This is a genomic window from Paenibacillus sp. DCT19, assembly GCF_003268635.1.
GTDB lineage: Bacteria > Bacillota > Bacilli > Paenibacillales > Paenibacillaceae > Paenibacillus.
Window position 1 is genome coordinate 680,001 of record NZ_CP029639.1, and the last position, 57,671, is coordinate 737,671.

Annotated in this window: 49 protein-coding genes, 2 rRNA genes and 11 pseudogenes (2 of these 62 cut by a window edge); 51 read left to right on the forward strand and 11 right to left on the reverse strand. The window is 45.3% G+C overall.

All coding sequences use genetic code 11. The features are described 5' to 3' along the window. Window positions 1-1,717, forward strand: a 23S ribosomal RNA gene (locus DMB88_RS03130); it begins 1,208 nt to the left of the window's first position. Window positions 1,718-1,794: 77 nt separating this feature from the next. Continuing rightward, window positions 1,795-1,911, forward strand: a 5S ribosomal RNA gene (rrf, locus tag DMB88_RS03135). Window positions 1,912-1,978: 67 nt separating this feature from the next. Here rrf and DMB88_RS03140 read toward each other — a convergent pair. Beyond that, window positions 1,979-2,701, reverse strand: a complete 723-nt coding sequence (locus DMB88_RS03140; RefSeq protein ID WP_164848594.1) for a phosphodiester glycosidase family protein — start codon at window positions 2,699-2,701, stop codon at window positions 1,979-1,981. 705 nt (window positions 2,702-3,406) lie between these two features. Between DMB88_RS03140 and DMB88_RS30705 the strand changes: the two genes are divergently transcribed. Together DMB88_RS30705 and DMB88_RS03150 are read left to right on the forward strand one after the other, a co-directional pair. Further along, window positions 3,407-3,553 (forward strand): terminase gpP N-terminus-related DNA-binding protein, encoded by a 147-nt coding sequence (locus tag DMB88_RS30705; RefSeq protein ID WP_251384550.1) that lies wholly within the window; start codon window positions 3,407-3,409, stop codon window positions 3,551-3,553. Continuing rightward, a complete protein-coding gene (locus DMB88_RS03150) occupies window positions 3,505-3,720 on the forward strand; it encodes a hypothetical protein (protein WP_128100166.1) in 216 nt (71 codons plus the stop codon). Before DMB88_RS30705 ends, DMB88_RS03150 begins: the two co-directional genes overlap by 49 nt. Before the next feature lie 442 nt (window positions 3,721-4,162). Here DMB88_RS03150 and DMB88_RS03155 read toward each other — a convergent pair whose 3' ends face one another. After that, entirely contained in the window at window positions 4,163-5,191 is a 1,029-nt protein-coding gene (locus DMB88_RS03155) for a LacI family DNA-binding transcriptional regulator (RefSeq protein ID WP_128100167.1), read from the reverse strand. Window positions 5,192-5,704: 513 nt separating this feature from the next. Here DMB88_RS03155 and DMB88_RS03160 point away from each other — a divergent pair. From DMB88_RS03160 to DMB88_RS03180, 5 genes are all read left to right on the forward strand, one after another. After that, a complete protein-coding gene (locus tag DMB88_RS03160) occupies window positions 5,705-7,048 on the forward strand; it encodes an ABC transporter substrate-binding protein (RefSeq protein WP_128100168.1) in 1,344 nt (447 codons plus the stop codon). Window positions 7,049-7,473: 425 nt separating this feature from the next. Then, window positions 7,474-8,367, forward strand: coding sequence for a carbohydrate ABC transporter permease (locus tag DMB88_RS03165; protein ID WP_128100169.1), 894 nt, complete (start codon window positions 7,474-7,476; stop codon window positions 8,365-8,367). Beyond that, a complete protein-coding gene (locus DMB88_RS03170) occupies window positions 8,367-9,185 on the forward strand; it encodes a carbohydrate ABC transporter permease (RefSeq protein WP_128100170.1) in 819 nt (272 codons plus the stop codon). The genes DMB88_RS03165 and DMB88_RS03170 overlap by 1 nt, the downstream gene beginning before the upstream one ends. A gap of 116 nt (window positions 9,186-9,301) precedes the next feature. After that, a complete protein-coding gene (locus DMB88_RS03175) occupies window positions 9,302-10,690 on the forward strand; it encodes a GH1 family beta-glucosidase (protein WP_128104291.1) in 1,389 nt (462 codons plus the stop codon). Between the two features lie 151 nt (window positions 10,691-10,841). Beyond that, window positions 10,842-11,192 carry a FlxA-like family protein gene (locus DMB88_RS03180; RefSeq protein WP_128100171.1) on the forward strand — a complete coding sequence of 117 codons (351 nt, stop codon included), beginning with the start codon at window positions 10,842-10,844 and terminating at the stop codon, window positions 11,190-11,192. Between the two features lie 200 nt (window positions 11,193-11,392). Here the strand turns inward: DMB88_RS03180 and DMB88_RS03185 are convergent. After that, window positions 11,393-12,750: pseudogene (locus tag DMB88_RS03185) on the reverse strand (MATE family efflux transporter). Window positions 12,751-12,998: 248 nt separating this feature from the next. Between DMB88_RS03185 and DMB88_RS03190 the strand changes: the two are divergent. Beyond that, the gene (locus DMB88_RS03190; RefSeq protein WP_128100172.1) at window positions 12,999-13,433 is read left to right on the forward strand and encodes an RNA polymerase sigma factor; all 435 of its coding nucleotides are present in this window, start codon (window positions 12,999-13,001) and stop codon (window positions 13,431-13,433) included. 16 nt (window positions 13,434-13,449) lie between these two features. Here DMB88_RS03190 and DMB88_RS03195 read toward each other — a convergent pair whose 3' ends face one another. Together DMB88_RS03195 and DMB88_RS30115 are read right to left on the reverse strand one after the other, a co-directional pair. Further along, window positions 13,450-14,088, reverse strand: a complete 639-nt coding sequence (locus tag DMB88_RS03195) for a phage tail tape measure protein (RefSeq protein WP_128100173.1) — start codon at window positions 14,086-14,088, stop codon at window positions 13,450-13,452. A 347-nt stretch (window positions 14,089-14,435) separates the two neighbouring features. Then, entirely contained in the window at window positions 14,436-14,576 is a 141-nt protein-coding gene (locus tag DMB88_RS30115) for a hypothetical protein (protein ID WP_164848595.1), read from the reverse strand. 647 nt (window positions 14,577-15,223) lie between these two features. On the opposite strand from DMB88_RS30115, the gene DMB88_RS03200 reads away from it, so the two are divergent. The 15 genes and pseudogenes from DMB88_RS03200 to DMB88_RS03265 all read left to right on the forward strand — a co-directional run bounded on the left by DMB88_RS03200 (window position 15,224) and on the right by DMB88_RS03265 (window position 25,353). After that, window positions 15,224-15,883: a PIN-like domain-containing protein gene (locus tag DMB88_RS03200; RefSeq protein ID WP_128100174.1), complete on the forward strand. Its 660-nt coding sequence runs from the start codon at window positions 15,224-15,226 to the stop codon at window positions 15,881-15,883. After that, a pseudogene (locus DMB88_RS31910) lies at window positions 15,856-15,915 on the forward strand (hypothetical protein); the annotation flags it as partial. The gene DMB88_RS03200 and the pseudogene DMB88_RS31910, both read left to right, overlap by 28 nt. A gap of 57 nt (window positions 15,916-15,972) precedes the next feature. Beyond that, entirely contained in the window at window positions 15,973-16,533 is a 561-nt protein-coding gene (locus DMB88_RS03205; RefSeq protein WP_128100175.1) for a hypothetical protein, read from the forward strand. Between the two features lie 116 nt (window positions 16,534-16,649). After that, window positions 16,650-17,174, forward strand: a pseudogene (locus DMB88_RS30710) (tyrosine-type recombinase/integrase). A 209-nt stretch (window positions 17,175-17,383) separates the two neighbouring features. Continuing rightward, on the forward strand, window positions 17,384-18,148 hold the full coding sequence (locus DMB88_RS03215) for an FRG domain-containing protein (protein WP_164848596.1): 765 nt from the start codon (window positions 17,384-17,386) through the stop codon (window positions 18,146-18,148). A 291-nt stretch (window positions 18,149-18,439) separates the two neighbouring features. Continuing rightward, window positions 18,440-18,592, forward strand: coding sequence for an HNH endonuclease signature motif containing protein (locus tag DMB88_RS31915; protein ID WP_368028316.1), 153 nt, complete (start codon window positions 18,440-18,442; stop codon window positions 18,590-18,592). Between the two features lie 83 nt (window positions 18,593-18,675). Next, window positions 18,676-18,888 carry a hypothetical protein gene (locus tag DMB88_RS03225; RefSeq protein ID WP_128100177.1) on the forward strand — a complete coding sequence of 71 codons (213 nt, stop codon included), beginning with the start codon at window positions 18,676-18,678 and terminating at the stop codon, window positions 18,886-18,888. A gap of 27 nt (window positions 18,889-18,915) precedes the next feature. Next, window positions 18,916-19,788: a hypothetical protein gene (locus DMB88_RS03230; protein WP_128100178.1), complete on the forward strand. Its 873-nt coding sequence runs from the start codon at window positions 18,916-18,918 to the stop codon at window positions 19,786-19,788. Between the two features lie 57 nt (window positions 19,789-19,845). Then, window positions 19,846-19,950: pseudogene (locus DMB88_RS03235) on the forward strand (DUF523 domain-containing protein); the annotation flags it as partial. A gap of 269 nt (window positions 19,951-20,219) precedes the next feature. After that, on the forward strand, window positions 20,220-20,930 hold the full coding sequence (locus DMB88_RS03240; RefSeq protein ID WP_251384497.1) for an NAD(P)H-dependent oxidoreductase: 711 nt from the start codon (window positions 20,220-20,222) through the stop codon (window positions 20,928-20,930). Between the two features lie 239 nt (window positions 20,931-21,169). After that, the gene (locus DMB88_RS03245) at window positions 21,170-21,592 is read left to right on the forward strand and encodes a MarR family winged helix-turn-helix transcriptional regulator (protein ID WP_128100179.1); all 423 of its coding nucleotides are present in this window, start codon (window positions 21,170-21,172) and stop codon (window positions 21,590-21,592) included. 162 nt (window positions 21,593-21,754) lie between these two features. Next, window positions 21,755-22,336: an NAD(P)H-dependent oxidoreductase gene (locus tag DMB88_RS03250; RefSeq protein WP_128100180.1), complete on the forward strand. Its 582-nt coding sequence runs from the start codon at window positions 21,755-21,757 to the stop codon at window positions 22,334-22,336. 108 nt (window positions 22,337-22,444) lie between these two features. Further along, entirely contained in the window at window positions 22,445-22,756 is a 312-nt protein-coding gene (locus DMB88_RS03255) for an ArsR/SmtB family transcription factor (protein ID WP_056697254.1), read from the forward strand. A 156-nt stretch (window positions 22,757-22,912) separates the two neighbouring features. Beyond that, window positions 22,913-23,947 (forward strand): LLM class flavin-dependent oxidoreductase, encoded by a 1,035-nt coding sequence (locus DMB88_RS03260; RefSeq protein ID WP_128100181.1) that lies wholly within the window; start codon window positions 22,913-22,915, stop codon window positions 23,945-23,947. Between the two features lie 245 nt (window positions 23,948-24,192). Beyond that, window positions 24,193-25,353, forward strand: coding sequence for an AI-2E family transporter (locus tag DMB88_RS03265; protein WP_128100182.1), 1,161 nt, complete (start codon window positions 24,193-24,195; stop codon window positions 25,351-25,353). Between the two features lie 839 nt (window positions 25,354-26,192). On the opposite strand, the gene DMB88_RS03270 is transcribed toward DMB88_RS03265, so the two are convergent. Continuing rightward, on the reverse strand, window positions 26,193-26,564 hold the full coding sequence (locus tag DMB88_RS03270; protein ID WP_128100183.1) for an ArsR/SmtB family transcription factor: 372 nt from the start codon (window positions 26,562-26,564) through the stop codon (window positions 26,193-26,195). 347 nt (window positions 26,565-26,911) lie between these two features. On the opposite strand from DMB88_RS03270, the gene DMB88_RS03275 reads away from it, so the two are divergent. The 9 genes from DMB88_RS03275 to DMB88_RS03315 all read left to right on the forward strand — a co-directional run bounded on the left by DMB88_RS03275 (window position 26,912) and on the right by DMB88_RS03315 (window position 35,185). Then, entirely contained in the window at window positions 26,912-29,269 is a 2,358-nt protein-coding gene (locus DMB88_RS03275) for a heavy metal translocating P-type ATPase (RefSeq protein WP_128100184.1), read from the forward strand. A gap of 117 nt (window positions 29,270-29,386) precedes the next feature. Beyond that, window positions 29,387-29,740, forward strand: a complete 354-nt coding sequence (locus tag DMB88_RS03280; RefSeq protein WP_128100185.1) for an SdpI family protein — start codon at window positions 29,387-29,389, stop codon at window positions 29,738-29,740. Window positions 29,741-29,939: 199 nt separating this feature from the next. Next, entirely contained in the window at window positions 29,940-30,146 is a 207-nt protein-coding gene (locus tag DMB88_RS03285; RefSeq protein ID WP_128100186.1) for a DUF6366 family protein, read from the forward strand. 125 nt (window positions 30,147-30,271) lie between these two features. Then, window positions 30,272-30,739: a MerR family transcriptional regulator gene (locus DMB88_RS03290; RefSeq protein ID WP_128100187.1), complete on the forward strand. Its 468-nt coding sequence runs from the start codon at window positions 30,272-30,274 to the stop codon at window positions 30,737-30,739. A 234-nt stretch (window positions 30,740-30,973) separates the two neighbouring features. Beyond that, window positions 30,974-32,194: an MFS transporter gene (locus DMB88_RS03295; protein ID WP_128100188.1), complete on the forward strand. Its 1,221-nt coding sequence runs from the start codon at window positions 30,974-30,976 to the stop codon at window positions 32,192-32,194. 18 nt (window positions 32,195-32,212) lie between these two features. Further along, window positions 32,213-32,635, forward strand: coding sequence for a universal stress protein (locus DMB88_RS03300; protein WP_128100189.1), 423 nt, complete (start codon window positions 32,213-32,215; stop codon window positions 32,633-32,635). Between the two features lie 182 nt (window positions 32,636-32,817). Continuing rightward, window positions 32,818-34,257 (forward strand): aldehyde dehydrogenase family protein, encoded by a 1,440-nt coding sequence (locus tag DMB88_RS03305; RefSeq protein WP_128100190.1) that lies wholly within the window; start codon window positions 32,818-32,820, stop codon window positions 34,255-34,257. 115 nt (window positions 34,258-34,372) lie between these two features. Continuing rightward, on the forward strand, window positions 34,373-34,621 hold the full coding sequence (locus DMB88_RS03310; protein ID WP_128100191.1) for a MerR family transcriptional regulator: 249 nt from the start codon (window positions 34,373-34,375) through the stop codon (window positions 34,619-34,621). Window positions 34,622-34,633: 12 nt separating this feature from the next. Further along, complete coding sequence (locus DMB88_RS03315) at window positions 34,634-35,185, forward strand: TipAS antibiotic-recognition domain-containing protein (RefSeq protein WP_128100192.1); 552 nt, start codon at window positions 34,634-34,636, stop codon at window positions 35,183-35,185. 173 nt (window positions 35,186-35,358) lie between these two features. Here the strand turns inward: DMB88_RS03315 and DMB88_RS03320 are convergent, their stop codons facing one another. Further along, window positions 35,359-35,838 (reverse strand): GAF domain-containing protein, encoded by a 480-nt coding sequence (locus tag DMB88_RS03320; protein WP_128100193.1) that lies wholly within the window; start codon window positions 35,836-35,838, stop codon window positions 35,359-35,361. Window positions 35,839-36,022: 184 nt separating this feature from the next. Between DMB88_RS03320 and DMB88_RS03325 the strand changes: the two genes are divergently transcribed. The 3 genes and pseudogenes from DMB88_RS03325 (at window position 36,023) to DMB88_RS03335 (ending at window position 38,792) form a co-directional block, all read left to right on the forward strand. Then, entirely contained in the window at window positions 36,023-36,310 is a 288-nt protein-coding gene (locus DMB88_RS03325; RefSeq protein ID WP_128100194.1) for a hypothetical protein, read from the forward strand. A gap of 276 nt (window positions 36,311-36,586) precedes the next feature. Beyond that, the gene (locus DMB88_RS03330; protein WP_128100195.1) at window positions 36,587-37,159 is read left to right on the forward strand and encodes a GNAT family N-acetyltransferase; all 573 of its coding nucleotides are present in this window, start codon (window positions 36,587-36,589) and stop codon (window positions 37,157-37,159) included. A gap of 83 nt (window positions 37,160-37,242) precedes the next feature. Beyond that, window positions 37,243-38,792: pseudogene (locus tag DMB88_RS03335) on the forward strand (MDR family MFS transporter). A 94-nt stretch (window positions 38,793-38,886) separates the two neighbouring features. Here DMB88_RS03335 and DMB88_RS03340 read toward each other — a convergent pair. Continuing rightward, entirely contained in the window at window positions 38,887-39,348 is a 462-nt protein-coding gene (locus tag DMB88_RS03340; protein WP_128100196.1) for a MarR family winged helix-turn-helix transcriptional regulator, read from the reverse strand. A gap of 439 nt (window positions 39,349-39,787) precedes the next feature. Here DMB88_RS03340 and DMB88_RS03345 point away from each other — a divergent pair, with 439 nt between their 5' ends. The 5 genes and pseudogenes from DMB88_RS03345 (at window position 39,788) to DMB88_RS03365 (ending at window position 45,033) form a co-directional block, all read left to right on the forward strand. Further along, window positions 39,788-41,137 carry a hypothetical protein gene (locus DMB88_RS03345; RefSeq protein ID WP_128100197.1) on the forward strand — a complete coding sequence of 450 codons (1,350 nt, stop codon included), beginning with the start codon at window positions 39,788-39,790 and terminating at the stop codon, window positions 41,135-41,137. Between the two features lie 45 nt (window positions 41,138-41,182). Continuing rightward, window positions 41,183-42,355: a hypothetical protein gene (locus tag DMB88_RS03350; RefSeq protein WP_128100198.1), complete on the forward strand. Its 1,173-nt coding sequence runs from the start codon at window positions 41,183-41,185 to the stop codon at window positions 42,353-42,355. A 160-nt stretch (window positions 42,356-42,515) separates the two neighbouring features. Continuing rightward, window positions 42,516-43,249: pseudogene (locus tag DMB88_RS03355) on the forward strand (ABC transporter ATP-binding protein). 78 nt (window positions 43,250-43,327) lie between these two features. Continuing rightward, window positions 43,328-44,536, forward strand: a pseudogene (locus tag DMB88_RS03360) (ABC transporter permease); the annotation flags it as partial. Between the two features lie 113 nt (window positions 44,537-44,649). Next, window positions 44,650-45,033, forward strand: a complete 384-nt coding sequence (locus tag DMB88_RS03365) for a hypothetical protein (RefSeq protein ID WP_128100200.1) — start codon at window positions 44,650-44,652, stop codon at window positions 45,031-45,033. A 269-nt stretch (window positions 45,034-45,302) separates the two neighbouring features. Here DMB88_RS03365 and DMB88_RS03370 read toward each other — a convergent pair. Further along, a pseudogene (locus DMB88_RS03370) lies at window positions 45,303-46,570 on the reverse strand (NAD(P)/FAD-dependent oxidoreductase). Between the two features lie 305 nt (window positions 46,571-46,875). Between DMB88_RS03370 and DMB88_RS03375 the strand changes: the two are divergent. The 4 genes and pseudogenes from DMB88_RS03375 (at window position 46,876) to nadE (ending at window position 50,169) form a co-directional block, all read left to right on the forward strand. After that, window positions 46,876-48,333 carry a histidine kinase dimerization/phospho-acceptor domain-containing protein gene (locus DMB88_RS03375; protein WP_164848597.1) on the forward strand — a complete coding sequence of 486 codons (1,458 nt, stop codon included), beginning with the start codon at window positions 46,876-46,878 and terminating at the stop codon, window positions 48,331-48,333. Window positions 48,334-48,350: 17 nt separating this feature from the next. Then, a pseudogene (locus DMB88_RS30715) lies at window positions 48,351-48,568 on the forward strand (ATP-binding protein). Window positions 48,569-48,787: 219 nt separating this feature from the next. After that, window positions 48,788-49,222 carry a BrxA/BrxB family bacilliredoxin gene (locus DMB88_RS03390; protein ID WP_128100204.1) on the forward strand — a complete coding sequence of 145 codons (435 nt, stop codon included), beginning with the start codon at window positions 48,788-48,790 and terminating at the stop codon, window positions 49,220-49,222. 137 nt (window positions 49,223-49,359) lie between these two features. Then, window positions 49,360-50,169, forward strand: coding sequence for an ammonia-dependent NAD(+) synthetase (gene nadE, locus DMB88_RS03395; protein ID WP_128100205.1), 810 nt, complete (start codon window positions 49,360-49,362; stop codon window positions 50,167-50,169). A 359-nt stretch (window positions 50,170-50,528) separates the two neighbouring features. Here the strand turns inward: nadE and DMB88_RS03400 are convergent, their stop codons facing one another. Then, complete coding sequence (locus DMB88_RS03400; protein WP_128100206.1) at window positions 50,529-51,350, reverse strand: alpha/beta hydrolase family protein; 822 nt, start codon at window positions 51,348-51,350, stop codon at window positions 50,529-50,531. A 343-nt stretch (window positions 51,351-51,693) separates the two neighbouring features. Here DMB88_RS03400 and acpS point away from each other — a divergent pair, with 343 nt between their 5' ends. Both acpS and mutY read left to right on the forward strand, forming a co-directional pair. Next, entirely contained in the window at window positions 51,694-52,089 is a 396-nt protein-coding gene (gene acpS, locus DMB88_RS03405) for a holo-ACP synthase (protein WP_128104293.1), read from the forward strand. A 49-nt stretch (window positions 52,090-52,138) separates the two neighbouring features. Next, window positions 52,139-53,484 (forward strand): annotated as a pseudogene (gene mutY / locus DMB88_RS03410) (A/G-specific adenine glycosylase). A gap of 979 nt (window positions 53,485-54,463) precedes the next feature. Here the strand turns inward: mutY and DMB88_RS03415 are convergent. Continuing rightward, complete coding sequence (locus tag DMB88_RS03415; RefSeq protein ID WP_056697187.1) at window positions 54,464-55,075, reverse strand: superoxide dismutase; 612 nt, start codon at window positions 55,073-55,075, stop codon at window positions 54,464-54,466. Between the two features lie 527 nt (window positions 55,076-55,602). Between DMB88_RS03415 and DMB88_RS03420 the strand changes: the two genes are divergently transcribed. The 3 genes and pseudogenes from DMB88_RS03420 to queG all read left to right on the forward strand — a co-directional run. Continuing rightward, entirely contained in the window at window positions 55,603-56,028 is a 426-nt protein-coding gene (locus tag DMB88_RS03420) for a GNAT family N-acetyltransferase (RefSeq protein WP_128100207.1), read from the forward strand. A 307-nt stretch (window positions 56,029-56,335) separates the two neighbouring features. Further along, window positions 56,336-56,941, forward strand: a complete 606-nt coding sequence (lepB, locus tag DMB88_RS03425; protein WP_254438434.1) for a signal peptidase I — start codon at window positions 56,336-56,338, stop codon at window positions 56,939-56,941. A gap of 170 nt (window positions 56,942-57,111) precedes the next feature. Further along, window positions 57,112-57,671 (forward strand): annotated as a pseudogene (queG, locus tag DMB88_RS03430) (tRNA epoxyqueuosine(34) reductase QueG) (it continues 1,377 nt past the right edge of the window).

Sequence of the window (57,671 nt, forward strand, 5' to 3'; positions counted from 1 at the left end):
GGCTTGATCTTATGATCAGGGGTAGGGGAGCGTTGTATAAGGGTTGAAGGTGTACCGTAAGGAGCGCTGGACATTATACAAGTGAGAATGCCGGTATGAGTAACGAAAAGATCAGTGAGAATCTGATCCGCCGAAAGCCTAAGGGTTCCTGAGGAAGGCTCGTCCACTCAGGGTAAGTCGGGACCTAAGGCGAGGCCGAAAGGCGTAGTCGAAGGACAACAGGTCGAAATTCCTGTACCACCGTAAGCCGTTATGAGCAATGGGGGGACGCAGTAGGGTAGTGACGCAGGCTGATGGATGCCTGTCCAAGCAGTGAGGCTGATGTGTAGGCAAATCCGCACATCGTTAAGGCTGGGCTGTGATGGGGAGTGAAAATTACAGTAGCGAAGGTCATGATCTCACACTGCCAAGAAAAGCCTCTAGCCAGGTGATGGTGCCCGTACCGCAAACCGACACAGGTAGGCGAGAAGAGAATTCTAAGGCGCGCGGAAGAACTCTCGTTAAGGAACTCGGCAAAATGACCCCGTAACTTCGGGAGAAGGGGTGCCCCGGTAGTGTGAATAGCACGAGGGGGCCGCAGTGAAAAGGCCCAAGCGACTGTTTAGCAAAAACACAGGTCTGTGCGAAGCCGTAAGGCGAAGTATACGGGCTGACGCCTGCCCGGTGCTGGAAGGTTAAGGGGAGCGGTTAGGACTAGTCCGAAGCTGTGAACCGAAGCCCCAGTAAACGGCGGCCGTAACTATAACGGTCCTAAGGTAGCGAAATTCCTTGTCAGGTAAATTCTGACCCGCACGAATGGCGTAACGACTTGGGCGCTGTCTCAACGAGAGATCCGGTGAAATTTTAATACCTGTGAAGATGCAGGTTACCCGCGACAAGACGGAAAGACCCCATGGAGCTTTACTGCAGCTTGATATTGAATTTGGGTACGATCTGTACAGGATAGGTGGGAGCCTTTGAAGCCGGAGCGCCAGCTTCGGTGGAGGCACCGTTGGGATACCACCCTGATCGTATCTAGGTTCTAACCTGGTACCGTAATCCGGTGCGGGGACAGTGTCAGGTGGGCAGTTTGACTGGGGCGGTCGCCTCCTAAAGAGTAACGGAGGCGCCCAAAGGTTCCCTCAGAATGGTTGGAAATCATTCGAAGAGTGCAAAGGCATAAGGGAGCTTGACTGCGAGACCTACAAGTCGAGCAGGGACGAAAGTCGGGCTTAGTGATCCGGTGGTACCGCATGGAAGGGCCATCGCTCAACGGATAAAAGCTACCCTGGGGATAACAGGCTTATCTCCCCCAAGAGTCCACATCGACGGGGAGGTTTGGCACCTCGATGTCGGCTCATCGCATCCTGGGGCTGAAGTAGGTCCCAAGGGTTGGGCTGTTCGCCCATTAAAGCGGTACGCGAGCTGGGTTCAGAACGTCGTGAGACAGTTCGGTCCCTATCTGTCGTGGGCGTAGGAAATTTGAGAGGAGCTGTCCTTAGTACGAGAGGACCGGGATGGACGTACCGCTGGTGTACCAGTTGTTCCGCCAGGAGCACCGCTGGGTAGCTATGTACGGACGGGATAAGCGCTGAAAGCATCTAAGCGTGAAGCCCCCCTCAAGATGAGATTTCCCAGTATGTAAGACCCCTTGAAGACGACGAGGTAGATAGGCTGGGGGTGGAAGTGCAGTAATGCATGGAGCTGACCAGTACTAATCGGTCGAGGGCTTATCCAATTAGCACGTTCTAATCGCAGACTTTCGTTTCGAATCTAGTTTTCAGAGAACAAATACTCTGAAATGTAAGCTACGCGTTTGGTGGCGATGGCGGAGGGGTTCCACACGTACCCATCCCGAACACGACCGTTAAGCCCTCTAGCGCCGATGGTACTTGGACCGCAGGGTCCTGGGAGAGTAGGACGCCGCCAAGCAACTAAAAAGCACATTCGATTAATTTCGAATGTGCTTTTTTCTTATTTATTATTGTGATCAAAGATTTTAAGGGGTTATTACGCGAATCATGTTGTATACATAACGACTACTATTTACTGGATTACGTTTGGGATTATTGATTTGCATCTGGGTAGAGCCTGATCCATCGAGCATGATGGAATTCACTGCATTCAAACCGAGATCATCCATAATATCTCGCATGAATGGAACACTTCCCTGTCCTGCAATGAGGTAAGCATCATTGTTTTTCCAGGCTAAGATCGTTCTTGGAATGGACAGGTAGTATCCAAGCTCGCCTTTTATAGAGGAACCACCCCAGTTCTCCAGGTTGTAATCATTACCGCCAATGACCATCTCCACCGTTGATTTGGGATAATAGGCGTATACCTCATTGAGGTTTTTGACATATAGATGTGTGGCTTTAAGTGAACCGTTCATGTCTTTATAGAAAACAGCTGTTTTACGCGAAATTTCGTTACCACTCACCGAAGTGTTCGAGAGATAGTTCTTTTTCAGCGTTCGACCTTCATAGGTAACGGTCTGATTCTCCTCCCCTTTGACATAGATAATGGAGGAACCTCCGGTTGGAGGGCTGCTGTAGCCTTGAGTTGCTTCGAAGAACCCGCCATTAATGCCCACATGAGATGTTTTGTTCAGTGGTCGAAGCACCGTTTCAGATTTAATGTTACTTAGTGGGGTTTTAATCACGTGCTGCTCCACGATTGCCGCCGGGATGTGTTTCCAAGAATAGTATTCATAGTTTGCCATAATAATTCTCTCCTTTTTCTGTGTTTTTGTCCTTGCATATATAGGGGAATTTAAACAAGGAGTTACAACCCGTTTCTTAAACTTTTTTAGATAATCACTTTTTGAAGCCATATCACATGACCGAGATCCAATGAGTCAGAATGAGTGGCTTTTTTGTGCTGGAACTGAATATTTACAGGTGTGGAACGAAAGCTAAAAAGCCAATCTGAGTAAGCGCAGCTACAAACCTTCTATACGTAGGCTTTAGAAAAATTAGGCTTCACACATAGCACGGAATTCTACCCGCATTATCCAATAAGAACAGGAGAGCATGTGGAAAACAGCGGGAAGAAGGGGACACGCATATGGGAAATGATAGATATTTAAATTGATGAAATTACATCATTTTAGCAGAAATAATTGTAAAATAATGATATAATAATAGGAACAAATGTTCTTATTTTGGTTGTGGAGTACCTGATTTATTTACCCTATAGGTGTACGAGATAAGAACGAAAAGGAGTGATTATTCCATTGCAAAATGAGCAAACAGTTTTCGAGAGATATAGGAGGGAAATTTATAGAATTGGATGGCGAGTACAGTATAGGGCGAGAAAAATTAAACAGCGGGAGTTGCCTATGTATGATGGTGAGGCCTTCAATCAAAGCTTCACAGTACCGGTGGATGATCGTATTATCATCGAACAGCTTATTAACACGCTTCCTATGAATGGGAGGGAAATACTGCATAAAATTTATTTCCAAGGGTATACGGAGGCAGAGGTAGCCAGTCACTTGAATATAAGCCAACAGGCGGTGAACAAATGGAAGAGGAAAATGTTGAATCTGTTATCTCAGAAAGTAAGTTCATAGAACTGTTAGCAGCAACAAGAAATAAAGATCCCCAAGCTACAGTTGAACTGCTCCAATTGTTTAACTCAGACATTCGAAGATTAAGTCAGTTTATCTATTTGCCACCTGAAGATGCAGCATCAGAGATCATCATTGAATTTCTTGAGTTCCTTCACAGCGAGGACTAGACCTGCCTTAGGATTTAGGAGATGAATATAACTCAATTCAGTAGAAAGTCTAAGTGGACTAACCTGAGTGAAAAGAACTTGAGATCCAACTTGATAGAAGATAGAAGAAAAGATCAGAGTGGATAAATTTTAAAAACTTAAAACTGAGATTAAACATCTGAAAACCAAAAACCAAAAACCAAAAACCTCAAAAAAATCAGTGATTGGTGGGGATGAAGGATTGTTAGCATGCTCGTAAAACTTACGTTGTGGAATCGTATAATACCCATAGAAGATCGTAAACGAATTCGCGTTTATGATCTTCTTTTTTGTGATGTGTGAAGATAAGATAATCCGCCTATATGAGCATAGACACAGTTAACCTAGTCAAAGGTTAATATAGTTAACTACTCTCGTTATGAAGCGGAGCGACGTGTGCTAGGTGTGAATTGCATTTGCGTGACTAACCGTCAATACCAGGAAGCATGACGCCGCAAGATTGGCGTACAACAAGCTCTGGCTCCACTTTGATGCATTGATTATCCATTTGCTTGTTCATCAAGTCAAAAAGAATCATAGCGGCCAGGCGTCCAATCTTGTCGGTATCTTGCTTGACTGTAGTCAGCGGTGGATCTGTGTAACGGCAAGCTTCAATATCGTCACATCCCGCAATGGCAATGTCTTCAGGAATACGAAGTCCTGCTTCCTTGAAGGCGCGCATCGCGCCGAATGCCAAGAGATCTGTGGCTGCAAATACAGCACGAGGCAGCTCGCCACGAGCCAGCATTTCCTTCGCAGCTTGGTAGCCATCCTCAGCAGCATAATCCTTGCTGTACACCATCCATTCAGGCTTGGTATCCAGACTAAACTGTTTAAGTGAACGCTTGAAGGCATCTTCACGCTGCTGCATGACGAGTGAGGCACGCTGTAGACCGATAAAGCCAATGTCCCGGTAACCGTTCATATAGAAATGCTCAACGACCTTTGGTGAGATTTTCTCATTGTCTGACATGATGTAACAAGAACCTTGCCCCGTTAATTCAATGTCAATGCCAATGCAGGGAATTGGACTTGCATCCAGGTCGTACACACTACTTTCCACTTCATCACCCGCAATGATGATGCAGCCATCCACTTGAAAATATTTGGATCTAGCTAAATAATCTTCTCCCTGATCAAGAAACTTTTCGTTAGAAAAGAAGAGCAGATCATAACCGAGCAAGCCTATTTGTTTCTTAAATGTGTTAATGACTTGCACGAAGAATGGGTGGCTGAAATCCACATTGAGCTTACCGGCGAATACAACACCAACAAGATTGGATTTCTTGGTAGCCAGTGTTTTGGCAGAGGAGGAAGGACGATACCCGTTCTCATCCATAATTTTAAGTACACGCTGACGGGTCTCTTCGCTAATATCGGAATAGTTATTGATTATTTTGGAGACTGTCGCCACAGAGACGCCGGCTATATTGGCAATCGTTTTGATATTCATTAAACATCCTCCGGCTTCTAAACTGGTTTCGCTAGATTTAGTTGTGTAAGTTTTCACTTTCCTGCCTGTATTTTATGCTACAATGCCAGCTGAGTCAACCGTTACACCTTATAAATAAGGGACAACACTCTATATATGCTTCAGGTTTATGAATATAAATAGCTTTGTTAATCAGAAGAAACGGCAGGGTCCTAGTAGAATTATAGAGTTTTTTTACGAAACAGTAGTGCTTTTATCAGTATTACTATAAGGTTTGTCTGCAAAAAGCAACTTGTTAGATGACTGAAGTATATGTAATCTCGTATGTGTTTAGATGGGTTTTCGGTTTTTTTAGTTTGGTGTAACTTGAAGTGATTATTTAAAAAATTCCTTATTTAACAAGGTTTTTATCTTATTTTTGGAAAAAAATAAAAATCCACTATTTACAAAATATGAAGTCGCATTCATAATGAGTGAGTAATCAACGAAACTGATTTCGTTAACATTATCTCAAAATCATTGGGGGACACAGACATGTTCAGAAAATTTTTAATGATGTCATTTGTAACCGTTTTAATTTTGGTTCTTGCAGCTTGTAGCAATGCAGAGGAGACGGCGGGAGGCTCGTCTACGGAAGGCGGCAAAGAGAAGGTCACGCTTAAGATCATTCACTGGCAGCAAGAGAATATTAACAACTACATCAAGGAGTTCAATAAGAAATTTGAAGAAAAGTATCCTGAGGTAAAGGTTGAATATACGACGGTTCCAGCCGATGCAACGTATGATCAACTGATGCAGACGCGGATGAATGCTGGTGAATCAGGGGATGCGGATATTATCCCGCTGAAATCTAGCTTCGTTGGCGCACCACAGGACTGGTCTCCAGGAGCAGCTGATCCAATGTGGAAGCAATGGATTGATGCTGGGTTAATCGCTGATCTGTCTGACCAAGCATTTGTGAAAAACTACAATGAAGTTGATGTACAGAATGCAATGACGTACAACGACAAGGTGTATGGCGTGAACATGGGTAAGGTGGCATTCACAGGTTTGTTCTACAACAAGGACTTATTCGCTAAATATAACCTTCAAGTTCCAACAACGTGGACTGAGCTTCAAAATGTAATTAAGGTGCTTAAGGATAATGGCGTAGAGCCACTTGGCTTCGCAGGAAAAGATGTATGGCCAATTAACCTTGCGGTACAAGGACTGCAAGCTTCCATTCACGATGATCAATTGAGTTATATCCAGGGATTGTGGACAGGAGAGACTAAACTGACCGATTCAGTACAGATTGAAGTGCTTCAGAAGTCTCAGGATCTGATGAACAGTGCAATGAACGGCTTTATGGGAATTGACTATGGTACACTGCCAACATTGTTTGCGACAGAGCGCGTTGCGATGATTGCTGATGGTACATGGGATGCAACAACGATTCAAACAGCGAATCCTAATCTGAAGTTCGGGTATTTCCCTATTCCAGGTAGTGATGATGCAGCGAAAAACAAAGATTTGGCCGGTAAATATGATATGACTTGGATGGTTGTTGAGAAATCACCGAAGAAGGAATATGCACTGAAGTGGCTTGAGATGTTGTCTGAGAAACAAAACTACACAGACTTTGTCAATGCAGCGGGCTTCCTACCGACTCAACCTGACGTCGCTCTGACTAGTGAATTCATCAAAGAAATTCAGCCTTATCTCGACAACTTTAAGCTCTCATGGGATCAGCTATTCATCAACCGTCAAAATGTAGGACAGTACATTGCTGAATCCAGTGTGCACGCAGAGCTGTTGAAGCCAGCAGGACCACTTAACACACCAGAGGAGCTTGCAGCAAAATCCCAGGCAGACTGGGATGCGGCAGCGCCTAAATAAAGTAAATGAAGTATATAAGTTTAACTAAACTTTTTACACGAGAACGGAGAGGACAGAAATAACATGAAGAAGCGGAGCTACAAGTTTTCTGTAAGAAAGCTACTTCGAAAGGATACGCTTCGCCTCAAAGCTTTCTGAAAGAAAGCTGCATCGGAAGCATAAGCTCTCACCGGATTTTCCCTTTGAAGAAGGGAATCAAAAAAATCTGGGGATAACAGCGATCGGAAAGTTATTCTGTCATCGGAGTGGTTAGTGTAAATATTCTTTAATTGAACTTATATTGAACGTTTAATTAGCACATCAGGTACGGTAATTGTGTCGAATGCGCCGGAATAGCGCTCAGGGTCAATACCTTCGGGTGAGCCGGGCTGTTATCCCGGCGTTATTTGAATAGATCGTATCACCAGATGAAAGGTGTGAGTCATATGTATCCCTTTGGAAAAGGAAAAGCTCGCCTTATTCCGTACTTATTTTTGAGTGTCCCCTTATTACTATATATTGTGTTTGGCTTTGGGCCATCAGTTGTCACTGTGCTATTCTCGTTCACCGATGCTACGGGGGTGCGGGGACAGTCCTGGAACTTTATCGGATTAGACAATTATGCAACGTTCTTCGGGGCTTCGAACTCCGGTGATCGGCTGGCAGCGATTGGACGGTCATTGTACTTTGCCTTTGCCGTCGTCATTATCCAAAATGCCGTCGCATTGTTCATGGCCGTGTTAATCAACAAGAAGCTGCGTGGTGACAATCTGTATCGTGCAGTGTTCTTCTTACCTGTCGTGCTTGGGGTAACGGTATCGGGTCTGATCTGGCAGCTTGTTGCCAATCCGCTTGGTGGACCTGCACAGTCTGTATTGAACTTCTTCGGCACGAGTTCGAACTTTTTCGGAGATTATAATATTGCCTTTGAATTAATTATCTTTGTGCAGATCTGGATGTACATGGGCTACTCGATGACGATATTCCTCGCAGGTCTGCAATCGATCCCAAGTGACCTGTACGAAGCAGGATACATGGATGGAGCTTCTGGCTGGAAGGCGTTCAAGAATATTACCTTCCCGATGATTGCACCGGCCTTTACGGTCAATATGTTGCTTTCGATCATCGGTGCACTGCAAACCTTTGATATCATCTACGTGCTCACAGGCGGTAAATTCAATACGACTACACTGGCCTTTGACGTATATGCTACAGCGTTTGGTAGTGGAACGTCGGATTACGGTTTAGCGTCCGCAGTGGCTATGATCCAATTCTTGTTTGTATTTATTATCTCGATGGTGGCCTTGTTCTATCTTCGCAGAAGAGAGGTGGAGATGTAATGAAGCAGAGCAAATGGTCTCGAATTGTCAGCTATATCATCGTACTGCTAATGCTGGCGTTATATATTTTCCCTCTGTTCTATCTATTCAACGTATCGATGAAAACGCAGACGGAATATTTGATTGATCCGGTTGCGCTCGCTCAGGGTTTCCGATTAGAGAATTTTACAGAGGCTTGGACACGGGGGAATTTCTCTCAATATATGTGGAATAGCGTGCTCTATACGGGGCTATCAACGATGTTGACCTTGATTCTATCCATATTCGCGGCGTTTCCGCTGGCAAGAAGATATGTGAAGTTCAGTACGTTCTTGTACGTTTTCTTCCTGATCTCGATGTATCTCCCGAATCCGCTTATCCCGCAATTTTCGTTGATTAATAGTTTAGGTCTCTATAACACACAGACCGGTTACATTTTGTTGAAAACGACGGGAACGGGTATTGCTTTCCTCATGTTTGTTGGTTATATCAAATCGGTTTCGCGTGAATTGGATGAGGCGGCAGCTATGGATGGATGTGGATATACAAGATACCTGTTCACCATTCTTGTACCACTGATGAAGCCTATTTTGGCTACAGGTGTTATTTTGACAGCCATTGGCGTGTGGAATGACATCATAGGGCCGACGATTTATTTGTCCGATCCGAGCTATCAACCAGTTACCAAGGGGCTGTTCACGTTCTATGGTCAATATATGAATAACTGGCCGTTACTCGCTTGCGGTATTTTGATCGTAACGTTGCCACTTGTGGTTCTATATGTCGTGTTACAACGCTTTATTGTAGGTGGTGCGATGGCAGGAGCCGTGAAATCGTAAAGTGGTAATTCTTATCCTGTCTTATGGTTGAATCAGAATGGAATTAAAGCCGTGCGAACTGATTTTAGGAAGTGATGTGCTTGAAGATGATATACAGCGAAAGGGTGACCTGAATGATGAATAAGCAAGTACTACCGTTTCCAGCGGATTTTATGTGGGGGACTTCAACGTCCTCCTATCAGATTGAAGGAGCAGCTAACGAAGGTGGGCGTGTACCGTCTGTGTGGGATACATTCAGCCGTGTACCCGGCAAAGTCGTGGATGGAGATCATGGCGATATTGCGTGTGACCACTATCATCGATATCCGGAGGATATTGCGCTCATTCAAAAGCTTGGGTTCAAGCACTACCGCTTCTCCATTGCTTGGCCACGCATTATCACTGCACCTGGCGTAATCAACGAGGAAGGGTTGGCGTTCTATGAACGCCTACTAGATGAGATCGAGCAGGCAGGTCTTATTCCAATGGTTACGCTGTACCACTGGGATTTGCCACAATGGATTGAAGATGAGGGAGGCTGGACGAACCGGGCGGTGTTGGCACATTTTCGCGAATATGCTTCGGTCGTTATGGAGCGTTTCGGATCACGAGTAGGCTGGTGGAATACCATTAATGAGCCTTATTGTGCCTCTATTCTGGGCTATGGTACGGGAGATCATGCACCTGGACACCAGAACTGGTATGAAGCGTTTACGGCAGCACATCACCTCTTGCTCAGTCACGGTATTGCGATGGAGCTTCATCGGGAGAAGGGGTTAACTGGTCAGATCGGTATTACATTGAATATGGAGTACGTTGATCCTGCTTCGGATACTTCGGAAGATGTTGCCGCCGCTGCACGGCGGGATGGCTTCCTGAACCGTTGGTTCGCTGAGCCGATCTTCCATGGAAGGTATCCGCAGGATATGGTGGAATGGTACGGTGATCAGGCGCAAGGAATGGATTTTGTCCACGAGGGGGATCTCGAACGAATTCATCAGCCGGGTGATTACCTCGGCATCAACTATTATGCACGAAGCGTAATAAAAGCAGCTTCTGACCATAGCTTGTTGCAGGCAGAGCAGGTGCTGTTCACAGAGCCAGTTACCGATATGGGTTGGGAAATCCATCCCGATTCGTTATATCGCTTATTGACGCGGGTTCAGCGTGATTTTACTCAAGGTCTACCGATCCTGATTACCGAGAACGGCGCTGCAATGAAGGATGAGCTGGAACATGGCGCCGTTAAGGATGAGAGCAGGCAGCAGTATATCCGAGATCACCTGGTCGCTTGCCATCGTTTTATTCAAGAAGGCGGACAGTTGCATGGATACTATGTGTGGTCCTTTTTGGACAATTTCGAATGGGCATTTGGTTATAGCAAACGGTTTGGGATTGTCTACGTAGATTACACAACACAAAAGCGTACCCCGAAGGAGAGCGCGAAGTGGATCAGTCAGGTGATTGAAGCAAACGGTCTGGAAATATCCGAAACCGAGGCTCTTTCAAATGTAGAGACCAGGTAAAGTTTGAATGTGTAGGAAGAGGTCATTCAGCAACCTTTCAGTTGACTTTAAGGTGTCTTAAAGCCGCAAGAGGTATAGTGAAGTCACTATAAGAGGTTGTTCATAAAGTCCGATCTTTATGAACATACACTATAAGAGGAGGCGAATGACCTTGAATATCTCATCCACGACAAGCTCTAGCACATCGTACACATCATCATCTTCAAGCTCTAATAGCACCAGCCAGCTGGAGAAACAAAAGGCAAAACTTGAATCCGAACTGGAGAAGGTTCAATCTAGCAAAGATGATGAGAAGACAAAAGAAACGAAAACCAAGCAGCTAGAGCAGCAGATTAAGCAGATTGAGGCACAGATTAGCCAAAGCGCTCAAAGTAGCGGTTCAACTGTGCAAAAACAAGCACCGCCACCAGAGGCATCTGCCAATCGAATGACAGCCGCTTCGCCGCAACAAATTGCGAATGCCACAACAGACAGCAATGGTAGGTTTGATATTCGAATTTAGAGAGCCTTTCTTGAGGTCATCTAGTGGGTAGCACAGCGTAATACATAGAAACAGGGTACTCCAGTTAGGTGTGGGAGTACCCTGTTTCGTTAAAGTGGCACGGGCAAATGACTATTCAAACCTCTATACAGCGATTGCAAGGTAATTCTGTCATCGAAGCGGTATGTGTAATTTTTCTTAGTTGCACCAATATCGATAGATTAATTGTGGATGCTTAGCTGGCTTAATCGTTCAGCCAATGAACGTTTTCTATAATAGATGGTTATTGAAATGAGAACGAGCAGCTCAGATAGCGGCACAGCCAGCCAGATTCCTGTAATGCCGAAGAACGCAGGAAGCAGTGCAATCAATGCAATCATAATGATCATCTCGCGTGCGGCTGTAATCCAGATCGCCATTTTGGCGTTTCCAATCGATTGAAAGTATGTGCTCATCACAAAGTTAATCCCCATGAAGAGGTAAGCAAACGTAAATATTCTTAAGCCGTAGATCGCATTATCTGTGACAGTCGAGCTGAAATTACCGAAGATTTGCACAAAGTAAGACGCACCGATCTGTACGATGAGCAGTAACAAAACACCGCATATCCCAGCCGTCCATCCCGCCAAACGTACAGCCTGCTTCTCCCGATCTCTCTGCTTCGCACCATGATAATAACTGATGAGAGGCTGAGCAGCCGAAGCGAGCCCCAGAAATGCCAGTAAGACAACCCCGTGAATATAGTTCAATACGGTAAATGATGCGACGCCATCTGTTCCTGCAATTCGTTCGAGTGATACATTGTGGGAAACGGAAAAGACGGACATACCGAGTTCAGCTAGAAAGCTTGGAAACCCGATAAGTGCAATGGCAGACAGCAGCTTCCAGTTCCACTTGAAACGAGTGAAGGTGAGATGGTTGTTTTTTTGAAAAAGTGAGTTAACAGAACAAGTAAAGCCAGGAAAGCCGATATAATCGTCCCCAGAGCTACGCCTCGAACACCCCACTCCAGTACATACAACATCACATAATTGATAACGATATTTGCCACAGCAAAGGTAATTTGTGCGTACATCGACGTATTCGGATTACCATCATTGCGGACAAAAATACTCAGTGCATTTTCTATCGTAAATACAAAGCCAAACAGCAGCATAATATTCATGTAATCCGCAGCATGAGGGAAGGTCTCCGCATTCGCGCCAAGGGCGTAGACCAATGCGTCTTTGAAGCTAAACGCTGTAAGTCCAATCACAAGAGTTGCCAGCAAAATAATGGTGATGGATTTGGAGAAGATCTGTTTGGCCTTCAGGAGATCCTTCTCACCCATATGTGTGGAATACAGTGTGGCACCGCCCATACCGATCCAGAGCGACATCGCAACAAATAACGTATAGACCGGCGAAGCAATTCCGATTCCAGCTAAAGCCGTGGAGCCGAGCTTATGACCTACCATAATGCCATCAATAATAAAGTTGAAGCCAACGACTAACATGCCAAGAATTGAGGGCACAAGATAGCGTATAAAAGCCTGTCGTACAGTTTGTTGCTCAAGCGGGTGAGACCAGTTCGTATTCATGTTGACCTCCGTTAATAAACTGAATGTTCATTCTATATAATATTATACTGAACGTTCGTTCTGTATAATATCACAGGATGCGATTGTTTAGCAATTTCCTCTGAAAATGTTCTACCTGTGGTAGAGTGTGTGGACACTATTTATTTTAATATCGAAGGCAGCTTGAATGAATGGTGTAAGGAAAAATTTAGGGAACTGGGGAACCAAACTCCATTGGGCTCAGTCTTATTATGTGAGGTGAACAACAGTTGGACTATCAATTTCTGGCACATGCCCAGACGATCGACAATTACACGTTAAGTCACATGATGGATGACTATGGTAATGATGTGTGGAATTATGTGTACTTTCTGACCAAAAGCACGGAGCTGGCAGATGAGGTGTCGCAGGAAGTATTTATCCGAGCATACTCCGGGATTGCCCATTTTCGCGGGGAAAGCTCATTAAAGACATGGCTGCTGACCATCACAAGAAATACGACATTTACATACCGCAAATCGAGATTTTTTCGCAGCAGTTTATGGGGAGAGACCTTATCGATTCAGACAGAACAAGAGTATTCAACAGGCCGGGAAATGATCCCTGAGACGTATGCACATCCATCCGCTGAAGCCGAAGTGCTGAGCAAGGAGCATGTACATGAGATCTGGGATATCGTGATGGCTCTGCCGGATAAATTCTGACGCCTGGATTAAGGAACTAATCATAGTAGAGTTGTCGATCTCGCCTGTGAGTTTGATAGACCGCGCTACGACATTCCCCGCCATATCCCACTCTAAACGGCGCTTGGCTGTAGTTAGCATGTCCTGATCTGATCCCTTGTGTGTTGATTTTGGTTACCAGGTTCCCACTGCCTATGACTAGTGAAACGAAATCTCCTAGCACACCAACAATACGTTCCGCTAGAATTCCCTGTGCTGTGATAGCGACCCTTGGCGTCCTGCCCCCGTCTGTTGTAAGGATAACCCCGTCAGACGTCATTATGACCTGATTGGCATTTTGTGTGCCTGAATCCAGATCGTTAAATGACAAGATTAACCCAGCAGGGATATCCGTAACGCTGCGTACCGCTGGAGCAAACTTGTCCCCTACCGTAATAGCCGCAGCTTCCATGGACGACTTAAATTCCTCAATCGAACCTTTGAGCGTGTCCATTTGGGTTTTGGCAAGTTGATCTGCAGCACCAGCCGAATTTTCAAGCTCGCCTGTGAAGCGAGTAATTCGGAATGTTTTGGCGTCAATTTCGATTTTGCCACCTGGACGTAATGGCCCCGCGAATTCAAGGAATTCCACATGGTACCGGCTTCCTTTCGCAACCGCTCCAAAAGCAACGTCCATGATGGCACACTGCAAAAGATATTGTGGAAAGCGGGTGAGGGATCGGTACAAGCAAGGAACGGATGAATACAAGAAAGCTGATGAACAGGTATATCAATCTCAAAAGTAACTGACACGGCAGCTTGAAGCGGAGAAAAGAAAGCAATATCAAGCATCATCCGAATGGATTACCAAAGTAGAAGATTTAGTAGTGTAACTGATAGGTCTATAGATCGCCAAATCGTCAGAGGGATCGAGTCAGTTGCAGAGACTCTAAAAATAATTGGAGTGTTATAGAGACATAAATAAGGCATTAAAAAAAGAGGATTGATCAGATCCTCTTTTTTCTTCCCACAGCTATGAGATTGTCATAATTTCTTATGTAAGAAGTACAACAGCATCCACAATAGCGCAGCCCACACAAATCCTAGTGTCGAGGCATAAAACCCCAACGCGAATAGTGCAAACTCCAGGCAGTTTTTGGTAGTACTTTTCCAACTTCTTCTCATAATAACTTCCTCCTCATTTTTACAAGGGCATTTCGCCCAGGTCTGGGGATAGGCTGTCAGCCTTCCCCAGAATTCGAAGGAAGTAGAAGTTTGGAGTTTACCACGCAATAACTTATTGGCCCTATGGGTAATTTGTGAGTTACCAATCAAGTCTAGTCACATAGAGAAGAGTTGGCGGTTTACCCTACCAAAAGTAAACCCTTTGTGGTAATTCTAAAGTTCTTTACTCAGAAAAATCATGCGTTTGGAAAGCTAACAGATCTTTAACCGAATTTTGGAAATACGCGCTTGTCATTTTCATATGAGAATCACCTTCTTCCTTTCTAAGGAGAGCTTGATTGGTTTCACGTCAACAATTATATAATTAACTAATATCCAAATCAAGGAATTCTATTGAAATATATCTCAATCGTGTCTGTAGCGTGTCACTATCAATATAAGGGAATTGTTCCCGGATATCCCTTCTACACCTTATCCTGGCAGGACTCGACCGTGCTGTGGGATTGTAATCCTTAGACGTGAATCGTCAGAGGTGCGGGATGCGGGGGATGGAGATAAGAGCTCTCCAATTATTCTTAATAAGAGAAGGAATTTAGAATATCCTGTCGAAATTTACCTCTTGATATTTTTAAATTTAGGAGGAAAGTATGAAGCAGGAATTTTTGGGTTACTACTCTCCAAGCGAGGAAGATTTTGAAAAGTTATGGTCTGAGTGCACATTTGTCTTTGATGCGAACATGCTTATAAATCTTTATAGATTTCCGAGAGATTCAAGAGAAGCGTTAGTAACAATAATGGAAAGTGTCCAAGAGAGAATTTGGATACCTCATCAGGTTGCGCTCGAGTATCATAAGCTTTTACACGATGAAATTTATAATCAAAAGAACGCATACAGTAAATTTGAGGAGCAGTGTACTAATTCTATAAATGATCTTGTGGCTGAATTAGTCAGTCTGCGTCACTCGAACATAGAATCTAAAGGCATTGAAAAGGTTTTAAAAGATTGTCTGAAAAAAATAAATGATGAATTGAAAAAACAAGCTGCATCTCAACCGGATCTTGTAGCCATTCAAGACAAGGTGACTCAATTGATCGGAGATAAAGTGGGAAAACCATATACTAAAGATCAGTTAAATAAACTTTATGAAGAGGGTGAAGCTAGATATAACGATAAAATTCCTCCAGGTTACAAAGATTTAAATGACAAAAAGGGGAAAACAACTCTTTATGGGGAATCACTTATAAAAATGAGTATGGGGATTTTATATATTGGAAACAAATCCTTGAGAAAGTCAAGGAAGATGTAAATATTAAATCGATAATTTTAGTTACTGATGATAATAAGGATGATTGGGTTCATAAGGTAAAAGGAGAAAAAAAAGGACCACACCCGGAATTGGTTTATGAGTTTAACAAAGAATGCGAAGGGAAACAATTCTATCTTTATAATTCTGAAAGATTTTTGCAATTTGCAAAGAAACTTTTGAAACTCGAAGATACCTTCCTTGACACTGCAAAGGTAACAGGCGCTATTGAAGGGATTAAAGAACTCAAGAAAAATGATTATCAGTTTGAGCTTTCAAATACAAGAAAAGCAGAACTCATAAAAGAAGTAAAGCTCGACTTTCCGCATGAGAAATTTGCGAAAGGTATTGATTACGTTTTAAACAATGATTCAGAAGAACTTCGTGTGAATTTTGTGTTGAGTATAGCAGGCGAAGCCTCAAGGGAAAAGCTCTCTAATTTTGGCGATACTATAAAGAATGCCTTGCTGGTTCTGTACGATGTTAAAGCTTGGGTTTATTTAAAACATAATGCTGTTATTGGGGATAATTACTACTATAGCTTTGAAATTATAGGAGCGACAAAGGTTAAAGACCAACTAGAAGTATTGCTTAACAGTGTAGCGTCGAGTTTGTTCTCTTCTAATAATACGGTAGTATTTATCACTAATTAGTTAACAGTTTTATAGGGGTATGAGAGGAATGTCATAGATCAATCCGAAACGCAAAGTAAGAACGGAATTTTTTAACTTGATATGGGAGGTGGTAGCCGGTGAACTTCGTATAGCCGATCAGGGACCCAGCTGTCATTGATGATATATAGGAGTTCCTGCGGTCAGAAAATGAACGCAATTACATGATGTTTACGTTTGGCATTAATACTGGGCTGCGCATACAGGATATGCTCAAGCTGCGCGTGAGAGATGTTCAAGGCGAACATTTGATCTTGATCTAGATGAAGACGAATAAAAAGAAATGGATTAAGATAAATGCTGCGCTACGCCGGGAGCTGAAGAGATACACGGAAGGCAGGGAAGGGGGAATACCTGTTCCAGTCCAGGCAAGGTGAGAACAAACCAATCAAGCGTGACATGGCATACAAGATCATGCGCAAGGCTGCGGCTCATTTCGGGTTAAAAGACATTGGTTGCTACGCCATGAAGAAGACATTTGGGGCTACCACATGTACCAACGAACCACAAATGTTACCCTGTTACGCAAGATGTTCAACCACTCATCAGATTCAATAACTATGGGCTACATCGGCATGGATCAGGATCGGATGGACGTGGCAATGAACAGCTTTGAACTCTGAGTTATACATAAATAACGAGTATATAACTCATTTTCAGAAAACAGGATAAACCCTTGATACAACTAAGAAATTTCTAGCCATGCCAGTTATGCAAAATATATAGATATGAATAACTCATTGAGGGAGAGTATTAGTTAGGATCATACAGCAATTCCCTTTTTTAATTTATCAAGCTAATATATATAGCAGAACAAGTAAAGGGGATACTCTTGGGTTATTCAGAAAAATGGATCAATATTCTAAATGAAGTTGCAGAATTTCAAAAGAACAAAGAATATACTTGGTTTAGAGGTCAGTCTGATATTAAGTTCAACCTATTATCAGGGTTGTACAGAATTCAAAAATTTGATCTTCCGGTGTATCTAGCGTCTGAACGATACTACTACACGGTTTTTAAAAGAATGGGGCATTTGTTGCATAGGGAAGCAGGATGGAATCTATTGTTTCTCATGCAACACCACGGTGTGAGGACAAGACTTTTGGATTGGACAGAAGCCTTCGCGACTTCGTTATATTTTGCAACATCTGGATGGAATCCCAATTCTAATGACTGTGTGATATGGATGCTTGATCCTATTGGGCTTAATGAACTGTCTTTAGGTGAAAGAGTATTCTATTTTCCTGATAAAGATTATGCTGATTATCTTAATGGAAAAGTAAATTTTTCTGAGAATTCACTTGCGGTCTATCCATTACGTAACAGCAACAGAATAAACTCGCAATTAGGAATGTTCACAATGCAAGGAAATAACAAGGTTTCTCTAGAAGAAGAGTTCAATGGAACTTTAGTAGATAAAGGTTTACTAGGTAAGGTAATAATTACAAAAGATATGTTGCCAGATATTAATATGTATCTAAAACATAGCGGTGTGAGCCATTATTCAGTGTATCCAGATTTAGATGGGCTTGCTAAATTCGTAAATGATTCAGGGTTTGTAAGTCCTAGAAAGAAAAAAGATGATAGTGAAGCTTGAGCAGCGTAATGTTGCTCTTTTTTTCATTGTTTTATATTACCTAGGGAAAGGATTGTTGTAGTTGTCAATTGCAATCAAGCGACCTTGCAACCGCCCCGGTTGTCCCGAGCTATCGAGTGAGGCTTACTGCCTAGGCACAGAAAGGAAAGGGCAAGAGAGAATGATCAGCGACGAGGGACGTCAACCCAACGCGGATATAACGGTCAATGGCGCAAGGCACGAGAAGGATACTTACAAAAGCATCCAATCTGTGTTGAATGCGAGAAGCAGGAACATCTTGTAGCTGCCACAGTGGTTGACCATATCGTACCGCACAAAGGAGATGAAGGTCTGTTCTGGGACAGCACCAACTGGCAAGCATTATGCAAGAGGTGCCATGACATCAAGACAGTTACGCAGGATGGTGGTTTTGGTAACGATGTGAGAACATTAGATTCGAGGTGAGGACGATGGAGCTGAAGCAGTACATGATTGAGCTGGAAGAAGAGTATGCCAGGCAGCAGAAACAACTTAACTATGAAGAGTGAATGTTGTTCTCAGTTAAGATTAACCGTCCACTACGGGAATACATGGATGAGATTAAGAACGATAAGAAGAAAAAGCAGGAACATCTAGCGGCTACATATGCATCCCAACTCTGGAACGAGTTCACATCCAAGTTGCGTGGCGATCCGTTGACAGACAGATTCGTGACGCGAGTAGCTGAATTACTGTTCGAGATTAAGAAACTGCTCAACTGAAGTCATTCAACCGAATGGCTTTTTTTATTGCATAACGCGACTTACGTAAACGGGACTTGGAAGACCAGAAAGACAAGCTCCAATGGTGAGATTCCGGGGGAGCGGCTGGAGCATCGATTCGTACGTCAGATTCCAGGGTTGTTGGCAGACATCGGCAGTGACAGCAGCATGAAGCCTGTACGGGTGCTGCGGAGCGCCGTAATGAAGAAAGGTCAGGCCATTCCTACAATGAATACAACACTGACGGTACAGAATGAACATTCCTACGGTGAGATCCGATGGAAGCAGGATCAGGCTGTTTACGTTTCGGGGGATCTTGTGTTAGATACAGAGCGAGTAACGGCGGAGATGTTGCAGACTGCCCAAGAGGCTCTCAAGGGCTTATCTGGTGAATCAAAGTTGCCACTTCGTGATGTATCCTATTCGCGAGACGATGATCAGTCTGAAGAATCAATTAGTTTGACGTTTGGCGAGCATTATTTGGTACGAAGTACCCAAGGCAAGGCAGGTACTCATTATATGGTGATGGATTACAAAGGGTATACACCCGAACTGAAGACCATGGAAGATCACGAGAACTACGTGGAAGAATTGTTGGGTGTACAAGAAGAGATAATCAGACAACATGCAGCACCAATGGTCAAACAAATATTTAATATTGATCTGGATGACTACACATTTTATCGAGATTCTAGCAACCTCGGTATGGCCTCATTCAGACCAGAAGGTAATGAAGATCCAGAAGGTACTATAGATTCAGGAGTTACAACAGATTCAAAATCCACAACAGATTCAGAGGAACCATCGGGAACAAAGGATGAAATTCAGATTCGATACACTCACGATGCACGAATTACGATGATCGAGAGAATCCAGCACGAAGAGAACGGCTCAAGGTAATGGGATATGGTACAATCTTCTTCATAGTTTATGGAACCAGAAGAAGGAGTTAAGAAGATGAGATATTTGGTGAGTTCATGTCTTGCCGGGGTAGCATGTCGATACAACGGTACAGCAAGTTTGGATGAGAGAATTCGGGAGCTTGTGGAACAGGATCAAGCCAATATCCAAGCAGCGAATCGCATAACTACAACTATACTTACTTTTTATAACTAAGAAACAAGATTGTGCTTACTTTCTATTTGGAAACATTAACACTAGAATAGTACCTAGAGTTCCAAGTCCCAAGATATTGCTATATAAATTGAACTAAACCTTTACACGAAAACGGAGAGGATAGAAATCTGGGGTAACAGCGATCGGAAGGTTGTTCTGTCATCGGAGTGGCAAGTGTAAATATTCTTTAGTTCAATTTATATGGATTAGGGATAATGAACAAAGTAGAGAAAAGGATGTGGATTGTTGTGGAGAATTCAAGCAAAGAAATCATGAAGGAAAACGTATTAAAGGCTTATCACTTCCGTCATGCGACAAAACAGTTTGACGCTACACGTACCATTCCAGCAGAGGATTTTGAATATATTCTAGAGACGGGACGTTTATCTCCAAGCTCTATTGGATTTGAACCGTGGAAGTTTCTGATTGTGCAGAATCCAGCTTTGCGTCAGCGGTTGTCCGAGGTGTCCACCGGAGCCCAGAAGCAATTAGCTACAGCAAGTCATTTCATGGTCATTCTGGCTCGAACGGATGCCGGTTATAATTCGCCGTATGCGGAGTACATGCTGAAGGAGATCAAAGGCATGCCTGATGATGTATTTGAGCTGACCAGCGCAGCATATGGCAAATTCCAGAATAACCAACGGTTGTTTGAAACTCCACGTACCTTGTTTGATTGGGCGTCCAAACAAACGTATATTGCACTAGGCAACATGATGACTGCTGCCGCGCTGATCGGAATCGATTCTTGTCCAATTGAAGGATATGACTATGAGAAGGTGCATCAGATTCTGGAGGATGAAGGATTATTGGAGAATGGAGCATGGAATATCTCGGTGATGGCTGCATTTGGCTATCGTGAAGAAGATCCTGCACGGGAGAAGACGAGAAAGTCACTGGATAACATTACACAATGGATCGAGTAATGTTATAAAACGATCATGATTTAAATAGACTGGATACATACTCATGTACGTATCTATGAATGATAATGCACACCTATATATGCTTCATGTATACGTTGCACATCGAGCTTCTGCAGGAACCTATGAGGGGATACAGAGGCTCGTTAGTGTGCAGTGAACGAATGTAGTTAACTTCCCAAATTAGTACCCTATCCAATAATCTATTTGCAAATACATAGATATCTATATATAATAAGCTCATGCCAAAATATAATGCAATTGCACTGATCGCAAGAATCAGGGATCACGTTAATAAACGAATCGTACATGAGTTAGAACAGCATGAGGTGACGGGCATTGTCCCTTCTCATGGTGACGTCTTGATGTTTCTCTACCGCGAAGAGGCACTATCCATTAAGATGCTGGCTGAGCGAGTGCAGCGAACCCAACCCACGGTAACTGTGCTGGTGAACAAGCTGGAGAAGCTGGGATATGTTGAGCGGCATAAGGGTGCAGAAGACAGCCGTGTAACGATGATTCGCCTGACAGAGCAAGGGCGGAAGCTGCAACCGGTGTTTAACCAGGTTTCCAAACAGATCAATGAGATGATATACTCGGGTCTGTCCGACGAACAGGCAGAACAACTTGAGCTCCTGTTGTCTAGCATCGTCCGCAAGATGTAACCATTTGCGGATGGATGCAAAGTATTTTTTTATGCACAAACATAGATGTCTATGTATATGTGTTCATCCATGCACAGAAGCTGTAGATGCGAAGTGGTTGAAGCGAAGTTTTGTAAGCAGGTTATAGGTAACTATACTCAACTTAAATTGGAGGAATTTTCAATGAAACATCTTATCGTATATGCACATCCACACGAAGGTAGTTTGAATAACGCGATCTTAAACACGGCTGTAGAGGCACTTGAAGCACAAGGGCATGAGGTTGTTGTTCGTGACTTGTACAAACTGGGCTTCCAGCCTGTACTTACTGAAGCAGACACGGCTTCGATGCGTGCAGGACAAACACCGGAGGACATTGCTACAGAGCAGAAGTATGTTGCTGATGCCGAAGCCATTACGTTTATTTACCCGATCTGGTGGACAGGACTTCCAGCGATCCTGAAAGGTTACGTTGATCGTGTGTTCGCTTATGGATTCGCTTATGCAGCAGGTGAAGCCGGTATCGAGAAATTACTGACTGGCAAAAAAGGACTAATCATCAATACACATGGTACGCCAAGCGAGGTGTACGATCAGATCGGCATGACAGCTGGTTTGAAAGTTACTTCTGATGTTGGAATCTTCGACTTTGTTGGCATCGAAGCTGTCGATCACCTGCTGTTCGGAAGCATTGGTTATCTGGACACCGCGGCTTATGAAGCGATGTTGGAGCAAGTGAAACAGACTGTTAGCACTAAATTTTAAATAATTGCATGACAAGTTGCTTGTATATCAGGCCGATTCGTAATGATACGAGTCGGTCTGTTTGTTCAATCATTTGCAAAACAGCAGAAAGGGGGTATAATCGTACCCATGGAACCTATACTCATATTTAAAGCATTGTCCAACGAGACACGTAGACAGATTTTGTTGTGGCTCAAAAACCCGGAGCAACACTTTTCGCCGCTGGAATTATCCCAGCATCCGGATGGAGGGAAGAATGGCATCTGTGTCGGAACGATTCAGATGAAGGCTGGACTTGCTCAATCTGTCATATCCAGCTACTTACTGACCATGCTCAAAGCCGGATTGCTGCTCTCAGAGCGCAGGGGACAGTGGACATATTATCGCCGCAATGAAGAAATCATTCGTCAATTTGCCGATTATGTGCAGCATGAGTTATAAGCCGTGCGCAAGGACGGAAGCAAGAATGCAACTGCAACGGGTATTCCGTCCGAAGTATACGGCTAATCATGAGTAATCCATATCTTTTTTATCGTCTTATTAATCTATATATCTGGATATACAAAAATATAATTCAAAAAGGAGTACATTCTCATCATGACCACTGAACACCAAGCATCATCTCGTAAAGAACGGATTACCGACGTTAAGCTATCTATCTTGGATTTGGCTCCAGTCGTGGTAGGATCAACGCCTGCCGACGCTCTTCGTAACAGTTTGGATCTGGCGCAGCATGCGGAACGCTGGGGATACCACCGCTACTGGGTAGCGGAGCATCATAATATGCCAGGCATCGCGTCTTCTGCGACGTCGGTCGTTATTGGGTATCTGGCAAGTGGAACATCAACGATTCGCTTGGGCTCTGGCGGCATTATGCTCCCTAATCATGCTCCACTCGTGATCGCGGAGCAGTTTGGCACACTGGAATCACTTTATCCGGGGCGGATTGACCTCGGATTAGGACGTGCACCCGGAAGTGATCGCCGCACATCGCTCGCTCTTCGCAAAGACCTGAACAGTGGCGAAGATTTCCCTGAATTGTTAGCAGAGCTGAGAGCTTATTTCGATGCTTCAGCGACTTCCTATCATGCTCCCGTTCGTGCAGTGCCAGGGGAGGGGCTGAATATTCCGATTTGCTTGCTCGGTTCCAGTGATTTCAGTGCCAGACTAGCAGGACAACTGGGATTGCCGTTTGCTTTTGCCAGCCATTTCTCACCGGATTATACACGAATTGCCCTGGAAACGTACCGAAACAACTTCCAACCATCCGATCTGCTGAAAGAGCCACATGTTATTGTGGGTGTAAATGCGGTGGTTGCTGATACGGACGAAGAAGCCGCATGGTTAGGAACAACGATGCAGCAGCAATTCCTGAACATTATCCGTGGCACGACCGGACTGGTACAGCCGCCAGCGGATATGGAAGGCAAATGGACAGATCGTGAGCGAGCAGGTGTAGAACAGACGTTAAAAGCAGCTGTTAATGGTTCTCCTGAAACGGTACGTGGGCAACTGGAGTCATTTATTGCGCAGACCCAAGCAGATGAACTTATCATCACATCCATGATCTATGATCATCAAGCGCGTCTACATTCGTATGAATTGATCGCCCAACTGGCTGGAAAAGCGTAAAACAATATTAATCAATTAACCTAATATTCCGATTAAAGGCTCGTCTCGTTGGAGGCGAGTCTTTTTTTGGGATTAATTGCAAAAGTGCACTTTGGGGCAGAAGGTTGTATTTCGGGTAAAATGAGTATACCGATCAATTATGAAACGACAGATTGAGTCGATACGTATAAATCGGGAGTGTCATACATAAGTTGGCTTGTACAGAGTTTGCGTACATCAGCAATAGAAGAAAGGAAGACAAGTCTATGGAACAACCGGAACAACCCCGAATTTGGCCGGATCGATTCAAACGATTTTTTTTGAATAATAAGTTTGTCCTATTCCTGTTGATTCTGTTATTGGTCGGATTGAACGTTATGGTGATGACGAAGATATCCTTTGTTTTTCATCCCATTGCAGTGTTGATCAAAACCATTGTATTACCCATCATTTTGTCTGGAGTACTGTACTATCTGCTGAATCCGTTGGTTGATGTGATGGAGAGGTGGAAAATTAAGCGCGGCTGGTCAATATTGATTCTGTATCTCGCTATAGGCGGTATTTTGACCATTGTCGTACTTGCTGTTATTCCTGTATTGCGTAATCAGATTATGGGTCTAATTGCGAACTTCCCAGCATATAGCACAGCGGTTCAAGAGAAATTTGTGCAGCTCACAGGAAGTGAGATGTTTAACCAGGTTCAAGAAACGATCAATTTTAATTTTGAAGATCTATGGGCTACACTCTCAGCGCGTGCTACGGAAATTCTGAATCACACGTGGACAGGAATCGGAGATTTCTTAGGTGTATTCACGGAGACTGTGCTGTCGATTGTGACGGTTCCGTTCATTTTGTTCTACCTGCTCAAAGATGGCAAGAAGCTTCCAGCAAAAATTTTGTCCTTCTTACCAATCAAGAGCCGTACAGGTGCGATGCATGTGCTTGAGGATATTAACCATCAGATCAGCTCGTTCATTCGTGGACAGATTATCGTCAGCTTCTGCATCGGTGTTCTGCTCTACATTGGTTACATGATCATCGGGCTGGACTATGCATTGATTCTTGCTATTATTGCTTCATTCACCAGTGTGGTGCCGTATCTCGGTCCTGCTATTGCCATTACGCCAGCGCTGATCGTAGCACTGGTTACATCACCGGTAATGCTGCTCAAAATGATTGCTGTCTGGACGATTGTGCAACTGATCGAAGGCAAGTTCATCTCGCCACAGATTATGGGTAAAACATTGAAGATTCACCCAATCACCATTATCTTTGTTATCCTGACCTCAGGTAACCTGTTCGGCGTTGTCGGCATTCTGCTGGCTGTACCGGGTTACGCCGTATTGAAGGTATGTATTTCCCACATCTTCAATTGGTTCAAGAGCAGTACAGGTCTATATGACCCGAACAAAAACAATCTATTGTAGAGGTAGTTCAAAAAGGACGCTTTTGATTACGAAGGATGCCTGACGGCATCTCTGCGTCGAAGATAGGATTCAGCCGAAATGTCCGTTGCTCACGTAGGTTTGCCTACGCTCCGCTACTCCATTTCTAGCTTTATCCTATCTTCTTGGTACTGAAAACCGTCCTTTTTGAACATGTATTGTAGAGGAAGTTCAAAAAGTTCGCTTTTGATTACGAAGGATGCCTAATGGCATCTCTGCGTCGAAGATAGGATTCAGCCGAAATGTCCGTTGCTCACGTAGGTTTGCCTACGCTCCGCTACTCCATTTCTAGCTTCATCCGATCTTCTAGGTACTGAAAACCGCCCTTTTTGAACTTGTATTGTAAAGGTAGTTCAAAAAGTCCGCTTTTGATTACGAAGGATGCCTGACGGCATCTCAGCGTCGAAGATAGGATTCAGCCGAAATGTCCGTTGCTCACGTAGGTTTGCCTACGCTCCGCTACTCCATTTCTAGCTTCATCCGATCTTCTAGGTACTGAAAACCGTCCTTTTTGAACATGTATTGTAGAGGAAGTTCAAAAAGTTCGCTTTTGATTACGAAGGATGCCTATAAAACGGTGCCCTTATGAACAAGAACCCCGCCTGTCGGCTTACTGCCGATGGACGGGGGTTCTTGTTTGTTCAGCAGGTTAGGGCGTGTCTGCAAACTCGCTGAAGTGCATCTTTTACCGCCTTTTCGCCCCCTGCTGCGTCAGTTCCCCTTGACGTGCCCCGGCACGCCTGCGGAAAACTTCCTTGCTTGGAACGAAAATTCGGCAAAATCTGCGTCCTTCGGAGTTCTCAGACACGCCCTAGCTATACCTAGCCATGCTTAATATGCTGGAGCGTTTGCAGGAAGATCTGCTCAATATGTGTATCATCCAGAGAATAATACACCGTCTTGCCCTCTTTGCGCCGCTTCACAATGCGCATATTGCGTAGTGACCGTAGCTGATGTGAAATGGCTGACTGCCCCATATCAAGCAACACCGTGAGATCATGCACACATAATTCCTTTTGCAACAGAGCATCAATAATACGTAGACGCGTGGGATCACTGAATGCCTTGAACCAATCTGCCATTTCGGAAGAAGTCTCCCGATCTATTAGAGATGTACGGATGGACTGCACATCTGCCTCGGTACCTGAGCAGGCGACGTCGCATTCGGATACAGCTTTAACCGGTTGTTCCATTACCTATCACCGCCTATATTCAATCAACACTGGATAACTTGTTATACGATATACGCCTATTATATCCAAAAATCGTCTAAAGCGAAATGATTACTATTAGCATAATTTGTATGAAAAATCAATTACGAATGTTGACACTTGTATTTAGGCATGCATATAATGAGGTTAAATGAACATATGAATGATTGATCATGCGTTATAAAAAAAGAATTATTTGAGCTATATAAGTTCAAACAAACTTTTTACACGAGAACGGAGAGGACAGAAATTCTGTCATCGGAGTGGTAAGTGTAAGCATGCTTTAATTGAACTGATATAGTTTCGCAACTGCAAAGGGGAGAATTCACATGGGAACCGGATCAGAACAGGTGAAGAGGGAACTGCTGCTAGATGGATTAGATTGTGCGAACTGTGCGTTGAAGATTGAGAATGGCGTCAAAAAAATTAGCGGCATTACCGAATGCTCAGTTAATTTTGTAACCAAAACATTATCGTTGCACACAACATCAGATATGGATGAACAGGTTGTGGAGGAAGCGAAACGTAAAGTCCTGCGATTAGAGCCACATATTCGTATCTCGGAAAAAGGAAAACCGTCTACCGCTGGACGCTCTGCAGTAGGCGCACTTCAACATCAGGGTCATGCACATGGGCATGGACATAACCATGGAAGCCATGATCAGCATACACACGATCATGGACATCTAACGACAGGCAGTGATCATGTTCATGAACATAGCCATCACAGCCATTCTCATAACCATAATGATGATCAGCATATCCACGCAGAGCATCAGCACGGTCACGAAGGTCATACTCATGCTGGTCATTCCCATGAACATGGAGCTGGGCAGACCAAAGTGCTACTCGCTAGGCTCGCAGCGGGTTCCGTTCTCATGGCGGCTGCGATCTGGTCTCCATTAGAAGGATGGGCACAGCTTGCGCTATTCATTGTTGCGTATTTGATTGCAGGGGGAGATATCGTTCTCCAAGCAGGTAAAAATATACTACGTGGTCAAGTGTTCGATGAATACTTCCTTATGTCCGTTGCGACGATTGGAGCTTTTGCCATTGGTGAATATCCAGAAGGGGTCGCAGTAATGCTCTTCTATCAGCTGGGTGAGCTTTTCCAGGGCATGGCGGTTAACCGTTCGCGGAAGTCAATTCAGTCACTGATGGACATTCGTCCAGATTATGCCCACATCCTTACTGGTACAGGGGATGAGACAAAGCGAGTAACTCCTGAAGAGGTTCGAATTGGAGATCGTATCCTTGTAAAAGCGGGAGAGAGAGTTCCGCTGGATGGCATCGTGAGGGCGGGGCATTCGATGGTAGATACGTCAGCTCTAACGGGTGAATCCGTACCGCGGGAATTGGAGCCTGGCAATGATGTACTCAGTGGGTTTGTGAACAAAAATGGATTGCTGACAATTGAAGTGACCAAAACATTCGGGGAATCGACGGTTTCCAAAATCCTTGATCTCGTGCAGAATGCCAGCAGCCGTAAAGCCAAAACGGAACATTTTATAAGTAAATTCGCTCGGTACTATACACCGGTTGTTGTGATCCTGGCTGCGTTAATTGCATTGGTTCCGCCTCTGCTCTTGAGTGGTGCTACCTTCGCAGATTGGATCTATCGGGCTTTGGTCTTCCTGGTGATCTCCTGTCCTTGCGCGCTTGTAGTATCGATCCCACTTGGATTCTTCGGCGGCATTGGTGCGGCTTCTCGTAATGGTATTTTGGTAAAAGGCAGCAACTATCTTGAAGCATTGAACGATGTAAAAGTGGTTGTTTTTGACAAAACGGGCACACTAACCAAAGGCGTATTTAAAGTCACAGCCATTCACCCAGAGGGTGGACGTACGGAAGAAGAGCTTATGCGGTTAGCTGCTATTGCAGAAGCTCAATCGAATCATCCCATTGCGGAATCTATTCGCGCTGCATGGGGACAAGAGATTCCAACCGAAGGTGTGGACGGTTACGATGAAGTTGCCGGGCATGGCATCAAGGTTAAGGTAGATGGAAAAGAGGTACTGGCGGGCAATGCCAAACTGATGCAGCAGGCGAACATCTCCTATACTGCTCCGCAAACGGTGGGTACTGTCGTTCACATTGCTGAGGCAGGAACGTATGCAGGACACCTGATTATCGCTGATGAAGTGAAGGATGACGCTGCAGATGCAATCCGAGCACTGCGTAAGCTGGGGATTCGCAAAACGGTCATGCTCACTGGGGACGCGAAGGCAGTAGGTGAAGCAGTCGGGCATGATCTGGGTGTGGATGAGGTCTACGCAGAACTATTACCTCAGCACAAAGTCGAGCAATTGGAGAAGCTGGAAGCAGCCAAGTCACCGAAGGAGAAAATGATTTTTGTCGGTGATGGGATCAATGATACACCAGTGCTTGCCCGGGCTGATGTAGGTGTTGCTATGGGAGGACTCGGTTCAGATGCGGCAATTGAGGCCGCTGACGTTGTGATCATGACCGATGAACCGTCCAAGATTGCCGGTGCAATTCGCATTGCCAAGCGAACTCGTGTCATTGTATGGCAAAATATCGGATTTGCCCTTGGTGTCAAAGCCATCTTCCTGTTGCTCGGTGTATTCGGAATTGCGACGATGTGGGAAGCGGTATTCTCGGATGTAGGCGTCACGGTTCTTGCTGTCCTCAACGCGATGCGCGTACTAAGAGTGCAGGAAAGCTAAGTTTTCGAAACGCTTCATGGCGGCTCTTCGTATATACGTAGAGCCGTTTTTTTGTTTTTAACAGGTCGTGGTCATGTAGGCTGAGTAAGCTCAACAGAAGAAAGGGGAAAGGCAGTTTTGGCTGGATCGATTTTAGGGATAATATGTGGGGTGTGTTATTTTATACTGGGTTTCATGATGTTCAAGAAACCACCGAGAGCAATCAATGGAATCTACGGTTATCGTACACCAAGAGCGATGAGTGATCCGGAATTGTGGAAGGAAGCGCAGCATTATGCCTCGAATCTGATGATGCAGTTTGGTTTTATCATTCTGGTATTCGGGATTCTTGGATTTTGGTTTACTGAAGTACAAGCATTGGTACTGAGTCTGGGCTCGTTAGCTTTTTATACGATTCGATTGTTTGTGAAGGTAGAGGGGCGTTTGAAGGAGTTACAAAGTAAACCTAAAAAAAAGCCGCAGAATGCATAATACAAATAGGCATAGCACCAACCGAGGGACTCGCACAAGCGGGTCTTTTTTGTAGCTATTAAAGTAGGTGCATACGAATAAACATAGAATTAAGCTGATTATAAAATATATACATACTTATGGATGATTTAACCAGAAATGAAACATTTATTTAGTATAATAGGAGTACAACCAATTTTGAAAACAGGGGGGAGTTAACATGACGAATCAAGAGCCGCAGCGAGAAAGAGAACGGCTAGCCCGTGAAGAATTAAAGAATAATCCAACGGGAACGATGAAGGATGCATATGATCGGTCGACGATTGGCAACCTAGGAGAACTGGTGAGCACCTTAGGATGGAAGGGCATCGGGATAATCATATTGATTATTTTAGTGGGAATCGCAGTGAAGTCGATTTTCTTTTAATGTTTTTGAAGAGGAGAAGCTTCATTCCAGATTCCGTATACATAAAATCTAACGTTGACGTTAACGTTAAAATTATATATAATTATGTACATAACATTACAGACATATAAAGTGAGGTGAAGGAAATGAGTTTGTATAAAATTGATGATGTCGCTAAGGAAAGTGGACTAACCAAACGTACAATCCGGTATTACGAAGAGATTGGTGTCATGCCTTCACCTCAACGGACGGATGGTGGCACGCGATTATACACCTGGGAGGACATTACGTATCTGAAAAAGGTCGTTCGCGCCAAGGAGGTATTGGGTTTCTCACTTCAGGAACTGCATGCGTATGTCGCAACATCAGATGCGCTGAATGAACAGCGTTTTGACTATCAGCAGACGATTGAAGTGCAGGAGCGCATTGAGAAGCTGAGCACGATGGAGACCACGCTGAATGAACAACTGGATTTGATTGAACAGAAACTTCATAGCATTCATGCCGTGCAGAGTGAACTTGAGGAGTTACGAGGACGAGTTCAGACGGGTATTCAGCGGTTGCAGGAACAGAAACAAGAACAAGACCCATCAGATCGAGTCCAAGACGGATAAATAGCAGCGCGAAAGATAATGTGAATGTGATTTGAAAGAAATAGGGCGACCAGCCTTTTGAAATAAATGTATAGCTGAGAACATAAGCACCGCCCATGTCGGTGTTCTTTTGTTCCGTTTTGATTCCGTTTTTTATGAAAGTGAAATGAAAGTTTCATCATTTACAATACTTTAATCGTTAAATGATGAACCTAGCAACACCAATACACAGACCATCATCAGGAGGAATTAGTTATGAAAAGAGAACCAACGCAACCTGACGAATTGCCGTCATCACGCGGAGGGCTGTTATCACAGCCGAGAGCCGTATGGGCTGTCGCCTTTGCATGTATTATATCGTTTATGGGGCTTGGACTTGTCGATCCAATCTTGCCTGCCATAGCCGATCAATTGCATGCATCCAAAAGTCAGGTTTCCCTCTTATTTACGAGCTACAATGCGGTCACAGGTATTGCCATGCTGATCACCGGTGTTGTATCCAGCCGGATTGGTGTGAAATGGACGCTACTGAGCGGTATATTGCTCATTATCATTTTCTCCGCTCTTGGGGGAACTTCGGATACGGTAAGTGCTCTGGTAGGGTACCGTGGCGGTTGGGGTCTTGGTAATGCGCTATTCATCGCAACAGCGTTATCTGCCATTGTAGGTCTATCCACGTCAGGGACAGCGAAAGCTATTATTTTGTACGAGGCAGCACTGGGGCTTGGGATTGCAGTAGGTCCACTGCTCGGTGGCGAGCTTGGCTCCATCTCATGGCGCGGTCCATTTTACGGTGTGGCTGTGTTGATGACCATTGCGTTTATTAGCATTACGTTTATGTTGCCTAAGATGGCCAAACCGAAAACAAGAAGTTCCTTGTCCGATCCGTTCAAGGCGCTTAGTTATCCATCTCTGAAAACATTAGCGATTACTGCTTTCTTATATAATTTTGGCTTCTTTACATTAATGGCTTATTCACCATATGTCATGAATCTGGACGAGCATGGGTTAGGGTACGTGTTCTTCGGTTGGGGACTGGCGCTGGCGATTACGTCTGTATTTGTAGCTCCTAGACTGCAACGCCGATTCGGATCTGTTCCATCCATGAGTGTCATGTTAACCTTGTTCGCTATTGATCTGGTTGTAATGGCTGTAGGTACAGTGATGGGCTCCTCTACAACCGTCATTGTGGCAGTTATTGTAGCGGGTATTTTCCTAGGCATTAACAATACGCTAATCACAACCGCTGTAATGGAAGCTGCGCCTGTGGAGCGTTCCGTAGCATCTGCGGCGTACAGCTTTGTTCGTTTCTTGGGCGGTGCGCTTGCACCGTGGCTTGCAGGTAAATTATCCGAATGGTTCTTGCCGGAGACACCGTTTTATTTTGGCGCGATCATGGTGCTGATTGGTGTGGTTGTTCTGTTGGTTCGCCGCAGCCATTTGCGTGAGATTGATACGGCTATTTCGCATCATTAATACCGAGGAGGAAGCGACATGATTGAACGAATACTTGTAGCGGTGGATGGATCGGATCATGCTCATAAGGCACTGGAGACAGCAGTCGAACTAGCAGAGGGTATGCAAAAAAATCCGCAATTGCTCATTGTACATGTGAACCCATCCATATCCATTAATGAGCCTGCGCTGGGCGTTGATCTGGACGCTAGAATCGCTGAAGAAGGCAGACATATCGTAGAGCCAATTCATGCGTTCCTGACGGGACGTTCCGTCCCTGCTGAGACACTTCTAATCGCTGGAGATCCTGTGAATGAGATCTGCCGGGTTGCAAGGGATCATGGATGCGGGCTGATCGTCATGGGTGCTGGAGCTAAGAGTATGCTGGCTGAGATTGTACTTGGCAGTGTGAGTCACGGAGTTTTGAAACATGCTCATTGTCCTGTACTAACAGTTAAATAGCGCTGTAGCTGCATGATAAAGAGCTTGTATATGAGCTTTACGGTTCGAGATATCTGAGATTGTTACTTAGATGAAAAATACAATATTAAGCCTATCTACTGGGTTGAGAATAATAAAATAGTGTATAAATAAATAGGGTGATCCCGTGTTAATTTATATGTTCATCTTGTAGTAATGAAGGGATGGAGGATGCAGCAGTGAAAAAACAACATCTGTTTATCGGAGGGAAACCTACCGAGTCTATACAATATAAAGAGCTTCAGGCACCTTATTCCGGTGAGACACTTGCGGAGGTTGCTACGGCTTCGGCAGAGGAGACGGAAGCAGCTATTGCTGCAGCAACCCAGGCTGGAGATACAATGCGCCGAATGCCCGCACATCAGCGTGCGGAAATCCTATATAAGCTTTCGGCGCTGCTCCAGGAACGTAAGGATGAGGCCGCACGGGTTATTGCTCTGGAAGCGGCTAAGCCAATTACAGCCGCAATAGCCGAGGTGGAACGGACCATTGAGACATACCGTTTTGCTGCAGAAGAGGCGAAGCGACTAACTGGGGAGACCGTGCCTATGGATGCAGCCAAGGGCGGAGAAGGACGTGTTGGATTTACGATGCGTCAGCCGCTTGGTGTCATTGGAGCAATTACGCCTTTTAACTTCCCGATGAACCTGGTAGCGCACAAGGTTGGGCCGGCGATCGCAGCGGGTAATACCATTGTGCTGAAACCAGCAGAGCAGACCCCACTGTCCTCATACTATATCGCTGATCTACTTCAGGAGGCAGGCTTACCCGATGGTGCTCTGAACGTGGTTAGTGGAGATGGCAAGACGATTGGTGATGTGCTCGTGGCTGATCCACGTATTGCCCATATTACTTTTACAGGCAGCCCTGCTGTAGGTAAGAGCATTCGCAGTCAGGCTGGGTTGAAACGAGTGACCCTTGAGCTTGGATCGAATGCTGCTGTCATTGTGGATCGGGACGCGAATCTTGATAAAGTGATCCCTAGAAGTGTGACAGGTGCATTTACTTATCAAGGACAGGTGTGTATCTCTCTCCAACGGATTTATGTGCACCGTGAGATCGCGGATGAATTTATTCGTCGTTTTGCAGAGGCAGCCAAGCAAGTCGTCATTGGTGATCCCTTGAATCCGGATACGGTTGTGTCTGCTCTAATATCAGCGAAGGATGTACAACGTACACAAGAATGGATCGCTGAAGCGAAGCAAGCGGGAGCTGAAGTGGTGGCTGGGGGCGAAGTACAAGGTGGGATTCTGCGTCCTACTGTGTTAGTTAACGTACCCCGCGATGCCAAAGTATCTTGTCAGGAGGTATTTGCTCCGATTGTGGTCATTAATACGATTGATTCGGTCGAAGAAGGTATTGAACATGTGAATGATTCCATCTATGGACTTCAAGCAGGCATATTCACCAATGATATTCAGACCGCTTTACATGCGGCGGAACACATTGAAGCTGGCGGTGTCATGATTAATGATATTCCTACATTCCGGGTTGATCATATGCCATACGGCGGCGTGAAGCAGAGCGGTATGGGACGTGAAGGTGTGAAATATGCGGTGGAAGAGATGACCGAATTGAAATTTGTGATGTTTAACAAAAATTAAACCAGTGAACAATTGATCGATCTTAAGGCAGCGATCTACTACCTGATGAAGCACTTATGATCTGATAATATGTCTGAAACCCAGTAGTTGCAGACCATGACAGGAGGTGTTTGGAATGGCATATACTATGGCTGACGTATCCGGTATGTCCGGAGTGAGTTTGGATGAATTAAGTCAATATGTGGATGCTGGGCTCTTAACCCCAGCGTTTGTCGGCAATGACCCGAACGACGTGTATTATGAGAAGCCGGAACTGTTAAAGCTCCAGCAAATACTGTTCTGCAAGGAACTTGGTGTGGAGCAGGAAGAGATCGGCTCAATGCTACAGGAAGATCCGTATGACATGATTCAAATGATGCAGTAGCAACGTATTCAAATGCTAGAAAAGGCACTTCGCTTGCATGGTCTAATACAAACACTCGACAAAACGATATCCCATCTGCAAGGTGAGCAAGAAATTGAGGAGGGCGCACTATACGAGGGATTTGTTGAGCCGAGACAGCGCAGTGTGTTACTGCAACAACCTTCATCGGGCGCTGGTTCGATTTTTCGTCCGAAGTTGGATGAGATGAACACAGACAAGCCTAGGCACAATCAACAGTCTGATAATACACTCCGGAGTGTGCAGCTTAAGACGAAAAGAGACTATCTGGATTCTCAGGAGAAAATAGATGGCATCAACCGTGACCTGCAACAGGCTATCGAGGATGGTTTGTCTGCGGATAGTCCGAAGGTGCAGCAGATTATTGACAGACATCTGGAATGGGTCAGAGGGTATTATACTCCTACAGCCGAGATCTACCGGGAGTTAGGTAATCTGTACGTTGAACATCAGAACTTCCGCCAAATGTATGACGGGTATCATCCTAAGCTCGCTGAATTCCTAAGGGATGCAATGTTGATCAAAGCGGAACAAGAATTGTCTTAGATGCATAACATGTTGAAGGGCGAGCAGAACATGGGTGTATGAAGATGGCAAATGAAAAAGCACAGTCCAGTTGCGGACTGTGCTTTTCATTTTGCCGAATTTTCCGTTTGTATGAAGCAAGTGAACCTCAGACCCTCACAAGCTTTATGCGTAGAGAGACTCACAAGACCTACTTACAGTTGGTCTACGATCAGTTGCACTGCTTGCTCCAGGAAGATCCGGTCTTCGTCGTCAAAACGGTTCTTAATCGGACTGTCGATATCGAGTACTCCGTATAGTTCCCCATTTTTAATAATCGGTACGACGATTTCGCTGTTGGATGCAGCATCACAGGCAATATGGCCTGGGAAAGCATGTACATCGTCAACGACGAGCGTACGTTTTTCTGCAGCAGATGTGCCGCATACACCGCGTCCAAGTGGGATACGGATGCAGGCAGGCAGTCCTTGGAATGGACCAAGTACAAGTTCTTTGCCATCATACAGATAGAAGCCGACCCAGTTGGTATCGGTCAAAAATACATTGAGCAGCGCCGCTGCGTTTGCCAGATTGGCAATGGCGCTAGGTTCATCGCGAATCAGAGCGCTTAACTGTCCCAGGACGGCGTTGTGCTGCTCGCTTCGTGTTCCTTCATAAGAAACAGCTTGAAACATGGTTAATCACCCTCCCGAGCAAAAATGGTACTTATTTTCAAGATAGTGTAGTGTATGTCGTTAGTCAAGCGGAGGATTTTGAAAACGAAGGAACTAACCTGTAAATTCCTCCTGTTTCTCTGCTTCTTCACTGGGGTAATTACTTAGCAATCACAGAGGGCGAACCCTGGAAGGAGATTGACTTATGCACGCAGAGGTACAGAATCTTTTTGTACGGATTCATCTTCTATATTTGGCTCAGCATCAGGATTTGACGGTTAGTGACGCACTGCCTTGGCTGGAAGAACGGGGATATCGTGTGGGAGAGCGGGAGATTAAGCAGGAGCTTGAACACCTGACGCAAGAAAATTTCCTGACGGCGCATGGAGACCAGTGGAGTCTTACAGGCACAGGTATTGAGGAGTATAAGGAAATTACAGCTGTACTCGGCCGAGTCAGCAATGAATTGTTAGCCACAGGCACTGAAGCTTAGGTAAACCTAATTGTGAAGATATGATTGGGACAAGCTCTATGGCTGAATGTGCCTGATGAGTTGAGCAATATGTAGAACAAGACCGGGAGCATATGTGGCCCGGTTTTTTTGATGTTATAATAGAGGCTGTTCCGAAGGTATACTTCGATCTTCACCGTACTTTTTTGAACATGCACGAATCAGGATTAAACCGTTGCCATCATGCGCAGGTTATGGTTAGATAATTATTGAATTTTTTATGGTCTTTAGGTATGGATCGGATCGGAGAGTATGTTGATGTATAAATGTAAAGGTAGAATCCCTGAGCTTGAGACGGGACGTCTTCGCTTGCGCAAAATGCGTCGCCGTGATGCTGCACAGATGTTCGCGTGCTGGTCAGATCGAGAGGTGACCCGATATATGAATCTGGCCCCCATGGTTGGGGCAACTGAAGCAGCGGATATGATTGGTCTGCTTAACCATATGGCTGGAGAAGAGGATGCGATCCGTTGGGGAATAGAGCTGAAAGAGACAGGACGCCTTATTGGAAGCTGTGGATTCAATACATGGCAACTTGAAGGCGCGTTTCGCGGTGAGATCGGCTATGAGTTAGGACGTAACTACTGGCGGCATGGGTATATGTCGGAGGCGTTCTCGGTATTGCTGTCCTTTGGATATGAGACGATGGGACTTAATCGCATTGAGGCACTTGTGGATCCGCGTAATGCGCCGTCAGGTGGATTTCTGGAGAATATGGGATTTACGAAAGAGGGGTTACTTCGTCAAATTCAACATACGTCTACGGGATACAAAGACATGTTAATGTATTCTCTTTTGTATGATGAATGGCTGCGGGCGCGTAATAAATAAAAAAAATTCAACTAGACCTTTTACACGAGAACGGAGAGGACAGAAATTCTGGTTGATATAGAAATGAAGAGAGAAGGGTTCCATTGAATACGACGGGAAATTCCAAACGCAGTCTCATTTTGGCGGGTTTGCTGTTAGCTACCTTTTTGTCCGCCATTGAAGGCACAGTCATTGGGCCGGCAGGGCCGACAATCGTCAGTGAATTGGGTAGTGTGCAATTGCTTAGCTGGATCTTTACGGCTTATCTGCTCACAATGGCGGTTAGCACCCCGATTTTTGGTAAAATCAGTGATTTGTATGGACGGAAGCCTGTATTCCTAATCGGATGTGCTCTGTTTATACTTGGATCGTTACTATGCAGCTTCTCGCAGAATATGGAGATGCTCATTGTCTTTCGTGCGATCCAGGGAATTGGCGCAGGTGCGGTAGTGCCTGTGACGTTTACGATTATTGGAGATATTTATCCCATTGAGGAACGGGGCAAAATTCAAGGCTGGATTAGCTCTGTATGGGGAATTTCATCTCTGGCCGGGCCACTGCTAGGTGGTTATTTTGTAGATAATCTAGGTTGGCAATGGATATTTGGCTTCAATGTGCCGTTTGGTTTGTTAGCGATGTGGTTTGTATTTCGTTATTTGCATGAAAATGTGTCGCCACGTACTGCCAAAATCGATGTTATGGGTGCGTTGACCTTCACTGTTGGGATTACAGCACTGCTATTTGTGTTGTCAGCGGGTGGACAGTATTACGCATGGAGCTCTCCGTTGATCCTGGGACTCAGCGCGATCGCCGTAGCTTTTATCATATTATTCTTCGTAGTTGAAAAGAGAGCTGAAGCTCCGATGGTTCCACTTCACCTCTTCCGCATTCAGGACATTCGTGTGGCGAATATCGCTGGGCTGTTAACCAGCTCACTGATGATCGGTCTTACGAGTTATCTGCCACTGTGGGTGCAGGGGTACGAGGAGGAAATGCGACTGAATCCGGATTGTTGCTTGCTCCAATGTCTGTTGGCTGGCTGATCGGCAGTGTGTGGGCAGGTCGCCTCTTGATGAAGATTGGGTCGCGTATGACGTCTCTCATTGGACTAACTGGCATCGTGGTCGGTTCAGGTGGATTATTCCTGGTCGGCGGTTCATCGCCGCAGTATGTTCTGTTTTTATTGACCTTTATTTATGGGCTTGGCTTTGGTTTTGCATTCACGATCTTCACGATCATTGCACAGTCATCTGTAGGATATCGGGAGCGGGGTTCATCGACAGCACTACATACGTTCATGCGTACACTGGGACAAACGATTGGTGCGGCAGCTTTTGGTACATGGTTGAACTATCGAATCTCAACGTTATCGAGTGCACAAAATCTTGCGGCTGCTGGCATCTCGGATTCGGATTTGAACGAGTTGTTGGCACCTCATACGGAAACGGTTCTGTCCGACGATCAATGGCGGTTGTTGCGAAGTGTGCTTGAGGGCAGTCTGCATTCCTTGTTCATCATTATGTTTGTGATTGCAATTGTGTCTTGGTTTGCTACGCTGGCTCTACGCAAACGCCTCTTGGTTCCGGAAGACGCAGATGCTCCACAGAAAGTACAAGGCTCGGTGCAAGTGGCTGGTGTGAAAAAGAAAAAATAGTGCGGATGGCTATCCATCGCTAAACGTAAACATATAAATAAAGGCAGCCAATGAGGCTGCCTTTATTGTTGCTTGCTATTACGAATAGAAGTATTCAGCTATTGGCTGATAACCGATCTGCACCACTCGCCAGTCGTTCCAGTAAGTCTGCGAGTATCGTCTTATCTGCTTCGCTCAAGCCGCTGACGGCACGATCAATCTTGTGAGCATAGCCTGGATAGATATCATCCATTGTGCGTTGCCCTTCTTCTGTTAGTTCCACAAATATAATCCGTCTGTCCTGAGGACAGTGTTTACGGTGTAAAAGTCCTTTTTGCTCTAACTTATCAATAACATACGTAACATTACCACTCTGCAATAGAAGCTGTGCCCCAACCTGTTGAATAGGCTGTGCCCCCTTCATATACAGAACTTCAAGTAAACCATATGCTGTAGGATTGAATCCATGCACTTTGCTTCCAGATACAGCGTGTTCATTCACGCTCTTAAATGTCTTGGCCAAGGTGCGGTACAGATGAAGAGAACGTTCTGTTTCAATTTCTTGTAATTCTAGCATGCTGATCCCGCCTTTACAGTTAGTTATATGGGTTGATACGCTGACGTTTGACGATTCGAATTGTCGCCATGACTGTATTGTAAACCTCTAATTCTACGAAAAACATGCGATATGTCACAAGATCTGCATTTTTAGCATTTAAAATTTAATCATTAATCAAATTCAATAAAATACATATCTAGGTGATCCAATCTCCGATTCATAACGTAACAGAGGTAGAAAGAATAGCTGGGTGCAATATTCAATTATTGCATTCCTAATAATGAAATGAAGGCAGGGAAACACTTCAAATTTAAAGTTTTTGCCAAAATAACGTTTGAGTAAACGCCTTCACGTTTAATGAGGAACAGGCACAAATCCCTGTATTCTAATTATTCCTAGGGGAAAACTCGTATGTCTTGTCCCACCAACGCAGCAAGCGAAAGGGGGTGAAGCAAACTTGAAGGTAAAGCTACCCAAATCGATTGTACGTCTAGCCAGCATACCACTGGCTGTCATTGCAGGAACCTTGGTAATAAGTTTAGGTTCATCGCATGTCTATGCGAATGATGCTCAGGCCGCTTCAGAAAAATCCTCTAACGGATTGTCACTGAATTTGTTTACACGTGATTCAGATGGTGGATTGAACCTGACTCCATCGGTATCCGTATCCACACCATTGCTGGATGTTGAAGTTCCGTCGATCAAAGCGGATGCTTCGGCAGGCAAGCTGAGTGTATCTGAGCTTAAGGTAGATACACCGCTTGGATCGGCTGGAACATCAGAGATTGGCATCGATGCAAATAAGGGAACCGTAGAACTGCCTTCTGTGCAGGCGGATACACCGGTAATCCGGGCAGATGTATCAAGCAGTCAGGTTAACCTGAACGAAGGAACAGCTTCCTTGCCTAGTGTTACCGCAGAGGTACCAGAGGTCATTCAAGCAGAGACGTCTGCTGTGAAAACAGACCTTCGGCAGGGCAAGGTTGAACTACCTTCCGTGAAGGTGGATGTACCTGAAGTAACTTCGGTAGATGTCTCTTCCTCTGGTGTAGATCTGAGCAAAGGTAAAGTTCAGCTCCCATCGGTGGAAGCAACCGTTTCACCCGTAGGCATATCCACAGAAGTTGATCCCGGTAAAGGATCGGTGGACATTCCCGCGGTGAAGCCGGAACGCCCTGTGAATACATCAGAACAGCCGGTGGTTGTGGAAACACCACAAGTTCCAGCTCCGAATACTACGGAATCTACTGATCCGGTATCATCTCCAGACAACGCGGAAGGACAGGATGTAGTGCAGGTTTCAGGCAAGGTGACTGAAGTTACCCCTGAATCGACAGTCCCTCCAGAAGTTATTGTCCCGCAAGCATTGCCTGTGGAAGGAGTCGATCTGATTCAACATTCTGATGTGAATGTAGGATTACCAGATACCGAGCTGTTCCGCATCGATCAACCATTTGTGAAACCGATCGTTACGGAGCAAGCGCAGAGTAAGACAGATGCAAGTGTGGAAAAAGCAGACAATAATGCAGTGTCTCCCTTGCAGCCGCGTGCAGAGCAATCAACGAGCTGGAATGTTGCAGTAACTTCTCCAGCAGCAGTTAGTGGTTATGGGGGTACAAGCTCCAGCTCGTCTGGTGCATCTGGAGGTGGAGCAACTGCTCAGGCCGTTGCCCTTCCGGGAGCAATAACGAATCTGGTTTTGTCAGATAATGATGTTGGCTTTCGAATAGAACAGCTCGATGGGTTCAGTCAATGGTCACAAGCGCCGCCAGGTCGGCCGCCGCATTATACCTCTTTCTCTCAATAACAATGGCGTTAATTCAACCAAAAATGAGAAGGAGTGTATATTATCATGAAAAAAGTGAATCGTTGGGTAAAAATGTCGGTATTGTCGGGTACGTTGGTCGCTGGATTGCTGGGAGCTACGCAGGCAACTTATGCAGACAGCTATAGCAATAACAGCAAAGGTAATCTGGATCTGAATGCAGGTTTGCGTCTGGAGCTAGGGTCTCTACTGTCAGGACAACGTGACACAGGTTACGGAAATCAAGGCAGCTATGGAGGTTCATCAAGTGCAACCGGAGCATTGAACTTGGATCTGGGGTTGAATGCTGGCGTATCGTCTGAGAGTACAAGCCGTTACCTTAGTCATTCTTCCGATTATACGAAGGAGCACAGCAGCTCTGGCAAGTTGGGTCTTGGCCTGAATGCCAATGTTTCGGGAGAAGGTACAACGATGAGCGATTATTCACGAAGCGGCGATGAGCGTAATGTGAACAGCAGCTATGCAAGCGAAAGCCGTGGTGCATTGGATCTCGGTCTGAACGTAAATGCGGAAGGCGAGAGTGCAACGTGGGCTCAATCTGAACGCAATAACAGCGTGAATGACCGCGAGGACAGCACAAACAGCAGCTATGCAAGCGAAAGCCGTGGAGCACTGGATCTTGGTCTGAACGCTAAAGCAGAAGGTGAGAGTGCAACAATGGCTCAATCCGAACGCAATAACAGCGTGAATGACCGTGAACGTACTACGAATAGTAGCTATGCAAGCGAAAGTCGTGGTGCACTGGATCTTGGTCTGAACGCTAAAGCAGAAGGAGAGAGTGCAACAATGGCTCAATCCGAACGCAATAACAGCGTGAATGACCGTGAACGTACTACGAATAGTAGCTATGCAAGCGAAAGCCGTGGCGCGTTGGATCTCGGTCTGAACGTAAATGCAGAAGGCGAGAGTGCAACGTGGGCTCAATCCGAACGCAACAACAGCGTGAAAGATCGTGAACGTACCACAAACAGCAGCTATGCGAGCGAGAGCCGTGGTGCATTGGATCTCGGTCTGAACGCTAAAGCAGAAGGAGAGAGTGCAACAATGGCTCAATCCGAACGCAACAACAGCGTGAATGACCGCGAGGACAGCACGAACAGCAGCTATGCAAGCGAAAGCCGTGGCGCGTTGGATCTTGATCTGAATGCTAATGCAGAAGGTGAAAGTGAAACGATGACTGTGGTGGAGAGCAATCGGTAATATGAGATTTTCACTGTAATAGGAAGAAGCAGGGGCTCCGGAACCCCTGCTTCTTTTTTTTCTATAATGAAATGCTTAAAATGATCAAACATTTAGCTCCATAACTGAATTACAATAATAAGAAGCAACCGAGCACCGAATTAGGATAGGAGTGAGTAGTATGGAGACAGCAAACGGAAGCGTGATATCTCTTCAAGAGTCTGTGTTGGACGTACATATTAGTGAAGCTGGGTACGAGGCTGGGCAGTCTACGATCCGAAACATAAATATTCATGTGTCACCAGGTGAACTGGTGGGCATTATCGGCCCAAACGGAGCGGGTAAGAGTACAACGATGAAGACGATGTTAGGTCTACTTGAACATGCCAATTATGAGGTGAAGATTGGGGGAAGGGACGTTACGCTTATATTCCGGAACAGCCTGTGTTTTACGAATATATGACGCTGTGGGAGCATCTTGATCTGGCTGCTGCTGCATATGAAATGGAAGAGGACGTATTCATCACCAGAGCAGAAGAGCTACTGGTTCGATTCGGCATGGATCATGTTCGAGATGATCTGCCCGCCAGCTTCTCCAAAGGCATGCGTCAGAAAATGATGCTGATGATCGGATTTCTCTCCTCCCCGGATGTATATATTGTGGACGAGCCCTTCATTGGCTTAGATCCAAGGGCGACGAAAGATTTCTTAAAGCTACTGGACGAGGAACGTATCCGGGGTGCAGGAGTTCTAATGTCGACACATGTGTTAGATACGGCAGAGCGGATCTGTGATCGCTTTATCCTCATTCATGCTGGGCGCTCGGCTGCAGAAGGGACGCTGGACGAGATTCGTGCTGTGGCAGAGCTACCAGAAGCAACGTTATTCGACTGTTTTGACATACTGACTTCCTGATACCAAGGAACGAGAGGAGCTGATAGAGGTGGAGGGGTAGCCAAATCTAGGCAGTATACACCTTTAAGATTATATCGACGTAGGCACAAAGAGCATCTCAGAGAACAATGGAAGAACCTGAAGCTCGTGGTAGATTGGACCGTTTGGTTATACCTGCTAATTCCGGGTGTACTCTATCTAAGCGGATGGTATATGAGTCTTTGGAGCAAGCCGTTGCCACTCTGGGCATCTAATACACCACTGCCATTATTAACACTGATTATCGAAATTGTGATGTTGACGGGTGGAGTGCTTCTTTTTGTGGAAGAGGCCGATGTATTATTTCTAAAATCTCAGAAGCGTTGGATGCAAACCCTGATGCGTCAGGGGATGTACCGAGCGTGTATACTGCATATGGGCAAAATGATGATTGTTACCAGTCTAACCGCACCGCTATGGTACCGGGTCTATGGCATGTCCGTCGCTGAGATCCTGCTTCTATGCTTCTGGTTTGGTGCGGCTGCTTCGTTACAGGCCATTGCAGTACATATGATCAAAGTACGTTATACCGGATGGCGACTCGGAATACGAATTGTTCCTCTTGTGGTGGCAATGGGGATTATTTTTATCGTAGTCACCTCATTCGTTCATGTACAGATTGGTGCTCTATTTATCGCGTTGGGATGCACAATCCTTCTGACCATTCTGCTCGGTCGTATCCGACTACAGATGCAAGGAACCTTTGAAGGTGATGTACGAGAGGACTTGCGAACAAGGGTGAAATTAACGGCTATCTTAATCAGTCAGGCGGTAAATAAACCGAAAGCTCCGCGTACCAAAACGATGATATTTCGTAAACCACGCAAACTGTTACGCAATCGTTCTATTGCGAACCGTACTGCCGAAACGGCATACAAGGCCTTTTTTCGCGAATCATCTACGCTGAAATTGTACTTTCAGATGGGCAGTCTATCCATTGCGGCAGTAGCTCTGCCTCCTTTTCCCGTGAATGTCATCGTATGTGGGTTGTTGATTATTATGCTGACAGTCATGTTTTATCGTTCATGGGATAATTTTGCTACTTCGGATTATGTGAAGCTGATCTCATATGATTCAGATGCATTACATCGGGCAGGGCTGATGATGGTACGGATGCTCTTTGTGCCGATAGGCATTCTGATGGGGCTAGCACTCGGGTTAACCTGGTTCGGTTGGATGGCAAGTATACTTACCGCGGTGGGCGTTGTGGCAAGTGGGCTGTTTGTTTTATCCGTGGCGGGAGGGATACGACTGACTCGTAGAAACTAAGTTATCACTTCCTTACAAGATTCGCATATCAGGCTGAATATCTGACCATGCTATAGGAGACATATCTCATTAGTGGAAGATAAGACAAGCCCTAACGTAAGGAGGAAAAGATAATGATGAGTGATGGTGAAATTCAAGTGCAGTTCGCAGACCCGAATGCGTTGCTCGCCGCACAAGCAACACTGAATGAGCTTGGTTATAAGCCTTATCAGTCCGGGCCGCTCGAACTATACATTCCTACGGATCGTCAAGATCCTCAGTCCGCGGTAGAGATTGTACAATCTCATGGGGGAAGCGCCGTATTTGCTTCTGCAACAGACGCTGCTAATGCATTTCAGGAATTCTCGATTCCAGCACATATGGTGAATGAGGATTGGAGTGAAGGGTACGCAACTGGGTTACAGGAGAGTCCTTCTGGAGAGGCTCAGCATAACCGGGATAACGATCCTACATTTGATGATTCGGTAGATGGATTCTCAGGCAGTGTGAAGGCGTAAAACGGTGTCAAAATCTAAAAAATGAAAGAATCGTTGAAATAATGCCTATGTGACTCATTAGATCTCGAATCTAGGGAGTTGAGAGCGAGCAGCGTGTTTCAGATTTATTCATTCAAAATAACACTAAAGGGGCTGTCACCTGTCATTTTCATGACTTATGGGACAGCCCCTTTGGGGTGTTTATTTTTTACGTGTAGCTCATTCGTTCATTGCATTAGATAGATCCATGGAGTTAATAGCATCTACATCATCAACTCACCTGTAGCTAGTTAAGCGCGAGCGTGTTTGTATTCAGCTGCATGCATGCCAGCCGTATAGCCTGTAGAGAAGGCAGCCGTGATATTATAACCGCCAGTGTAACCGTGAATGTCCAGCACCTCACCGCAGAAGAATAGCCCAGGCAGTAGCTTGGATTCCATCGTTTTAGGGTATATCTCCTTTAAGTGGACTCCGCCCCAGTAACAAAGGCTTCTTTGAGCGAGCGAGTTCCGTCTACACGGAAGGTAAAAGATTTCATTAGCCCGCATAGTGTACTAAGCGTACCTTTAGGAAAATGGTGATAGGTAAGTTCGTCGCTAATCTCAGCACGTTTCATCAGTAAGGGAATCATGCGTTCAGGAACCCATGTTTTCAAAATATTTTTGACGGCTTTGCGGGATTCTTGTTCCAGCACCTGTTGAACCTTGTTTTCCAAAGCACCAGGAGATAGATCTGGGAATAGATCAATGCTCATCATGACTTGTGGGTTCCCCGATTTCATCTGAACTTTACGAATGAACTGACTACAACGCAGCGCAATAGGGCCGGATACACCAAAATGGGTGAAGATCATATCCCCTCGATGGGAGATGACAGACTTCCCTTTGGCATCGAGAACGGAAAGTCCTACGTCTCGTAGTGATAATCCCTGTAATTCTTTGGATTGAATCCAGCTCTCACCAGAGACGATAGGCACTTCGGTGGGATATAGCTCAGTGATCGTATGCCCAGCAGACTCAGCCCACGGATAACCGTCACCGGTTGAGCCGGTCTGAGGTACGGACTTACCTCCAGTTGCGATAATGACAGACCGTCCAAGCACCGTTTCACCAGAAGCTAACTTTACACCTTGAACCTGCTGACCATTATGAATAAGTTCTTTTACGGGTTCTTTGGTACGAATTTTTACGCCGAGGGAGACGATTTTGCCTACCAATGCGTCAACGACCGTTTTGGCTTTGTCTGTCACCGGAAACATTCTTCCATTATCCTCTTCTTTGAGGGCAATTCCCAGATTCTCAAAAAAACGCATAATGCCCTGATTGTCCAAATTTTGAAAAGAACTATATAGAAAGCGCCCATTACCGGGGATATGTCGGATTAATTCATCTGTTTCCTTTGCATTGGTCACATTGCAGCGACCACCACCAGAGATGCCCAGCTTGCGCCCAAGATTGTCGCCTTTATCCAGCAGAAGCACAGCGGCTCCATGCTCAGCAGCGGCAACAGAGGCCATGAGACCCGCCGACCCGCCACCGATTACAATTACATCATACATACAATAATTACCTTCTTTTTTCTTTGATTTTGTACAACCCTTTTCCCATCTTTGTACAATAGAATTGTATATAGCTAGATAGATCCAGATATAGATTTAGATGGCCTAGTTTATCTACATCTTGTGCCTAGAATGGTGAACATCGAATGATGCAGGATTATGCCTAAATGGTTCAGTTTTTTGACCATTCATGGTGTATTTCAAGTTCTATTATGCAGTTTTAAGGGATATATTGTAATATACTGTCGCCTATGTTTTAATCAGAAATAATGAGGGAATGCACAGGCGAGGAGGGAGATGGCATAGTGGTTGCGTTGAAAGACATTCTTTTACAAATGCTGCTGGCAGGTGCAGCAGTATTCTTAATTCCCTTATTTCATCTTGGGCTCATCAAGCAAACGATGACCAAGCTTGAACGTACCGGAATGATGCAGCTCGGTCTTGCGATAACCAGTGCATTAAGCATGATACTTTGTTTGCTATTTGCCCTACATGCCAATATTGTGAATATTCCAATCTCCTTAAGTATTGTACCTCTTACACTTGCCATATTATACTGCAAACCCGCAATTGGCTTGACGTTATCCATTCTCCATTTATTAACCTATTGCCTCTTTGCGTATCCCTATAGTCTGTACGGATTTCTAGTTCAAACAGGTATTCTTCTCTATCCTATTGTATGGCTGTCAGCAAGACGATTCAAGCATTATACACGTACTCGCAAAATGACGATGGTCATCTCCATAACTGCAACAGGGCTGGTTGTGGCTAGCTTACTGTGCATTCCACTGATGGGCAGCGATCCCTCGTTAACTCTTTTTCCATCAATTATGATTACACTAGGTTATACGTTAGGCGCCATTATGATAGCAGGTTGTAGCGTCCTTTGGATTGAGCATATGAAACATTACCGTGGTCTTGAACATCACCTATCGGAAGTCCATCATCAGTACATATTGGAAACGGAACAACTTCATCAGATACTTAACGCTGTGCCTTTATCCATTGCTACTGTAGATAAACAAGGAAATGTGAAATTCGTCAATGATACGATGGAACAGACCGCGAAGGAACAGCTTCCATGTACAACCACGCCAGATCTGATCGGGCACCCAGCCAGTCAATTTGTAGAACAGGCTCAGGCGGACAAAATGGAGAGAAGCATTCACAAGGCACTTGTTCATGGTGAAGTCGATGGATTAACAGTACGTTACGGTTCCCATGTATTTCAATCAAGAACGGTACCTATCTACGCATTCTCGACCGACCAGTCTAGAGAGGTCACTGGAGCGATGCTGATTATTCAGGATATTACTGAATTGGAGATGCTGCGAAGTGAGTTGGATAATGTAGATCGTTTGAGTTTAGTGGGACAGATGGCGGCGAGCATTACGCACGAAGTAAGGAATCCGATGGCGGTTGTACGTGGTTTTCTTCAATTAATGCAGGAGAAGAGTCCTGATACGCTTGATCATTATTATCGCATTGTGCTGGAGGAGCTTGATCGGGCGAACAGTATCATTAATGACTTTCTGTCGCTTGCTCAAGATCGAATTGCTGAGAAAGAGGAATATCAGCTACATGACATCATTCATGAACTCAGTCCATTATTGTGGGCAGATGCGAACCTGAGAGGTCAGAGCATCGAGCTTATGTTAGCGCATAATGTACCGAAGTTACATTTGAATTCCAAAGAGATCAAGCAGGTTGTGCTTAATCTGGCTCGCAATGGGATGGAAGCCATGTGTGAGAAGGGGTATTAACCCTGGAGACACGGGTTGTGAATGATAAAGTAGAACTCTGTGTACGAGATACGGGCTTAGGTATCCCACAAGGAGCCCAGGAGAAGCTATTCGAACCGTTCTACACGACCAAAGCGAAAGGCACGGGTTAGGGTTATCCATGTGTCTGAGTATCGTTGAACGGCATAATGGAACGATTACTGTTGAATCGGAAGAAGGCAAAGGAACGACCTTTAAAGTCGCATTTGAGCGATAAGAGTTCAGCATATTTTGGCAAGAGAAAAGACATACTACAGATGGAGTAAGCCTTCCCGCAGGTCGTGTCTGAACCTTGCTTTCATTGCATAGCGATGTATAATAGGAATAGCACATCATGGAAACCGTTTTTGTATTGACGGAGAACATGTGAATGTGATTCTATGGTCTTTAACTTTCTCGACAATAATAGAATAACCATTTTTAAGGAGTGAAACGAATGTCTATGTCATTTGATCAATACATGAAAGATATGGTTCAACCGATGCGGGATGAACTGACTCGCTTGGGTATTCAAGAACTGCGTACACCTGAGGAAGTCGAAGTAAGTCTGCCAGATGCCAAAGGTACAGCACTGGTTGTAATCAACTCGGTATGTGGATGTGCTGCTGGTCAGTGCCGTCCAGGAGTTGCTCAAGCATTGCAAAATGATCTTACACCAGATCACTTGTATACCGTATTTGCTGGACAAGATAAAGAAGCTACAGCTAAAGCTCGTGAGTATTTCGCACCTTATCCACCGTCTTCCCCTTCCATCGCACTGATGAAAGACGGAGAACTCGTTCACTTCATCGAGCGTCACCAAGTGGAAGATCGTTCCGCGGAGGAAATTGCTGCTGAGCTTACCAGCGTGTTTGATCGTTACTGCCGTTAATCAGCTCATAAAGCGCCCCGCCCTTCGGATGACCGATGCCGGGGCGTTTCATTTTGAGTAGATAAGGTTATTGAACCATTCGAACCTTTCAAGTGGAACATCAAATTTCATTCTTTAGAAACGGGGTGTGATGAACGATGAGTTTGCAACAACAGATCATCGCTGAATTGAAGGTTAAACCAAGTATTAATGTGGAAGAGGAAGTACGCACACGTGTGGATTTTCTCAAAAAGTATGTAAAAAATTCCGGCACCAAAGGATTGCTAATTGCAATTAGTGGCGGTATCGATAGTGCTGTAGCGGCAGCGCTTTGCAAAAAAGCAACGGACGAGCTGACTGCGGAGAATAATCAAGAGTACAAAACGCTCGGCGTATTCCAGCCTTATGGTGAACAACAGGATATCGATCACAGCTACGCGGTAGCTAAAGCATTTGACCTGAAACATGTGGTGGAAACGAACATCGAGGATGCGGTTAACGAGATCGCACTTGAGGTAGAGCAAGGCTTCAAATCCATGGGTAGCCCGCGTCATATGACGCATCAAGGCAAAGGCAACGTAAAAGCAAGAACACGTATGGTTATGCAATATGCGCTTGCTTTTGAAGAGAGCTTACTTGTAGTCGGTACAGATCATGCTTCGGAAGCAATCACAGGCTTCTACACTAAATGGGGCGATGGCGCGGTGGATATTACACCACTTAGCACGCTGAACAAACGCCAAGTTCGTCAGCTCGCTGCGCATCTAGGTGTTCCGCAAGAGATTCTGGACAAGGCACCATCCGCAGGATTGTGGGAAGGGCAGACCGATGAGACGGAGCTGGGCATCTCGTATGAAGCAAACAGTGATTACCTGGAAGGCAAGCAGATTGATCCTGCTGCACAGGATAAGCTTGAGGCGTTCTATACACGCACACATCACAAACGTAATGCCATCCCTGGCATCTAATAGAAGTGTGAGTTCATCAAGATTAAGTTCCAGTAACGCTAGTAGATGTATTACTTAATGGAGTTAATCATTGAGCTTGTATATCTAAGACGTGTGTTATAAACCGTGTTTTATAACTCCGAAAGGAGTAGATTTTACCGAATTTAGGTTCCGTGCAGGGAGTTTTTTGCAGGTGTACTGATGAGGTACGTCTGGAGAAAACGATGCACAAGGGAAACCAAGCGATGAAAGATGTCCTCAAGTGAGATTTAAGATACGTTCTAATTAACGAAGACTCTGTCTCCACCATCTGCGTGGTTACAGAGTCTTTTTGTGGCGTTCCCTAGTTTATTAAGATATCCAACTATCATGAAATTCGATTACTTCGAATGATTCCATTCATCGATCTGCCGGAGGGTTTCGGATATCGCTTGTTCAAGCTGTGGGGTTGTTTCTTGGAATGGATGTACGGTGTTGAAGGTATGCGTTCCTCCTGGAATCTGATGCCACGGAATATCCGGACGGGCTTGTACTAATGTGGATGAGCCGTCACGAAGGCGTGCGCTGTCCTCTGTCCCTTGAATGAGGACGACGGGAAGTGTGGATTGCGTCAGACGTTCAATGATGGCATACCTTGCCTTATGCTGATCGAGGTCGTTCAGAATCAATACGTCCAGAGGCATCTGCTGTCCGGTTCTTCCGTTCGTAACGTAGCTACGGCCGTGAGTACGCATTTCTTCTTTTTGCTCGGCAGTGAATAAGTCTAGGTTGGTAACGCCGTTCCATGAGCATACACCTGCGATCTGTTCAGGGTGATCCAGCGCGTACACAAGACTTACACCAGCACCGCGGCTATGCCCAACGAGATATACGGGCAGATTGCCAAGCTCAGGCTGCCTGGAGACATATTCAAGCACGGTAGCAAGATCACTGAGTTCCTGGCTGTAGGTGTTTATGGCGAACTTCTCAAGCTCGGTAAATTGCTGCAAATCTTCCCCTACACCATTATGAGAGAAATTAAAGGTCAGCACATGATAGTTTTCACTTAATTGGGAAGCGGCATAAGGGAACATGCCCCAGTCTTTGAAGCCTTTATATCCATGAACCACGATGATGACACCTTGAGCCGATTGACGGGCAAGAAACGTAGTACCGCGAATAACGGAATTGTCGCCTGTGGGTAGTTCAAACACTGTAGACATGTAGCATTCCTCCTACGTATATTTAGTGGCTAATACTGCACTGAGTCATTCAATCGCCTAGCGATGTGGAATCGAATGGAACGCAAACGCATTTGTTCTACCAATGCTCGTTGGTAATTATTTTAACATACGGGAGATGAACGGATATACTCGCATCTAGGTTCTCCTCCTGCTACAATAGAATACGTGTTCGGATAGATCTTAACCTTATAGAAGTAATCTCCCCGGATGGAGAGAGATAGGTTAGGATAGCTGTTTATCGAATGAGTTTAAAATAGCGAAGTGAATATTTTAATATTTGGGCAACCTTTCATTGTATAAAAGATTAAGCGGGTGAATCTTGATGATCGTTGGAATCGGAAATGATGTGCTGGAAATTGCACGCATGCATAAGCTAATGTCTGGGCGACATGCCGAGTCATTTATGAATAGAATTCTGACCCCGGCGGAACGGGAAATTGCGAATCAGCGGGGAAAACGGTTGATTGAATTTGTATCAGGACGTTTCGCGGCCAAAGAGGCGATATCCAAAGCATTTGGCTGTGGTATTGGCGGTACGATGAGCTTTACCGATATTGAAGTGCTGCCTGATAGCAAAGGAAAGCCGGTAGCAACCTTATCTGCTCAGGCTTGGGAGCGTCTTGATCTGCCAGCCGAGGATCGATATATGATTCATCTGAGCATCACGCATCAGACAGAGCTTGCGGCGGCATTTGCCGTGGTTGAGCGTATGGATTAAGAGAAGTAGTGTGAGAAGAGTAGTAAGGGAATTAGGAGAGGACGGGAACATGGGGTTAATTGAACAAAAGCAACATTTCAGTGTAAATCTGCTGGACTGGTATATGATCAATAGACGGGATTTACCGTGGCGTCGCCACAACAATCCTTATTTTACGTGGGTATCAGAGATTATGCTTCAACAGACACGGGTTGACACCGTGATTCCGTACTTCAACCGGTTTATTGGCAATTTTCCGACGGTACAAGCCTTGGCTGAAGCCCCGGAAGAAGAGGTGCTGAAGAACTGGGAAGGTCTCGGCTATTATTCGCGTGCACGTAACCTACAGGCGGCGGCAAGACAAGTGATGGAGCTGCACGGGGAGAGATTCCCCAAGATAAACAGGCTGTGTTTGCGTTAAAAGGGGTTGGCCCCTACACGGCAGGAGCCATTCTTAGCATTGCCTTTAACCAACCGCAGCCTGCGGTGGATGGCAATGTTATGCGGGTACTGTCCCGATACTTCCTCATTGATGAGGACATTATGAAGGGTAGCACCCGTGTTCTTATGGAAGAGCTCGCAGGAGAGCTCATTCCAGAAGGGCGAGCGCGTGATTTCAATCAGGCGCTGATGGAGCTTGGCGCGCTGGTGTGTACACCCAAAGCGCCGCATTGCCTAACATGCCCAGTCATGGAGCAATGTTCAGGCCGCATTGCCGGCAGGGAGCTTACGCTGCCGGTCAAAACCAAGGCGAAGCCGCCGCGCCCTGAGCAGCGGCTGGTCGCCATTGTGGAAGGCCGCGGCGCACATCGCGGCCGGGTGCTCGTGCGTCAGCGCCCTGAGAGCGGCCTATTGGCCCGCATGTGGGAGCTGCCGCACGTGCTAGCGGAGCCGCCTGCCAGAGCTGGCAAGAAGGCGGCGCCGCTGGCGGATGAGCCGGCGATGGCATTGCTCGTCGGCAGTTTGTGGGCGGAGGGCTTCGCTGCCCGCCCGGAAGGGCTGGCTACTCATGCGGAGCATGTGTTCAGCCATATTGTTTGGCAACTGCAGGTGTACAAGTGCACCGAGCAGAGCCAGAGCAGTGAGCTTCCGCTGATTGCGGCGGAAGCGAGAGCCGCCTACGATGCACAGGCGGCAACCACTACGGATGCAGCTGCCACAGCAGCTTCTGATGGACAATCGGCTTCCACATTTACATCCACGTCCTCAACAACATCAGATCAGGCAGAACGAAGAATGCTACCAGATGATGTAGAGGCTCTAGGCGATGCTTCTCAGACCTATATTGGTAAAGGCGATCAGCTTACGTATCGCTGGATTGGTCCAGAAGATATGGATAAGATGGCATTCCCGAATATCTTCTTGAAGCTAATTAGCAGTTATTTTGCCGGAGTCTATGACGATATCCATGAGTGATAAGGCTAAGTCCTCCTTTTGACGTAATAGAAAAGTGCAAAGCGCATCCAAACTAATGCCAACACATGGAAACATTCATGCACCGAAGTGAGAGTTTTATTTTTCATAAATGGATTAGTAGAAGAGGCGGCACAGGTACGCAGCGGAAAAAAGGAAAAACAATGTCTTACTCAATATATTTAAGAGTTACTGTCTGTTGGGGATGAGTTCAGTCGAGTAGAATTGATACCTGAGTACTACTGAGTGTACTGCGGGAAGTACTTCCGAGAGTGCCTCCGAGAGTGCTAACAAAAAGTACTATCAGGAGTGCTACCAGAAGTCCTACGAGAAGCAATATCAATAGTGGCTTACGAATCTGGGAGAGCTTATGATGGCGATAAACCTAAAATATAAATTCTAACGAATCTGAATGACGTTATCTTAGTCGAAAACGGACAAAAAGGGCATGGCCAAGTCCATATTTGGATAATAGCGTGTCTCGGGTTTCTTAGGTTTCCAAAGGTAAGAAATATAGACAGATAGCGTGCCCTCAGTTCGTTAGATTGAACGCTGTTAGATAGAACACTAGAGAATAATCTGTGACCCACGTGCAGTTTGACGCAGGGGACAGAGCTATCGGGAATCCTTCGTAGAGGATTAATAAACGGTTTTCGCACCTTAGTTAATCACATGAAAGCTATTATATAGAACTTAAGCCAGCGAAGTTGTTAACCTTCGGCATGTTGACGAGCATCATCATCCGGTTCGATGATCTCGCTACCGCCAGAGATGAGCAACATACCTGTGCTTTTCCTAATCATGACTACCCGTCCAACGGGTGGTTTTTTGTTTTCTGCGTTTCAACCACTCAACTGGCCAAAGTCCTAACAAAAAAAGAGCCTGACTCGGTTATCAGACCAAGTCGGGCTCTTCTTTTATCGGATGAAACATCTTTTAGATGAAGCATCTGTTTAGATGAGACATATTTAGTGAAACAAACTTATTTCGCAGCAGCGTAGCGTTTGTTTACTTCATCCCAGTTGATTACATTCCAGAAAGCTCCAATGTAGTCAGGGCGTTTGTTTTGATATTTCAGGTAGTAAGCGTGCTCCCATACGTCCAGACCCAATACTGGCGTCAGACCTTCGAAGAGTGGGCTGTCTTGGTTAGGCGTGCTAGTGATGGACAATTTGCCATCTTTGCCTACAACGAGCCATGCCCAACCGGAACCGAAACGAGTTGTAGCTGCTTTAGCAAAATCTTCTTTGAATTTGTCAAAGCCACCCAGTTCGCTGTCGATTGCAGCTGCGATGTCACCAGTTGGAGCGCCGCCGCCGTTAGGTCCGATGATTTCCCAGAACAAGCTATGGTTAGCATGTCCGCCACCATTGTTGCGAACCGCTGTGCGGATGCTCTCAGGTACGCTATCCAGGTTAGCAATCAGATCTTCCAAGCTTTTTTCTTGCAGTTCAGGAGCGCTTTCCAGAGCTGCGTTCAAGTTAGTTACGTAAGTATTGTGATGGCGATCGTGGTGGATTTCCATCGTTTGTGCATCGATATGTGGTTCCAGTGCGTCATTAGCGTAAGGAAGTGCCGGTAGTTGAAAAGCCATAGTGAAAAACCTCCTGATATTTTATGATTTTTGGTAATTCAGCATTTTGCATCGTTCGCTTTGAATCCTTCGAGTACATGACATAGATAAGAAAAGCACCCATCCATATCTTGGAGAAGAAGCTCGTCCGAACAAACGCAAATTGCTCAGGTACATATGTATTAATACCCTTGCCACTAATATTAAACCGCATTCGAGCTAATTAAGCAACATTTTTGTTTATTAAGTCCCCGAGGCGTTGATCTATTAATGGGTCAGAGATAACAAACATATTTTACCCTTTTTGAATATATTTATGTGAATACTCCTTTAAATTAAAAGAGATTTGTTCATATTTTGCTGAAAACGGTTACAATTAAGCGCTTTCAAAAGAAAATGCGTGTTTTATGGCGTAAAGTATGGTTTAATTGACGGAGAAGAGGTATTTTCTCGTTTTTTGTCATTATACGAACTTTGGGTTTTTGGTAAAAAGGGTAACCTTTTTTTGTTAAAACCCCATCAAGCTAACGAAAAGGGAGATTTAAGACATGCACGTTCGTTCCTTTCAGTTGAGTGATGCAAGCCAAATGACGGAGCTTCTCCAGGTTGCGCTATCGGAAGAGTGTTATGAGAACACGATGGGCCCGTTTGCCCGTCAATTGTCATGGGATTCTGACTTGATCATGGTTGCAGAAGAAGAGGGAGACCTCGTTGGAGCCTTGATTGGTACGATTGATCAAAACCAGGGATGCATTTACCGTATTGCGGTTCATCCAGACTATCGTCGCCGCGGAGTCGGCAAAAAACTTGTCGAGACCATGGAACAACGGTTCCAGCAGCGTAAAGTCAGCCAAATATGGGTTGCGGGAGATGAGCACAACAAAGTAGCCATGCCGCTATATGAAGCGATGGGTTACGGTGCGAATCAGATTATGAGCGCTTTCCAGAAACTCAGTATTTTGTCCAAAGCGTAACGGAAGTTGGCGTCAAAGTGCGTGTTCAAAAAGACCAGTAGTAGGTGTGCTTTGTAATCAAACGTGGACTTTTTGAACAACCTCTTAAACTAAAGAAAAATAGAAGATTCTCATTTCATATTAGGCATATCCAATCAGCGTAACTACGCATGAGGGATATGCCTTTCTATTTGTATGATGTTTAACCGCTCGATATTCCTCACATTTAAGCTCATCTGGCATTGGTGGGCATAACCAATTGTTTCACTCCTCCAAATGAAGTAGACTTAAAGAGAATATGATTATTCTTAATAAACGAGGTGTCCTTTTGAATTCCAACAACCCTTCCACGAAGCAGGTGTCTTCCGAAGAGCGAACTGAGCTGGCAACAGCGAATCATCCTGGTACTTCTTGGGCAGCAGAGCTATGGGACTGGGCCAAAACAATTATTATCGCTTTTGTCGTTATGATGTTGTTGAATTTATTTGTATTTAACCTATCGATGGTTAAAGGGCAGTCCATGCAGCCTACGTTGGTCGAGCGTGACCGTTTGTTTGTGAATAAGATTGGTTATGATTTTGGTTCACCATCTCGCTTTGATGTAATCGTCCTTCGTGACCCAAGTGAGGGTCAGGAGAAGAAAGACTTTCTCGTGAAACGGATTGTAGGGCTTCCCGGGGATACGGTTGAAGTGCGTGAACACCACCTGTATGTGAATGGTGAGCGGCAGACGGAGACGTATACGGATATTGAGGTACAAGATCCCGATTTTGGCCCGATTACGCTGGAGCCGGATCATTATTTTGTCATGGGGGATAACCGTCATGAGGGTAAAAGTAAGGATAGCCGTGTATTCGGAAGCATCACTTCTGGCGAGATTGTAGGTAAGGCTGAATTCATCTTCTGGCCATTTTCCGAAATGAAGAAGCTGTAAAATATCGTTGTAACAACAACTTCACTCGACGTTTTGCGTTTAACTATAATAAAGCTCGGGGCGAGTATGCCTGAGTTGCATATGCATATAGACGCCTGTCCTCCTTGAATGAGGCGGGCGTTCAATCGTTAAGGGAATAAGAGCAGGGAACAGAAAAGAGGGAAAGAATCATGACAAGCGTACAGACCGGGGCATCGCAGGCAGGTTCCGTATGGGAACAGTTAAAACAAGAGATTAAGGCGGCTGCCCCGGGCTGGGCATTGATGATATTGGATTTGCTTCTGCAGAGCCGTTTGTATCACTTAAGTCGCTGCTGGAACAGTCTCGGGACAAGGGTTACGCTTCGGGATTTGAAGAGCCGGACATTGAGAAACGGGTACGACCTGCACTGCAGGATGGTGAGCCTGCTTCTCTGATCGCGATTGCCGTTGCCTATCCATCGAAAATGGTCAATCCGCCGAAGTCGGAGCCAGGTGCATATCGCGGCATATTGGCGCGTTCAGCTTGGGGCAGGGATTATCATTACGTGCTGCGTGAAGCGATGGACAAGCTGGTGAATTTCATCCGTGAGCGTGTACCGGAGGCTATGATCGAGAGCATGGTGGATACCGGAGCACTTGTGGATCGTGCAGTATCTCAGCGTGCGGGGATTGGGTTCAGCGGCAAAAACTGTGCCATTATATCCCCTAAGTTTGGATCATGGATCTATCTGGGTGAGCTGGTGACCAAT

Bases quoted from the DNA above. Each gene is read 5' to 3' on its own strand.
- DMB88_RS03170 (WP_128100170.1), top strand. From the start codon at position 8,367: ATGAAGCAGAGCAAATGGTCTCGAATTGTCAGCTATATCATCGTACTG.
- DMB88_RS03245 (WP_128100179.1), top strand. From the start codon at position 21,170: ATGCCAAAATATAATGCAATTGCACTGATCGCAAGAATCAGGGATCAC.
- nadE (WP_128100205.1), top strand. From the start codon at position 49,360: ATGAGTTTGCAACAACAGATCATCGCTGAATTGAAGGTTAAACCAAGT.
- DMB88_RS03320 (WP_128100193.1), bottom strand. From the start codon at position 35,838: ATGTTTCAAGCTGTTTCTTATGAAGGAACACGAAGCGAGCAGCACAAC.
- DMB88_RS03420 (WP_128100207.1), top strand. From the start codon at position 55,603: ATGCACGTTCGTTCCTTTCAGTTGAGTGATGCAAGCCAAATGACGGAG.
- DMB88_RS03340 (WP_128100196.1), bottom strand. From the start codon at position 39,348: ATGCTAGAATTACAAGAAATTGAAACAGAACGTTCTCTTCATCTGTAC.
- DMB88_RS03175 (WP_128104291.1), top strand. From the start codon at position 9,302: ATGAATAAGCAAGTACTACCGTTTCCAGCGGATTTTATGTGGGGGACT.
- DMB88_RS03270 (WP_128100183.1), bottom strand. From the start codon at position 26,564: ATGGAACAACCGGTTAAAGCTGTATCCGAATGCGACGTCGCCTGCTCA.
- DMB88_RS03160 (WP_128100168.1), top strand. From the start codon at position 5,705: ATGTTCAGAAAATTTTTAATGATGTCATTTGTAACCGTTTTAATTTTG.
- DMB88_RS03305 (WP_128100190.1), top strand. From the start codon at position 32,818: ATGGAGGATGCAGCAGTGAAAAAACAACATCTGTTTATCGGAGGGAAA.
- acpS (WP_128104293.1), top strand. From the start codon at position 51,694: ATGATCGTTGGAATCGGAAATGATGTGCTGGAAATTGCACGCATGCAT.
- DMB88_RS03165 (WP_128100169.1), top strand. From the start codon at position 7,474: ATGTATCCCTTTGGAAAAGGAAAAGCTCGCCTTATTCCGTACTTATTT.
- DMB88_RS03315 (WP_128100192.1), top strand. From the start codon at position 34,634: ATGCTAGAAAAGGCACTTCGCTTGCATGGTCTAATACAAACACTCGAC.
- DMB88_RS03250 (WP_128100180.1), top strand. From the start codon at position 21,755: ATGAAACATCTTATCGTATATGCACATCCACACGAAGGTAGTTTGAAT.
- DMB88_RS03265 (WP_128100182.1), top strand. From the start codon at position 24,193: ATGGAACAACCGGAACAACCCCGAATTTGGCCGGATCGATTCAAACGA.
- DMB88_RS03195 (WP_128100173.1), bottom strand. From the start codon at position 14,088: ATGGACGTTGCTTTTGGAGCGGTTGCGAAAGGAAGCCGGTACCATGTG.
- DMB88_RS03350 (WP_128100198.1), top strand. From the start codon at position 41,183: ATGAAAAAAGTGAATCGTTGGGTAAAAATGTCGGTATTGTCGGGTACG.
- DMB88_RS03275 (WP_128100184.1), top strand. From the start codon at position 26,912: ATGGGAACCGGATCAGAACAGGTGAAGAGGGAACTGCTGCTAGATGGA.
- DMB88_RS03325 (WP_128100194.1), top strand. From the start codon at position 36,023: ATGCACGCAGAGGTACAGAATCTTTTTGTACGGATTCATCTTCTATAT.
- DMB88_RS30705 (WP_251384550.1), top strand. From the start codon at position 3,407: ATGAATGGGAGGGAAATACTGCATAAAATTTATTTCCAAGGGTATACG.
- DMB88_RS03255 (WP_056697254.1), top strand. From the start codon at position 22,445: ATGGAACCTATACTCATATTTAAAGCATTGTCCAACGAGACACGTAGA.
- DMB88_RS03285 (WP_128100186.1), top strand. From the start codon at position 29,940: ATGACGAATCAAGAGCCGCAGCGAGAAAGAGAACGGCTAGCCCGTGAA.
- DMB88_RS03295 (WP_128100188.1), top strand. From the start codon at position 30,974: ATGAAAAGAGAACCAACGCAACCTGACGAATTGCCGTCATCACGCGGA.
- DMB88_RS03290 (WP_128100187.1), top strand. From the start codon at position 30,272: ATGAGTTTGTATAAAATTGATGATGTCGCTAAGGAAAGTGGACTAACC.
- DMB88_RS03155 (WP_128100167.1), bottom strand. From the start codon at position 5,191: ATGAATATCAAAACGATTGCCAATATAGCCGGCGTCTCTGTGGCGACA.
- DMB88_RS03415 (WP_056697187.1), bottom strand. From the start codon at position 55,075: ATGGCTTTTCAACTACCGGCACTTCCTTACGCTAATGACGCACTGGAA.
- DMB88_RS03200 (WP_128100174.1), top strand. From the start codon at position 15,224: ATGAAGCAGGAATTTTTGGGTTACTACTCTCCAAGCGAGGAAGATTTT.
- DMB88_RS03240 (WP_251384497.1), top strand. From the start codon at position 20,220: ATGAACAAAGTAGAGAAAAGGATGTGGATTGTTGTGGAGAATTCAAGC.
- DMB88_RS03365 (WP_128100200.1), top strand. From the start codon at position 44,650: ATGATGAGTGATGGTGAAATTCAAGTGCAGTTCGCAGACCCGAATGCG.
- DMB88_RS03140 (WP_164848594.1), bottom strand. From the start codon at position 2,701: ATGGCAAACTATGAATACTATTCTTGGAAACACATCCCGGCGGCAATC.
- DMB88_RS03310 (WP_128100191.1), top strand. From the start codon at position 34,373: ATGGCATATACTATGGCTGACGTATCCGGTATGTCCGGAGTGAGTTTG.
- DMB88_RS03300 (WP_128100189.1), top strand. From the start codon at position 32,213: ATGATTGAACGAATACTTGTAGCGGTGGATGGATCGGATCATGCTCAT.
- DMB88_RS03150 (WP_128100166.1), top strand. From the start codon at position 3,505: ATGGAAGAGGAAAATGTTGAATCTGTTATCTCAGAAAGTAAGTTCATA.
- DMB88_RS03390 (WP_128100204.1), top strand. From the start codon at position 48,788: ATGTCTATGTCATTTGATCAATACATGAAAGATATGGTTCAACCGATG.
- DMB88_RS03260 (WP_128100181.1), top strand. From the start codon at position 22,913: ATGACCACTGAACACCAAGCATCATCTCGTAAAGAACGGATTACCGAC.
- DMB88_RS03225 (WP_128100177.1), top strand. From the start codon at position 18,676: ATGTTGTTCTCAGTTAAGATTAACCGTCCACTACGGGAATACATGGAT.
- DMB88_RS03330 (WP_128100195.1), top strand. From the start codon at position 36,587: ATGTATAAATGTAAAGGTAGAATCCCTGAGCTTGAGACGGGACGTCTT.
- DMB88_RS30115 (WP_164848595.1), bottom strand. From the start codon at position 14,576: ATGAGAAGAAGTTGGAAAAGTACTACCAAAAACTGCCTGGAGTTTGCA.
- DMB88_RS03400 (WP_128100206.1), bottom strand. From the start codon at position 51,350: ATGTCTACAGTGTTTGAACTACCCACAGGCGACAATTCCGTTATTCGC.